The sequence below is a fragment of the Chryseobacterium shigense genome (genome assembly GCF_014207845.1).
GTDB lineage: Bacteria > Bacteroidota > Bacteroidia > Flavobacteriales > Weeksellaceae > Chryseobacterium > Chryseobacterium shigense_A.
Window position 1 is genome coordinate 1,959,523 of the sequence record NZ_JACHLC010000001.1, and the last position, 57,671, is coordinate 2,017,193.

The 57,671-nt window shown below is 36.8% G+C and carries 59 protein-coding genes (1 of these 59 running past the window's edge); 23 read left to right on the forward strand and 36 right to left on the reverse strand.

Features of this window, described 5'->3' with window-relative positions:
- Positions 1-239: 239 nt before the first annotated feature.
- From HNP36_RS09030 to HNP36_RS09075, 10 genes are all read left to right on the forward strand, one after another.
- On the forward strand, positions 240-731 hold the full coding sequence (locus tag HNP36_RS09030; protein ID WP_184158277.1) for a hypothetical protein: 492 nt from the start codon (positions 240-242) through the stop codon (positions 729-731).
- A gap of 9 nt (positions 732-740) precedes the next feature.
- Entirely contained in the window at positions 741-1,142 is a 402-nt protein-coding gene (locus tag HNP36_RS09035; protein WP_184158276.1) for a hypothetical protein, read from the forward strand.
- A 4-nt stretch (positions 1,143-1,146) separates the two neighbouring features.
- The gene (locus tag HNP36_RS09040; protein WP_184158275.1) at positions 1,147-1,494 is read left to right on the forward strand and encodes a hypothetical protein; all 348 of its coding nucleotides are present in this window, start codon (positions 1,147-1,149) and stop codon (positions 1,492-1,494) included.
- A gap of 346 nt (positions 1,495-1,840) precedes the next feature.
- On the forward strand, positions 1,841-3,307 hold the full coding sequence (locus HNP36_RS09045; protein ID WP_184158274.1) for a hypothetical protein: 1,467 nt from the start codon (positions 1,841-1,843) through the stop codon (positions 3,305-3,307).
- The gene (locus tag HNP36_RS09050) at positions 3,304-4,422 is read left to right on the forward strand and encodes a tetratricopeptide repeat protein (RefSeq protein WP_228456297.1); all 1,119 of its coding nucleotides are present in this window, start codon (positions 3,304-3,306) and stop codon (positions 4,420-4,422) included. The genes HNP36_RS09045 and HNP36_RS09050 overlap by 4 nt, the downstream gene beginning before the upstream one ends.
- 4 nt (positions 4,423-4,426) lie before the next feature.
- Entirely contained in the window at positions 4,427-5,518 is a 1,092-nt protein-coding gene (locus tag HNP36_RS09055) for an RHS repeat-associated core domain-containing protein (protein ID WP_184158273.1), read from the forward strand.
- 23 nt (positions 5,519-5,541) lie between these two features.
- A complete protein-coding gene (locus HNP36_RS09060; protein WP_184158272.1) occupies positions 5,542-5,910 on the forward strand; it encodes a hypothetical protein in 369 nt (122 codons plus the stop codon).
- Positions 5,907-6,887 carry a hypothetical protein gene (locus HNP36_RS09065; RefSeq protein ID WP_184158271.1) on the forward strand — a complete coding sequence of 327 codons (981 nt, stop codon included), beginning with the start codon at positions 5,907-5,909 and terminating at the stop codon, positions 6,885-6,887. The genes HNP36_RS09060 and HNP36_RS09065 overlap by 4 nt, the downstream gene beginning before the upstream one ends.
- On the forward strand, positions 6,863-7,648 hold the full coding sequence (locus tag HNP36_RS09070; protein WP_184158270.1) for a DUF2314 domain-containing protein: 786 nt from the start codon (positions 6,863-6,865) through the stop codon (positions 7,646-7,648). The genes HNP36_RS09065 and HNP36_RS09070 overlap by 25 nt, the downstream gene beginning before the upstream one ends.
- A gap of 59 nt (positions 7,649-7,707) precedes the next feature.
- Positions 7,708-7,908 carry a hypothetical protein gene (locus HNP36_RS09075; protein ID WP_184158268.1) on the forward strand — a complete coding sequence of 67 codons (201 nt, stop codon included), beginning with the start codon at positions 7,708-7,710 and terminating at the stop codon, positions 7,906-7,908.
- A 35-nt stretch (positions 7,909-7,943) separates the two neighbouring features.
- Here HNP36_RS09075 and HNP36_RS09080 read toward each other — a convergent pair whose 3' ends face one another.
- From HNP36_RS09080 to HNP36_RS09090, 3 genes are all read right to left on the reverse strand, one after another.
- Positions 7,944-9,359 carry a hypothetical protein gene (locus HNP36_RS09080; RefSeq protein ID WP_184158266.1) on the reverse strand — a complete coding sequence of 472 codons (1,416 nt, stop codon included), beginning with the start codon at positions 9,357-9,359 and terminating at the stop codon, positions 7,944-7,946.
- A gap of 201 nt (positions 9,360-9,560) precedes the next feature.
- Entirely contained in the window at positions 9,561-9,878 is a 318-nt protein-coding gene (locus tag HNP36_RS09085; protein WP_184158264.1) for a helix-turn-helix transcriptional regulator, read from the reverse strand.
- 97 nt (positions 9,879-9,975) lie between these two features.
- Positions 9,976-11,028, reverse strand: a complete 1,053-nt coding sequence (locus tag HNP36_RS09090) for a hypothetical protein (RefSeq protein WP_184158262.1) — start codon at positions 11,026-11,028, stop codon at positions 9,976-9,978.
- A gap of 472 nt (positions 11,029-11,500) precedes the next feature.
- Between HNP36_RS09090 and HNP36_RS09095 the strand changes: the two genes are divergently transcribed.
- From HNP36_RS09095 to HNP36_RS09105, 3 genes are read left to right on the forward strand one after another with little or no spacing between them, the layout of a single operon-like run.
- A complete protein-coding gene (locus tag HNP36_RS09095; protein ID WP_184158260.1) occupies positions 11,501-12,676 on the forward strand; it encodes a thioredoxin family protein in 1,176 nt (391 codons plus the stop codon).
- Complete coding sequence (locus HNP36_RS09100; RefSeq protein ID WP_184158258.1) at positions 12,677-13,300, forward strand: DUF3575 domain-containing protein; 624 nt, start codon at positions 12,677-12,679, stop codon at positions 13,298-13,300. It begins immediately after the preceding gene.
- A gap of 4 nt (positions 13,301-13,304) precedes the next feature.
- A complete protein-coding gene (locus HNP36_RS09105) occupies positions 13,305-13,511 on the forward strand; it encodes a hypothetical protein (RefSeq protein ID WP_184158256.1) in 207 nt (68 codons plus the stop codon).
- A gap of 114 nt (positions 13,512-13,625) precedes the next feature.
- On the opposite strand, the gene HNP36_RS09110 is transcribed toward HNP36_RS09105, so the two are convergent.
- A complete protein-coding gene (locus HNP36_RS09110) occupies positions 13,626-14,822 on the reverse strand; it encodes an exo-beta-N-acetylmuramidase NamZ domain-containing protein (RefSeq protein ID WP_184158254.1) in 1,197 nt (398 codons plus the stop codon).
- A 4-nt stretch (positions 14,823-14,826) separates the two neighbouring features.
- Here HNP36_RS09110 and HNP36_RS09115 point away from each other — a divergent pair, with 4 nt between their 5' ends.
- Together HNP36_RS09115 and HNP36_RS09120 are read left to right on the forward strand one after the other, a co-directional pair.
- Positions 14,827-16,056, forward strand: coding sequence for an ABC transporter permease (locus tag HNP36_RS09115; RefSeq protein WP_184158252.1), 1,230 nt, complete (start codon positions 14,827-14,829; stop codon positions 16,054-16,056).
- A gap of 147 nt (positions 16,057-16,203) precedes the next feature.
- Positions 16,204-17,187, forward strand: coding sequence for a PLP-dependent cysteine synthase family protein (locus HNP36_RS09120; RefSeq protein ID WP_184158250.1), 984 nt, complete (start codon positions 16,204-16,206; stop codon positions 17,185-17,187).
- Between the two features lie 63 nt (positions 17,188-17,250).
- On the opposite strand, the gene HNP36_RS09125 is transcribed toward HNP36_RS09120, so the two are convergent.
- From HNP36_RS09125 to HNP36_RS09135, 3 genes are read right to left on the reverse strand one after another with little or no spacing between them, the layout of a single operon-like run.
- A complete protein-coding gene (locus HNP36_RS09125) occupies positions 17,251-17,778 on the reverse strand; it encodes a hypothetical protein (protein ID WP_184158248.1) in 528 nt (175 codons plus the stop codon).
- Positions 17,779-17,821: 43 nt separating this feature from the next.
- Positions 17,822-18,124 (reverse strand): chaperone modulator CbpM, encoded by a 303-nt coding sequence (locus HNP36_RS09130; RefSeq protein WP_184158246.1) that lies wholly within the window; start codon positions 18,122-18,124, stop codon positions 17,822-17,824.
- Between the two features lie 3 nt (positions 18,125-18,127).
- Entirely contained in the window at positions 18,128-19,042 is a 915-nt protein-coding gene (locus HNP36_RS09135; RefSeq protein ID WP_184158244.1) for a DnaJ C-terminal domain-containing protein, read from the reverse strand.
- A 93-nt stretch (positions 19,043-19,135) separates the two neighbouring features.
- On the opposite strand from HNP36_RS09135, the gene HNP36_RS09140 reads away from it, so the two are divergent.
- The gene (locus HNP36_RS09140) at positions 19,136-20,335 is read left to right on the forward strand and encodes a dicarboxylate/amino acid:cation symporter (protein ID WP_184158242.1); all 1,200 of its coding nucleotides are present in this window, start codon (positions 19,136-19,138) and stop codon (positions 20,333-20,335) included.
- Positions 20,336-20,442: 107 nt separating this feature from the next.
- Here HNP36_RS09140 and HNP36_RS09145 read toward each other — a convergent pair whose 3' ends face one another.
- Entirely contained in the window at positions 20,443-20,826 is a 384-nt protein-coding gene (locus HNP36_RS09145) for a DUF779 domain-containing protein (protein WP_184158240.1), read from the reverse strand.
- Positions 20,827-21,026: 200 nt separating this feature from the next.
- Entirely contained in the window at positions 21,027-22,556 is a 1,530-nt protein-coding gene (locus HNP36_RS09150; RefSeq protein ID WP_184158238.1) for an aldehyde dehydrogenase family protein, read from the reverse strand.
- 178 nt (positions 22,557-22,734) lie between these two features.
- On the opposite strand from HNP36_RS09150, the gene HNP36_RS09155 reads away from it, so the two are divergent.
- Together HNP36_RS09155 and HNP36_RS09160 are read left to right on the forward strand one after the other, a co-directional pair.
- Positions 22,735-23,661 (forward strand): helix-turn-helix domain-containing protein, encoded by a 927-nt coding sequence (locus HNP36_RS09155; RefSeq protein WP_184158236.1) that lies wholly within the window; start codon positions 22,735-22,737, stop codon positions 23,659-23,661.
- A gap of 11 nt (positions 23,662-23,672) precedes the next feature.
- The gene (locus HNP36_RS09160; RefSeq protein ID WP_184158234.1) at positions 23,673-24,608 is read left to right on the forward strand and encodes an alpha/beta hydrolase; all 936 of its coding nucleotides are present in this window, start codon (positions 23,673-23,675) and stop codon (positions 24,606-24,608) included.
- 52 nt (positions 24,609-24,660) lie between these two features.
- On the opposite strand, the gene HNP36_RS09165 is transcribed toward HNP36_RS09160, so the two are convergent.
- From HNP36_RS09165 to HNP36_RS09210, 10 genes are all read right to left on the reverse strand, one after another.
- Entirely contained in the window at positions 24,661-25,989 is a 1,329-nt protein-coding gene (locus tag HNP36_RS09165; RefSeq protein ID WP_184158232.1) for a hydroxymethylglutaryl-CoA synthase family protein, read from the reverse strand.
- 149 nt (positions 25,990-26,138) lie between these two features.
- Positions 26,139-28,649: a M1 family metallopeptidase gene (locus tag HNP36_RS09170; RefSeq protein ID WP_184158230.1), complete on the reverse strand. Its 2,511-nt coding sequence runs from the start codon at positions 28,647-28,649 to the stop codon at positions 26,139-26,141.
- Positions 28,650-28,660: 11 nt separating this feature from the next.
- Positions 28,661-28,891 (reverse strand): hypothetical protein, encoded by a 231-nt coding sequence (locus HNP36_RS09175; protein WP_184158228.1) that lies wholly within the window; start codon positions 28,889-28,891, stop codon positions 28,661-28,663.
- A gap of 1 nt (position 28,892) precedes the next feature.
- Positions 28,893-30,212 carry a serine hydrolase domain-containing protein gene (locus HNP36_RS09180; protein WP_184158226.1) on the reverse strand — a complete coding sequence of 440 codons (1,320 nt, stop codon included), beginning with the start codon at positions 30,210-30,212 and terminating at the stop codon, positions 28,893-28,895.
- An 84-nt stretch (positions 30,213-30,296) separates the two neighbouring features.
- The gene (locus tag HNP36_RS09185; RefSeq protein WP_184158224.1) at positions 30,297-31,091 is read right to left on the reverse strand and encodes a thymidylate synthase; all 795 of its coding nucleotides are present in this window, start codon (positions 31,089-31,091) and stop codon (positions 30,297-30,299) included.
- A 164-nt stretch (positions 31,092-31,255) separates the two neighbouring features.
- The gene (locus HNP36_RS09190) at positions 31,256-31,696 is read right to left on the reverse strand and encodes a hypothetical protein (RefSeq protein WP_184158222.1); all 441 of its coding nucleotides are present in this window, start codon (positions 31,694-31,696) and stop codon (positions 31,256-31,258) included.
- Between the two features lie 174 nt (positions 31,697-31,870).
- On the reverse strand, positions 31,871-33,217 hold the full coding sequence (locus tag HNP36_RS09195) for an alpha-amylase family glycosyl hydrolase (protein ID WP_184158220.1): 1,347 nt from the start codon (positions 33,215-33,217) through the stop codon (positions 31,871-31,873).
- 223 nt (positions 33,218-33,440) lie between these two features.
- Positions 33,441-34,040, reverse strand: a complete 600-nt coding sequence (locus tag HNP36_RS09200; protein ID WP_184158218.1) for an IS1096 element passenger TnpR family protein — start codon at positions 34,038-34,040, stop codon at positions 33,441-33,443.
- Between the two features lie 135 nt (positions 34,041-34,175).
- The gene (locus HNP36_RS09205; RefSeq protein WP_184158216.1) at positions 34,176-35,207 is read right to left on the reverse strand and encodes a sensor histidine kinase; all 1,032 of its coding nucleotides are present in this window, start codon (positions 35,205-35,207) and stop codon (positions 34,176-34,178) included.
- Between the two features lie 46 nt (positions 35,208-35,253).
- On the reverse strand, positions 35,254-35,931 hold the full coding sequence (locus HNP36_RS09210) for a response regulator transcription factor (protein ID WP_027379708.1): 678 nt from the start codon (positions 35,929-35,931) through the stop codon (positions 35,254-35,256).
- Positions 35,932-36,129: 198 nt separating this feature from the next.
- Here HNP36_RS09210 and HNP36_RS09215 point away from each other — a divergent pair, with 198 nt between their 5' ends.
- Positions 36,130-38,769, forward strand: a complete 2,640-nt coding sequence (locus tag HNP36_RS09215) for a TonB-dependent receptor plug domain-containing protein (RefSeq protein WP_184158214.1) — start codon at positions 36,130-36,132, stop codon at positions 38,767-38,769.
- 34 nt (positions 38,770-38,803) lie between these two features.
- Positions 38,804-40,033, forward strand: coding sequence for a hypothetical protein (locus HNP36_RS09220; RefSeq protein ID WP_184158211.1), 1,230 nt, complete (start codon positions 38,804-38,806; stop codon positions 40,031-40,033).
- A 212-nt stretch (positions 40,034-40,245) separates the two neighbouring features.
- On the opposite strand, the gene hemL is transcribed toward HNP36_RS09220, so the two are convergent.
- The 4 genes from hemL to HNP36_RS09240 all read right to left on the reverse strand — a co-directional run bounded on the left by hemL (position 40,246) and on the right by HNP36_RS09240 (position 44,289).
- Positions 40,246-41,529: a glutamate-1-semialdehyde 2,1-aminomutase gene (hemL, locus tag HNP36_RS09225; protein ID WP_184158209.1), complete on the reverse strand. Its 1,284-nt coding sequence runs from the start codon at positions 41,527-41,529 to the stop codon at positions 40,246-40,248.
- A gap of 70 nt (positions 41,530-41,599) precedes the next feature.
- The gene (locus tag HNP36_RS09230; RefSeq protein WP_184158207.1) at positions 41,600-42,661 is read right to left on the reverse strand and encodes a glucosaminidase domain-containing protein; all 1,062 of its coding nucleotides are present in this window, start codon (positions 42,659-42,661) and stop codon (positions 41,600-41,602) included.
- A 15-nt stretch (positions 42,662-42,676) separates the two neighbouring features.
- On the reverse strand, positions 42,677-43,585 hold the full coding sequence (locus HNP36_RS09235; protein ID WP_184158205.1) for a 1-aminocyclopropane-1-carboxylate deaminase/D-cysteine desulfhydrase: 909 nt from the start codon (positions 43,583-43,585) through the stop codon (positions 42,677-42,679).
- Between the two features lie 377 nt (positions 43,586-43,962).
- Positions 43,963-44,289 carry a hypothetical protein gene (locus tag HNP36_RS09240; RefSeq protein ID WP_184158203.1) on the reverse strand — a complete coding sequence of 109 codons (327 nt, stop codon included), beginning with the start codon at positions 44,287-44,289 and terminating at the stop codon, positions 43,963-43,965.
- A gap of 40 nt (positions 44,290-44,329) precedes the next feature.
- Between HNP36_RS09240 and HNP36_RS09245 the strand changes: the two genes are divergently transcribed.
- Positions 44,330-44,512, forward strand: coding sequence for a DUF5522 domain-containing protein (locus HNP36_RS09245; RefSeq protein ID WP_048502239.1), 183 nt, complete (start codon positions 44,330-44,332; stop codon positions 44,510-44,512).
- A 1-nt stretch (position 44,513) separates the two neighbouring features.
- Positions 44,514-45,041, forward strand: a complete 528-nt coding sequence (locus HNP36_RS09250) for a DUF4136 domain-containing protein (RefSeq protein WP_184158201.1) — start codon at positions 44,514-44,516, stop codon at positions 45,039-45,041.
- A gap of 82 nt (positions 45,042-45,123) precedes the next feature.
- On the opposite strand, the gene HNP36_RS09255 is transcribed toward HNP36_RS09250, so the two are convergent.
- Positions 45,124-45,594, reverse strand: coding sequence for a hypothetical protein (locus HNP36_RS09255; RefSeq protein ID WP_184158199.1), 471 nt, complete (start codon positions 45,592-45,594; stop codon positions 45,124-45,126).
- Between the two features lie 191 nt (positions 45,595-45,785).
- On the opposite strand from HNP36_RS09255, the gene HNP36_RS09260 reads away from it, so the two are divergent.
- Positions 45,786-47,315: an endonuclease gene (locus HNP36_RS09260; RefSeq protein ID WP_184158197.1), complete on the forward strand. Its 1,530-nt coding sequence runs from the start codon at positions 45,786-45,788 to the stop codon at positions 47,313-47,315.
- 169 nt (positions 47,316-47,484) lie between these two features.
- Here HNP36_RS09260 and HNP36_RS09265 read toward each other — a convergent pair whose 3' ends face one another.
- The 12 genes from HNP36_RS09265 to HNP36_RS09320 form a co-directional block, all read right to left on the reverse strand.
- The gene (locus HNP36_RS09265) at positions 47,485-47,871 is read right to left on the reverse strand and encodes a hypothetical protein (protein WP_184158195.1); all 387 of its coding nucleotides are present in this window, start codon (positions 47,869-47,871) and stop codon (positions 47,485-47,487) included.
- A complete protein-coding gene (locus HNP36_RS09270) occupies positions 47,852-48,412 on the reverse strand; it encodes a LemA family protein (protein ID WP_184158193.1) in 561 nt (186 codons plus the stop codon). The genes HNP36_RS09265 and HNP36_RS09270 overlap by 20 nt, the downstream gene beginning before the upstream one ends.
- Positions 48,412-49,176, reverse strand: coding sequence for a hypothetical protein (locus tag HNP36_RS09275; RefSeq protein WP_184429258.1), 765 nt, complete (start codon positions 49,174-49,176; stop codon positions 48,412-48,414). Before HNP36_RS09275 ends, HNP36_RS09270 begins: the two co-directional genes overlap by 1 nt.
- 197 nt (positions 49,177-49,373) lie before the next feature.
- Entirely contained in the window at positions 49,374-50,156 is a 783-nt protein-coding gene (locus tag HNP36_RS09280; protein WP_184158189.1) for a hypothetical protein, read from the reverse strand.
- Positions 50,157-50,212: 56 nt separating this feature from the next.
- A complete protein-coding gene (locus tag HNP36_RS09285; protein WP_184158187.1) occupies positions 50,213-50,566 on the reverse strand; it encodes a hypothetical protein in 354 nt (117 codons plus the stop codon).
- Between the two features lie 15 nt (positions 50,567-50,581).
- Positions 50,582-53,227, reverse strand: coding sequence for an OmpA family protein (locus HNP36_RS09290; protein WP_184158185.1), 2,646 nt, complete (start codon positions 53,225-53,227; stop codon positions 50,582-50,584).
- Positions 53,228-53,238: 11 nt separating this feature from the next.
- Entirely contained in the window at positions 53,239-53,727 is a 489-nt protein-coding gene (locus HNP36_RS09295) for a DUF4280 domain-containing protein (protein ID WP_184158183.1), read from the reverse strand.
- A 2-nt stretch (positions 53,728-53,729) separates the two neighbouring features.
- A complete protein-coding gene (locus HNP36_RS09300) occupies positions 53,730-54,776 on the reverse strand; it encodes a hypothetical protein (RefSeq protein ID WP_184158181.1) in 1,047 nt (348 codons plus the stop codon).
- Between the two features lie 13 nt (positions 54,777-54,789).
- The gene (locus tag HNP36_RS09305; protein ID WP_184158179.1) at positions 54,790-55,833 is read right to left on the reverse strand and encodes a hypothetical protein; all 1,044 of its coding nucleotides are present in this window, start codon (positions 55,831-55,833) and stop codon (positions 54,790-54,792) included.
- Between the two features lie 97 nt (positions 55,834-55,930).
- Positions 55,931-56,878 carry a DUF2931 family protein gene (locus HNP36_RS09310; protein WP_262889251.1) on the reverse strand — a complete coding sequence of 316 codons (948 nt, stop codon included), beginning with the start codon at positions 56,876-56,878 and terminating at the stop codon, positions 55,931-55,933.
- 89 nt (positions 56,879-56,967) lie between these two features.
- The gene (locus HNP36_RS09315) at positions 56,968-57,249 is read right to left on the reverse strand and encodes a hypothetical protein (RefSeq protein WP_184158175.1); all 282 of its coding nucleotides are present in this window, start codon (positions 57,247-57,249) and stop codon (positions 56,968-56,970) included.
- Positions 57,246-57,671: the end of a phospholipase effector Tle1 domain-containing protein gene (locus tag HNP36_RS09320; protein ID WP_184158173.1), read on the reverse strand. Its footprint extends 1,041 nt past the window's final position; 426 of the gene's 1,467 nt are visible here — the last part of the coding sequence; its start codon lies beyond the right edge, outside the window; it ends in the stop codon at positions 57,246-57,248. Before HNP36_RS09320 ends, HNP36_RS09315 begins: the two co-directional genes overlap by 4 nt.

Sequence of the window (57,671 nt, forward strand, 5' to 3'; positions counted from 1 at the left end):
GACTTATTGCTTTGTAGAAGAAAATTTGGCGATTTTAAAACACACTAAGCAAAAGTCAGACACCCACGATTGGCGTGGGCTGTTCTGCTTTTGTGTGTGGGTAAGCCAAATACCTCTTCTACTAAGCGTGCAGTTCCACGCTTTTGTCGTTTATAATACATTATAAAATGGGGTATCTACACAAAATCATTGAATTAGAAAAGCAAAAGAACTTTCAAGAGATTGCAACAACTCTTTTCATGGAAGCAGAAATCAGCTACAACCAGACTGAATGGAGCGAGAAAAAACCAAACATGAAATATTGGGAGTTTGTAAGCAAAACAAAACACCTTCTTAACAAGGACTTCCATAAAAACATTATGTTTGGCGACTTACAGCCTAACCCATATCTGATAAATGCTTATAAAATGATTGGCGGAAAAGGAGAAATTGCATTTTGGAGAGAAGACAAATATCCCCTTGACGGAGCAATAGCACGTCTCATGTTTACCCCGACAATTTATATTTACGCAAAAGAGTGTTGCGAAGTATTTGAAGAAAAGATAGGTAACAAACCGTTATTTATGAGCGGTTTAAATCCACAGGGGGTAATTAACAAGTACAATTCCGAGAAAAACACAATCAAATCATCATCTACCTACACAAACAACAGCTCACAAAGTGGCTGTATGGGAGTTCTATTGCTAATAATTGGAATTATAAGCCTATTGATATTACAAATTAACTCATAAAATAAAAATATGAAAAAATTAATTTTCACACTTTCATTGGCAATGTTGCCACTATTCTCATGTTCATCATCTGATAATGACGAGCAGACAAACAACCCTGCAACTGTAAACAATAACAAAATCAACCCTCCTGCATGGATTATTGGGAAATGGACGAGTTATTTAGGTGGCACAGCCTACCAATCTTACACCTTTTCAAACGGAGATATTGTTATGTCTATGGGTGGCTATTCACAGAGCTACAAATACATTGCTGATAATGGAGGATATTCTCAAACATCAAGCGATACGGAATTTACTTTTACTCTTGCTAACGGAGGTGTTGCTCAAACTTTCAAATTCAAGAAAGTAACAGCAACAAAACTCAACTTTGATAACGGAAACAGTATTACAGAATTTATAAAAGAATAACAACATGAAAAAATTACTATTTACAGTTGTATTGGCGTTGCCAACACTTTATTTTGCACAGGACACACAGAAAGATAAAAAGTGTGATTTACCTGCAAATTATCAAGAACCAGCTCCCGATAAGAAAATCCAATCTTTTTTGAAAAAAGTTGATGCAACTATTGAAGACCTTAGAAAACACATTGCAATAGACAATGATTGCGAGGAAAAAGATGTTGTTTTCTTGCGTATTTCGGAACAAAAAGGAAATGGATTGTATGATTTGTGCGTAAAAGGTAAAAATCTAAAATACAAAAGGATGGGAAGCGTGTTTATGAAGGCAAACGAAAACCCTTTTGATACAGCAAAATGATATTGCAGTTTCAAAGAGGTTGCATACCGCCATTTGAATATAAACCGTACACCATTTGGGATGACGTATTGCTTATTTTGATGCTTATTGCTTACCTCATTTTGTATGTCGGAGGTGCTTATTTTCTCATGCGAGGTTTGAAACTCATAATCAATGCACTGAAAAAGTATTTCAAGAAAGAAAAATGCTAAATATTTCAAAACCTGTTTGTAATGCGACAGGTTTTGACGTTTTGTCGAATTACATTTACAAGCGATAAAAAGAATTCGATTAAAAATACCGTGAAAATACCTATAACATGTTAAAAACATTTTAATTATAATTGTCACCACAAAACACCAATGCAATGCGAAAATTTTATTTTACCGCTATCTCATTATTTATCTATCAGTTAGGATTTTCACAAATTCCTAATCTACCAACAGTTTCCAGACCACAGGCGAGTGGTTTAGGTAATTACTTCAATAACGATGTTGGGAGTTCGGCAAACAGCAGAAATCCCCAAAGAACCTACACCCCAACCGTGCCGAAACGCTCAACACCCACACAGCAAAATGATTACGGAACACAAGCAAGGTCACAAAATAATGCTGTCATGCAGGATATAGAACGAGACATGGCAGAAGTTAGGGAGATACAATTCCGTGAGTGGGTAGAAAATGGCAGAAATATGTCATATAACCTACCTTCATTATCAGGAAAAGCAGGAACACAATCGTACTATGATGCTTACAACAAGCTCACAGGGATGGATTCCGAAAATTACTCATTGGTAGATGTCAATTTTACCGTAGAAAATGCTTTTTATGATAATAAACGAGATTTAAAGGATTTCAAATCAGGAATACAGAAAACAGCCAAACAATTATTGCAGAAAATGAAAGAACGTAAGCAGGACACGGAAAGCAATGTTTCTAAAAACCTGATGTTGTTTGAGTATTTTTCTAAGGATATGAAATTAGGAGGAACAACCCACAAAGCCTTTGAATATGACTTTAAAGACTACATGGGTGAAAAAGATTACTCGAAGATGTTTGTTTCTAAGCTGTTAAAAACAGGTTCAGGACAATGCCACTCTATGCCGTTGTTGTATTTGATTATTGCGGAAGCAATGGGAACAGAAGCGCATTTATCACTAGCCCCCAATCATTCTTATGTTCGGTTTATGGATGATGAAGGACAGTACAGGAATATTGAGCTTACCAATGGTATGTTTTCAACCGACACATCACTACTTGAATCAGGTTACATCAAATCCGAAGCCCTACAGAATAAAATCTATATGGAGAACCTATCCAAAAAGGAACTGTTAGGAATAGCTTATTTTGATTTGGCGAGAGGATATGTCAAAAAATTTGGATATGATGAATTTGTAGGAAAAGTTATTGAAAAAGCATTAGAGCTTTATCCAAATGGACTTGCTCCGAACATGGAAAAAGCAAATGTGAGCCAAGCACGATTTGCCCACGTAATGAAAAACTTAGGAATCAATCCCGAAGACAGGCGAGATTTGCAGAGAATCGGATATTTCCCAAAGGCAGTTGAACAGCTAAATAATGTTAATCAGCAGTTTAACAAGATTGATGAACTCGGTTATACCGAAATGCCTGCATCCGCTTACGAATCATGGTTGGCAAGTCTGAAAACTGAAAAGAATAAACAGGAAAGTGAAGCACTCGCACAAAAAATCTATCTGTACCAACTTCAAAAGCAAAAGGATAAACAACAGCAGGAAGCCGTAAGAAAGGTACAGGAACAGAAGAAAAAAGACGAAAAACCTAAATACTTCCCAATTGACCCTAATAAATTATGATGAAAAGATTTTTAATTAACAGAACTTTGTTCCTTTCAGCCTTATTGTTAATATGGTTGAGTTCAGGAACAGCCAAAGCACAAAACAATCAGTTTTACAACGATTCCTATCAAACCATTGATAATATGCTGAACGACAAACAGCCATACAGCTTCAAAGAAGCCGTTTTTAGCGTTGAAAATGCGTATTATCAGGGTAAGTTAGATATTGACAAACTAAACGGAGAAATCGGCTTCTTAAAGAACTTTGCTAACTCTATTTTGAAAAGCAGGGATTTGACTTATAAAGAATCAGACAAAGACAAAGTTAGCAAGTATGCAACAGTCTATTCCATTATTTGCCAAACACTTCCAATTTCATATAAAGATACTATAATACAGTATAAACCATTTACCTATGACTTTACCGATGTGTTCGGACATAATGATATTAGTAACCTGTTTGTATCAAAACTTTTGGCAACTAAAAAAGGAAACTGTAATTCAATGCCGTATCTGTACAAAATTTTAGCAGAGGAAATCGGAGCAGATGCAAATCTGGCGTTAGCACCGAATCACGTTTATATCAAGCACAACATTAAAGCAGGAGGTTGGTTCAATACAGAGCTTACAAGCGGTATTTTTCCGATTGATGCGTGGTTGACAGCTTCGGGGTACATTCATTTGGACGCCATCAAAAATGGGGTGTTTATGAAAGCATTAAACAATAAAGAAAGTTTAGCATTATGTTTATTTGATTTGGCACAGGCTTACAACAGAAGTTTCCCGAAGAATGACGGAGAATTTGTACTAAAAACGCTTAACCGAGCATTAGAGATTTATCCAAATTTTGCCAAAGCACTGATATTAAGAGCTGAAACTCACAAAGAACAGTTTACAAGATTGATGGATAGGCACAACCTGAAAACAGATAATGCTGAAAACCTAAAATTAGTACAACAGCAAGACCCAAAAGCCAAAGAATTATTTGAACTCATGAACAAGGAATACGGAAATATTTATGAGATTGGTTACCGACAGATGCCCGAAGAAATGTATTTGGATTGGTTGGTTTCCCTTAAAACAGAAAGAGAAAAATTTGAAAACAAAAAATTATTAGATAACTTTACAAAATAACCAAATGAAAAAAATTTTATTAATTGTCTTTGCCATATTAGCAGGATTTTTTCAGGCACAGACAAAGAAACAGACCACTACAAAGCAGAAAACAGAAAAGAAATGGGTAAATCCTGTTAAACTGACAAAAGAAGAGCGTAACCGTCCATATATGGACGAAGTTTTGAAAACCCGTGATTCATTAACACCGCATGAAGCAGAAAGACGTAGAAAAAATATTGCAGTTGGAAACCCTTTTGCCAAATACGGAGTTTACCCAAAGATTGCAACTTTAAGTAAAGGTAAATATTTGGAGTTTCACGACATGGATAGTGTTGTGAGCATTGGCTCAATTAGATTCAATAGGAAAACCAAATCTATCACAGAATTTAGAGAGATTGATTTGAGCGACCCTGATGCACAACCATATTTAGATACAGCAGGACGTTGGATAAGCCCTGACCCATTGAGTGAAGAGTTTCCAAGTTGGTCTCCGTATAATTATGCGTTTAATAATCCTCTGAAATTTGTTGACCCTGATGGCAGAGCGCCTGAAGAAGTAAACGGATGCTGTTGGTGGCTTAGATTAATGCCATTATTTGAAGAATCGTCAATAAAACCAACTGTTATTGAAACACTTACAAAAACAGGAGAGGTCGGAACTAAAGCGGGAGAGGCTTCGGCACGACAAGAACGCTTTAATTTTGGTAGATATGTTGAGAAAAAGGAACTTGCTAAAATGGGAAGAGAGAAAAATACTGAGACTTACGAATTTACTGACCCTAAGACGGGGAAGACAGGGCGAACAATTCCTGATGCTATGACAGATGAAGGAGGAACAATTGAAATAAAGCACGTTGTAAGACAACCACTTACAAAGCAATTAAGGGGGCAAATAGAAATTTCAAAGGCTAATGGTCAGGAAGCAATATTACATTTAAATAAGTCTGCGGAAATTACAAAGCCACTTAAAGACTCAGGAATCAAGATTCAGAGATATACACCGCCTGCAAGACCTAAAATTGATAATATAAAAGTTACTCCTGCTCCTGCACCAAAACTGATTCCAGTACCAAAACCTAAAGACCCTTGTGCAGGAATTCCAGGCTGTGCATAATTGAAAATTTATTATATTTAAAAATGACTAATATTGAAATATTGCTTAAAGCAGTTAAAGAGCAAGCAGAAAAATTTTTACTTGAAAATGGCGTGTTTGCTCCGTATGCTACCTATGTAAGGGCGAACGGTAAATTAACTTACGTTGGTGTTTACTCAGAATCAACCGACTCAAAAGAATTATATGATACTTTATTAAGTGGAGCTTTTGACGAATTGAAAGATGAGGACGTTCGGGTTTATGCGATTGCTATGGATGGAAAATATCAAGGGAAAGATGTATTAGTTATTGAATTTATTCTTTCACCAGAAGACATATATCAACAAGTCTATCCTTATACTATAGAAAATAAAAAAGTAATATTTGGAGAGAATTTATTCAAAAAATCATGACAAGTAATCCATATTTGACTTTTAAAAATGATGAATTGGCTAAATCGAAAATTTTAGCCAAAGCGCTAAATGTTTCTGAAAATGATTTCATTATCATTCAAAATTGGTTTGACCTATTACTTTTGAAGCATGAAGAAGCAACTAGTGATAAGGAGGAACAATTAAAAACTGAAAAAGAATTAGAGACCCGATTCAACGAGCTGATTTCATCTGAAATTGAAAGAAAAAGCTATAAATACATCCTTCCAAAGTTGTTGCATTACAATAATGTATTTAATGATGCTTTTTTAAGGTCACTATATATAGCAAGGTTAGAAACTTTACTTAGAGATAATCTGATTCCCAAACTTGTTAATGATAAAATGATTGTCTATTCACCAGAAGATTTTTTGTGTGTAACCGTTTATCTTAAAGATAATTATTTTGTTTCTCCCAACAGTAATTTTTTGGAAGATATATTGAAAATAGAACATGTTCGTGGTATTTTTAAACAGGCTACTGCCAAAATTAAATTTGAAACTTTAAAAAACATACTGCATATTATATATCAGAAAACTTTTCACCACGATATTATTTGTTTTAAAAAGATTTTGAAATTGGTATCAGAAGCAGATACAGGACTAATTGATTATTTGAAGAAATTTCAAGTAGAGAATAAGCAGGGTTGCTATAAAATTATTAATGATATATTTAATTTAGAATTAGCAGAGGATAACTGGGATGATTTTCAGATTAAAATTAGCCTAATTAACTTTTTTGATACTGCTAGAGGTGCAAGTCCTGCCCCTAGTTGGAACAAGAAATTTCAAGAACTATCTGCAACAGTTGGTAACAACAAACTTTTACAAACTGCAAATTCCGTTATAGAAAATGAAAATTACAAAATTTATGAGTTTGATTATGGAGCACAATGGAGTGATGATACAGCAAAAAGATTTTTAAAATCTGCCCAGTGGATAAAAAATATTTCGCAATGAATAATCGTGCAAAAATCGAAGAAAACAGTATCTACAACTACAACCTGTATAAAGCTCAAAATACTTTATGGTACTTCAACAACCTGATTAACAATTGTTATAATGATACAGCAATAAAATTCATGGATTCCAATAACGTATATGTGTGGATGGAAAATGTTAAAATTGAAGGGGATTATTATACAGGGGAATTAGCAGAAAATGGTAATGCTCACAAAGTTCCAATTAATGATGTCATAGATTGGATGGTTATTGAGGACGGACGATTAATTGGCGGTTATACAATAAGACATTACAGGAATACTCTTGACGATGAAGCAAAAATGAACTTTGATATTGATTTTGGAGTAAAGATTGACGCAGGAAATGATTTTTTTAAACCTGATTTAACAACTCCTGAAGGAGCTATTATCAAAATTGAGATTTTTTACACAGAAGAGAATTTAGAGGGTGTAATTTCTTGTAAAGATTTTGAAATGGAAGCAGAAAACATGCTAAAAGATAGCGATTTAGAATTAACTGAATCTACTAAAAATGATTTGGCAGAGGTTTTAAAACTTGCATTAATCGAAGATATTAAATCAAACGGATTCCCCCATTTTAATAATATTGAAAGAAATTTTTCACTTATCACAGAACAACAGGACCAAAAATTAATTGAGGAAACTATTATCTTTGAGAATGACACAACAAAACGCAATAAATTTTGGATAGGACAATCAAAAAGCGGAGATTGGAAAGTCTTAAATCTTGTAGAATAAATTATCAAAACGAGAAAGCTAAAAATAATTATTAATTTAGAATCATAAATTTTTAGACCATGAACATAAAAACAGCAACAGTATTAAAAAATGCTTGGGGAGATAAGCCATGTGACCATGAAACTCTTGAGAAGGAATACTTCAATGATATGGCAACTGGAGATTATATTTGTACAAGATGTGGAGAAGCCTTTACAAAATCAGAAAGAGCTGATAAAATAAAACAGGAGCAAGAGGACAAAGAAAAATCTCAGGAATAAAAATAGAAAACAGACTCGTTTTGAGCCTGTTTTTTTTATGTTATTGAAAAAGTTGGTACGTTACCATACTTTTGAGAAAAAACCTCATTAAATCGGCTCTTTACAGCTTCTACATGGTCGCTTGTAGTTGCTATACTATCATGTATTGGAAAAACGGGAATTTCACGCCTGTAATCTTTCGTCAACTCCTTTGCCAACACATCTATAATCATAAATCCTTCCATTTCAAAAAGTAGTTTGCTGATATTTTTATAGCCTTGCTTCTTTTTAGTTTTTAGAAAATCATAAATCACAGGGTAACGCTCGGCAAAAACTTGTTGAACCTTCTCGTATTGCGAGTTTTTCGCAAAGAACATCGCCAATAGTAGTTTCTTTGTTAGTTCTCTGTTTTTCTCATAACAGTTGTTATAATCCACTAAAAACAATCTTTTGTAGGTTTGCCCCCATTCTTCACCGTAGATTTCCATAAGCCTGTCAATGAAAACATCATACACTCCGCCAGAGACACATAAATTTTTGAAGTCCGCAACCTCAGTATCCATACGGGTTTTAAGAGATTCAGAATTCATATATATATGGAAACTATCTTTTATTCTATCTATTCGCTTCTTACTAACTCTATATCTAACAGTAGATAGATAATTAGATAAGAAATATGGAATACTATTCTTCAAATCAATTTCGTGAATTTTTTTATTGTCGTAAAACATTAATTTCCTGATTTCTTTATTCAATCTTGCAAACGGATTATAAAACCTCCCCACTGTTCTATATTCTTTTCCAACTTTTCCGCTACCTCTTGAAAAACTGTAAATCCCATTCATAAATTTCACCATGTTTTTCATCGCCATAAGGTAATAGGTATAGGTTGCTAATCCTTCTTTTTCTGGCTCACCGTGCGAAATCTTGATTGGAAATTTACCTTCCATAAAATAGGCTTCAAAAACATCATTTTCAGCTAAATTCGTATCAACTGAAAACTTGGTGTAGTCGAAATAGTCAATTAAAGGCTTTTCATATTTTTTCACGTAGCTTGTTTTTGTGGTTGTAGACTTCAAATCATCAGCACCTTTAATTTGAATCACTTCCGCAAACACTCTTGAAAAACGGTAAGGCTTTAAAAAACCATACCCAAAACTTTCTTTTCCAACGAGATACGATTTTCGATTAATGTATTTCAAGTCAATTAAAAGTTGAACGTATTCTAAATAGTTTTTCCCGATATGCTTAACCCAAGTTTTGCTGTTAATTAAGCTATGGTGATTGTATTTTTCTGTTTCTGTGGTTTTTACGAACACAACCGAACTATAAATCATACGCCCGATAATAAACTTAATGCAGTTCATATCAAAATCTTTAATTCTTTCCTTCCCTTCATTTTCGATACGGGAATAATCGAGTGATAATGGTAGTAAAACCATTAATTCATTTTTATTTACTGTTTGTCTCATTTAATCATATTATATTAATCCTCAAGCCATTACGGAAATGAGGAAAGATTAATAAAATAGACTTAAAGCAAAAGCAGTAGCTAACATAAGCCTTTGCTAATGCTTAAAGTCGTTCAATAAAATTTTTAGGTGTTTTGTTTTAGGAGAATGTAGAAAATTGTTTTTTTTCGAAACATTACATTTTCTACTTAGCTGATAAAATTATTCCTTGCCTTGCTTTTCAGAATTATAAATATAATTCAAAACATCACTTCTTCTATAAATAGGACTTTTTCCAGACCTACCAACAGGCTTTAATAAACCTTTTTTGTTCCAAAGCCAAATGGTTGTTCTCTTTTTTTTGGTAAGTTCACATACCTCAGCTATTAAAAGATGTTCATCTTTTTCTGATTCCGCAGAATCTTTGTCTTTACTTTCTAATTTTGAAATTAATAAATCTAGTTTCTCGTCTGTTTTGTTTTCTGACGGAAAGGCACTCACTAATTGAGTGATAATTTCCAAGAATTTTTCTTGTTTCATAATGTTTTATTTAGAATTATGATACAAAAATACTTTAGTGAATTATCCTTAATCAATGCCTGTACCTAAATAGGGACAAAAAAGGGACTCAAAAAAATTAAATTAGATACTTAACCTCTTTTTTGGGAGGCTTACAATCTCTCATTAAAGTTTTTTGAATAGTATCTTTTTTAAACTTTTTGTAATCTTCTTCATCATAAAACATAAAGTTTTTAATTATCCATTCCGAAACCTGCTCTTTACTATCAGCAATTAGATGACCTTCATCATAACGTTGTTTAAGAAAATACACAAGCATATTAGAAGCCCCTCTGAAAGTAATTTCATTAACTACATTAGTTAATTCACCAAAAATTAGTTTTCTAAAAGATTCGTTAAATTCTTCGTGAATATATGGAGAGAGTGAATCAAATACATTTTCTGGATAAAGAAATTTTAGTGGTTCTTGGCTTTTAGTAACTTTTTTAGCAGTTGGCTGTTTATTATCTAAAAAATCAGGATAATCAAACCTTAGATTCATCGCTAATTTTGTAATGTTATCTTTATAATTTGCAAGTATTTCCAATTTTGAATAATATTCATTTGCTAATTTTTCCAGTCTCTCATTTATAAAGCTATTATCAGACATTCGGAGCTCAACAACTTCAAGGTGAAATTCATTTTTTGCGTAAATGTATTTTATATAGTTTTCTAACATTTCAAATTGAAAAGAAAAATAATTTTGAATTTTTTGCATAGCACTACTTTCAGATAAATCAGGAATTATCTTACTGTAATCATCTAAAAATCCTACTGTAATCTCTTCTTTTTCACTTCGATGTTCATTTTTTCTGCCATAGTACCAATAGTAAATACGGGAAACAAAGGCAAAATAGTTATATGATAGCAGTTTACTATGATAGAATAGGTTTTGAAACTTTTCAGGTAAATCTGGATTTTTAAAATACTGATAATCTAATTCTATAAATTGCTCGTAATTGTAGTAAGATTCTTTGAGTTTATCCCAAAAAATCATTTCCATCTTATCGGGATTTTCTGTGTACAATTCTTCAAATGCCGTCTTAATATCAAATGGAAACTCTTCTTTATTGATTGAATAGATGGATTCTAGAAGAGAAATATCTTTATCGAAACTTTCAGGACTTGACATTAAAATATTTTGAAACCTATATCGAAGTTCATTAAGAAAATTGTAAAAATTGTTTATCTTTGCTTTCATAGTTTACTAAACAGGGTTAAACAAATATCGGCAAAAAAGACTTAATTTATAAATTATTGTCCCTACTTTGTCCCTCCCAAAAGTAAACATAGATTTAAATCATTGAAAATCAGAATAAAGGGATATTCCTGGAGAAACCACAAACCGTCTTATTAAGGCGGTTTTTTTATTTTAAATCAAAAGATATAAAATTGGATAAATGTTTTCATTTATTCTAAAAAAATTCACTGTGTCTTTATTCTGAAAATCCGTTTACGGAATTTTTTCACTATTTTAAGTTACAGTCTGTATAAAAATAAAACCGCACCAGTCTTAAAATTCGTTAATATAAGCCTTCAAATCCTAAATTCAGCTTCTGTTTTTTGGAAAATACCTATCTTCGCCTACAAATCATTATTTGAAAATGAAGAAGATCATCTCCGGAGTATTTGTTTTCTGCTCTGTTATCACTCTGGCTCAGGAAGCTATACAGTTTCAGGAACTACCATTCAAAGACATCATAGCAAAGGCAAAAAAAGAAAAGAAGCTTGTCTTCGTTGACGCCTATGCTTCTTGGTGCGGACCATGTAAGATGATGGAGAAAAATGTATTTACCCAAAAAACTGTCGGGGATTATTTCAATACCAATTTCGTGAATGCCAGATTCGATATGGAGAAAGGCGAAGGAAGGGAAATTGCAGCAAAATATGGGGTACGCTCCTATCCTACTTATCTTTTCCTGAATGGTGAAGGTGAGCTTATTTCCCAAAACTCCGGCTATATGGATGAAAGTATGTTTGTCACTATGGCTCAGGATGTGAATTCCTCAGGCAATAAAAAAGGCTCATTAAAAGATCGTTTTGCACAAGGCGAAAAAGATCCGGCATTCCTGATCAATATTATGAAACTGAATTCTTCTTCAGACTATGATTTTGCCAAAAAAGCTTCCGAACGGTATTTTGAAAACAAAAAGAAATCAGAAGAAATCTCCAAAGAAGAAATAGGCTTGCTTTTATTCTTTGTAAAATCAACCGAGGATAAAAATTACAGTACATTTTCATCAAGGAAGTCCGAAATCATTAAATATCTTCCGGAAGAAACTTACAATGAATTTGATAATCAGTTGAAACTTTCCAAAATCGTAGAACAGTCTATTGATGATAAGAATAAAAGGATAAACGATGAATATTTCATGAAAACGGCAGAACCGTTAGTAGGAAAACAGCTCGCACAATCCAAACTGAACCAAACAAAGCTCAGCTATTACGAACAAAACGCCAATTTCCCTGAATTTGAAAAAGCAGCCCTGGAATATTATAAAAATTCCGATGCATTCGAACCTAATGAATTGCTGAGGGCAGCATGGGTATTCAGTGATCATATCAAGAATCCTGCATCATTAAAGAAGGCCACAGAATGGGCTGAAAAGTCTGTAATGCGCAGCGAAACACCAGAAAACACATATATTCTCGCAAGACTTTATTTCCTGACCGGGAATAATGAATTGGCCAAAAACTATGCAGAAATGTCAAAAAACATGGCTACTCAAACCAACAAGGACTCCAAACTTGCAGAAGAATTATTGAAACAAATAAAATAAATGCTAAAACACAAATTTCTCACCGCATCTATCACCCTTCTGTCCGCAGCAATGTTTACAGCACAGGAACAAGAACAGGAAAAAAAATTATATATTAAAGGAAATGCTCTTCTGGCTCCAATTGGCGTAATCAATATTGGTCTGGAAAAACAGTTAACCCAGAAAATTACCATGCAGGGTGATGTTCTGGTATCTCCATGGAAGTCTTTTGCAGGCCATGAATTTCAGTATTATTCTGCTTCTTTGGAAGGAAGATATTATTTCAATGAGGCATTCAACCATTGGTATATAGGAGCTAATATTGGGGTATCCTCATTCGTTCTGCAGAAATGGAATTACTGGAAAGATGGCTCTTATATAAATGATCGTAATGAAGTATTCGTTAGATCTAATTTATATCAAAAAGGATTTTCATTTTTAGCAGGTGTTACGGGTGGTTATCAATTTAAAGTATCTGATCGCTGGAACATCGACATTTATGCAACAATTGGCTCATCCACAGATTTCTACAAGGGATATGACCGTACTACAGGCCAGCGGTATGAATCAGCCCAAAAATATAATAAAAGTGGAGAAATCCTACCTTACAGAGGAGGTATCATGATTTCTTATAAATTAAAATAACAGCATGAAACTGTTCGGAAAAAATCATATTATCATTTCAGTAATCACTTTTGTGATCCTTTTTTTAATGAATTATATTGGAAATAACCTGCCTGATAAGCTGGAAAGAGCTCTGATGACAGCTTTTGCCGGAGTAATCGGATTATCGATAGGGCTTTTCATCCTTAATAAAAGCAAGAACGATAACAAACCGCCACAGAATTTTGACTGATAAAAAATGGAACAGTGAATAGTTAATTTGGCTTTGTAAGTGAATTTTATGAGTATCAAATGATAGATTCATTATTGACCGACAAAGCCAAGCTGATTATTAATTTTTAAGGAATCAATCCTTGTACAGAATGTATTTTGTTCTGATCTTTTCAAATTTCTCTAGGTCATTTTTCCATGAAGCTTTGATTTCCTGACCTGATTTTCCAGCTATAATCTGCTTTCTGAATTCATCCGTTCCGGCCAGTTTATCGAAAAACAAATTCTCAAGGAAGAAACCCTGCTGTGGATTTTTATAATTTTTATAAGATTTGATCAGCCATTCAAGGTTAAGCTCTCTAAGATCTTTCGGATAGGCAGAAAGGTCTTCACCATAACAAAGCTTTCCATTCAGGAAAGGATCTTTTGCCCCGAAATTAGGCTTTGGCGTAAACTGATAAGAAAATGACTGTGTCCACGGAGATCCGTAGATCTGGAAAGGTAAACTTGTTCCCCTCCCTACAGAAACTTGTGTTCCTTCAAAAAAGCATAAGCTCGGATACAAATTAATTGATTTATCATTCGGAAGATTTGGGGATGGTTTATCTGAAATGGGATAACGCTGTTTCTTATGGTAATTCTTCATCGGAATCAGGGTATATTTTGCCTGAATACCATTTTTCAGCCACTTTTCACCGTTTACCATTTTTCCATACTCTCCTATCGTCAGCCCGTATACTACAGGAACTTCATGCATGCCGACAAAGCTTGACCATTTTTTCTTCAAAACAGGTCCGTCCGTATAACCGTCATGAGGGTTGGGACGGTCCAGCACCATAATTTCCACATTATTTTCTGCACCGGCCTCCATTAAATAGGTTAACGTTGAAATATAGGTATAAAACCTTACGCCAACATCCTGAATATCAAAAACTACCATATCAAGTCCCTTCAGCTGTTCCGGTTTTGGCTTTTTATTGTTTCCGTATAAAGAAATAATAGGGATTCCGGTTTTGGTATCTACTCCGTTTTTTACCTTTTCCCCGGCATCTGCATCTCCTCTGAACCCATGTTCGGGGGCAAAGATTGTCTTGATCTTAATGTTATTTTTAACTAAAAAATCTACCAGGTAGCTTTTATCACTCATCAATCCTGTCTGATTGGTTACCACACCGATTGTTTTGTCCTTTAGCAAAGGCAGATAAAGTTCAGGTTGGTCTGCTCCGGTTTTAAAATCCTGCTGACCTTGAACCTGAGAATAATATTGGTTGAATACTCCTAAAAAAATTAGGCAAATAAGAAGTAAATTTTTAATTTTGAAATCTAAATTCATAAGCTTGAAATTTCCTTTATATTTCTCTAGAAAAATAGCGTTTTCCAAAGATAACAAAAATAACCTTTCAAGAGTTATCATCTTCATCGGCAGGCTTTCTGTAGCTTTGGGGATCATTGTTTCTTTAATTACTGTAGCTACAGGCTTCGGATCAAAGAAAGCAATTAAGGAAAGGCTGGCAGATTTCAGCGGACATATTACGGTGCGGTCTACAAGATCCAATTCTTCTTACAACACATCTATTCTTGACAATCAGGGACTGGATATCCAGAAAATTAAAAAGCTGCCGGATGTGGAAAGTGTTCAGAAATATGCAACTGTAACGGGAATTATGCGTAATGAACACAATTTTTCCGGCATTATATTCAAAGGGATAGGAAAAGATTTTGACAGTCTGAGATTCAAGAAGTTTTTAGTTGCGGGGACAACTCCAAAAGTTACGGAAAAAGGCTTTAACAATGATGTTACCATTTCACAGAAGATCGCCAATGATCTTCACCTGAAGGTTAACGACAGCATAGTTACCGTTTTTTCAAAAGCAGACCAGAAACCGATATACCGTAAATTCAGGATTATAGGAATTTACAAAACCGATATTAAAATGATTGATGAACAGTTCGTTATCGGCGGTATCAATCATGTAAGAAAAATCCAGGAAATGAAGCCGGATGAAATTGGCGGCCTCGATATATTCTTTAAAAATGTAAATGATATTGATAAAGATTTTCCGGAAATTGAAAAACTCATCGGCTACAAAAATTATGCTGAAAAAGCAACGGAAAAATTCCCGCAGATCAATGACTGGATCAGTATTTTTGATACGAATATTGCTTTAATCATCATCATTATGCTGATCGTAGTAGTGATCAATATTATTATGGTCCTTTTAATTCTTATCATCGAAAGAACCAATTCCATAGGGCTTCTGAAAACGCTGGGAGCCAGCAATTCACAGATCAGAGCTACTTTCATCAATTATACCCTGATTATTATGATTCCCGGGCTTTTGTATGGAAATGCAATAGGTCTTGGTCTTATTCTTATTCAGAAATTCTTCGGCATTATTAAATTAAATCCTGAAAACTATTACGTTAGTACGGTTCCGGTAGATCTTAATCCTGTAGCCATTGTTTCCATTTCATTGGGAATCCTTCTTATTTCAGGACTGGCTCTGATTATTCCGAGTTACCTGATCAGCAAAATATCTCCGGTGAAAGCAATTAAGTATAATTAAAATTGAATTGTCAACAGGCAATGGTCAGTCATTAATTATGTTTACAATATTTGTTATTGCCATTCATCATTCACTTTTTTATAAATCAATCTTAAATTACGCAGCTAATTTTTAAAGCCTTATCTTTGCACCGCTTATAAAACATTTATGAAATACGCAAAAAATATTCTTGAAACGATAGGAAATACACCTCTTGTAAAACTTAACAAAGTATTGGGTGAAGATTTTCCTGCTCTTGTTCTGGCGAAAGTAGAAACATTCAATCCGGGAAATTCCGTAAAGGACAGAATGGCCCTTAAAATGATAGAAGATGCCGAAAAAGACGGCAGATTAAAGCCTGGCGGTACCATTATTGAAGGTACTTCAGGAAATACCGGGATGGGACTGGCTCTTGCAGCCATCATCAAAGGCTACAAATGTATTTTTGTAACCAATTCCAAGCAGTCGAAAGAAAAATGTGATATTCTCCGTGCTGTAGGAGCTGAAGTTATTGTATGCCCTACTGACGTAAAACCTACAGATCCGCGTTCTTATTATTCAGTTTCCAAAAGGCTGGCTAATGAAACAGAAAACGGATGGTATGTAAACCAATATGACAACTTATCCAACAGAGCAGCTCATTATGAGTCTACAGCTCCTGAAATCTGGGAACAGACGGAAGGTAAACTTACCCATTTTGTAGTGGGTGCCGGAACAGGAGGTACCATTACAGGTTGCGGAACATTCTTCAAGGAAAAAAATGCAGATATCAAGGTAATAGGAGTTGACACTTACGGTTCTATTCTGAAAGAATTCCATGAGACGGGTGAACTTCATTACGATCATGCTTACACGTACATCACAGAAGGAATCGGGGAAGATATCATTCCTGAAAATTACGACATGTCTGTGATCGATCATTTTGAAAAAGTAACGGATAAGGACGGTGCTGTTTACGCAAGAAAACTGGCTAAAGAAGAAGGAATTTTCTGCGGATATTCTGCGGGAAGCGCTATTGCTTCTTTAATTCAGATGAAAGACCAGTTTACCAAAGACGATGTGATTGTTGTTCTGCTTCACGACCACGGTTCAAGATATGTAGGGAAAATCTACAATGATGAGTGGATGAAGGAAATGGGCTGGTTAGATTAATCAAAACGAAGGCAAATTCGCCCTTTTAGATAATAAAACTTTGAGCAAAAAGCTCAGAGTTTTTTATTGTTTGATATTTTTCTTTAATACTTGTTTCAGTGTCTCGTAATCCGCCTTGTTCATCGATTTTTTTGGAAACATGTAATTGTATTTTCCTTCCAGCGAAATAAACTCATCATTAGCATCAAAACTTTGAAAATCTTCCCATTTGCTTAATTCTTCCTGATGATTAAGGTTTACGTTAAAAATATCATTATTAAACCGGATCTCATATATGTTGGAATCTTCCAGCGATTTCAAATACTTGTTCACTTCTTTTTTCCACCGCGAGACTTTATTTATGCTCAAAGAAAGATAAACTGTACACAACAGAAACAGAAAGCTCACAAAATACAAGATGCCGAATTTTTCTTTGCTTAAATCATCTTTAAAACAAAACAGAATCAGCAGAATTAATCCTATAACCAAAGTAGTAACCGTCTTTCCTCTCGTAGTTGATGAAAAAAATAAACTTCCCTGATTACCGCTGAAATAAATTTCTTCGAAATCTTTTCTGTTCACATTTAATGTAATGACTTTCTCTCCACTCATTTCTTAGAAAATATTAATTCGTTTTTAAGATTACAAAACTAAATCAAATATCTTCATATTGATCATTTATTGCAGAAAGTTTATTCATCAGATCACGGTTTTCCCTCTTCAGGTCTTTTATTCTTCTCAACATATCATTAATGACCTCCAGACCGGGAAGGTTAATTTCCAGGTCGTAATGCCAGTTGGTAAACCTTTCAAAAACAGGCAAATCTTCATATAGCAAATAATGGATTTCATTCTCTGTTTCTACATTCAGAAGACCTACATCCACCAGTTCGTCAAAAAAAGTGATCTCTATATTGTATATTTTTACGAGTTCTTCCCTCGATATTCTTTCACTCATGGCTTAGGAATTTTTAAGTTGTTCAAAAAGTTCTTTCTGCTTGTCTGTCAGACCGGTTGGTAATTTTACCTCATACGTCACAAAAAGATCTCCGGACTGCCCTTCTTTTTTATATACCGGAAAACCTTTTCCTTTCAGTCGTACTGTAGTCCCGTTCTGAGTTTCAGGTTTTACTTTAAGGCTGACGCTGCCATCCAATGTGTTTACTTTTACATCACCGCCCAAAACAGCAGTATACAGGTCTATCGAAACTTTAGTTTTCAGATCATCACCGATTCTTTCAAAATCAGGATCTATGGGAATATTGAATGTAATGTACAGATCTCCGTTCGGGCCACCGTTAAAACCAGGATTTCCATGGCCTTTCAGTTTAATCTGCTGACCATCATAAACCCCGGCCGGAATTGTGATCCTTACTTTTTTACCATTGATCTCGAAAGTCTGCGGATGGGTTTGTGCAGCATCTTTTAAATTCAGATTTAATTCAGCATGAACATCCTGCCCTTTGAATTTCCCTGACGAGCTTCCTCTTGAGCTTCTCCCAAAACCTCCGCCTGCCCCGCCAAACATACTCTGGAAAAAATCTGAAAAATCAGCCCCTTCCCCAAAATCAGCCCCGGAGTATCCACCGCCACTATAATTCTGTTGCTGATACTGTCTTTGTTGTTGCTGTGCTTTTTCATATTCTTCTCCATGCTTCCAGTTTTCTCCATACTTATCATATTTCGTACGGTTTTCCGGGTTGCTGAGAACTTCATTAGCTTCATTCAGTTCTTTAAATTTTCTTTCTGATTCTTTGTCGTCCGGGTTAAGATCAGGATGAAGTTTTCTGGCCTGTTTTCGGTAGGCTTTCTTGATGTCATCCTGTGTTGCGCTTTTATCTACGCCTAAAATCTTATAGTAATCTATATAAGCCATAGAAACGATATTTACTCAAATTTATGAAATTTGTCCCTGAAAATTATATAACAGAGTGTTAAAAATAAACCTATCTTTGATAAAAAGCGTTGAATGAAAGAGGTACTTAAAAACTACTCGGGAATTATACTTTTACTTCTGGGAATTGTTGCAGGAAGCATTATAGGCATTACAGTTCCGGGCATTGTGGAATATATTAAACCACTGGGAGACATATTCCTGAATCTGCTTTTTGTGAGTGTGGTACCGCTCGTATTCTTCGCAGTATCCAATTCTATTGCTTCCCTGGAACAGCAGTCTAAATTTGGAAAGATCATTCTTGTAATGGCCTTCACTTTCCTGTTCTTTATTTTAACAGCAGCTGTTTTTACGATCTGTGCCGTTTACATGTTTCCTGTTTCAGGAGTTTCCGGCAGTTCGGACGTAATTGCAGAAACTGCGTCTGAAGAAAATTGGGGCAACCGGATCGTCAGCTTTTTCACCGTTGGGGAATTTACACAGCTTTTTTCAAGGCAAAATATGCTGGCTCTTCTTATTTTTGCTTTTATGACAGGGTTTGCAGCCAGAAAGTCCGGGGAGAAAGGATTACCGTTCAGGGTTTTCATTTCTTCCGGATATGAAGTGATGAAAGAATTGCTTTTATTAATTATGAAACTGGCACCTATTGGGTTGGGGGCTTATTTTGCCTATCAGGTAGCGACTTTAGGCCCACAATTGTTTGGGTTTTACGCTAAACCTCTCGGGCTTTATTATATTGCAGGAATTATTTATTTCTTTGTCTTTTTTTCACTGTATGCTTTTATGGCAAACGGGAGGAAAGGGATCAAAAGTTTCTGGACCAATGCAGCTTACCCCACCCTTACCGCTTTGAGTACATGCAGCAGCTTCGCCACTATGCCTGCCAATCTTCAGGCAGCTTCGAAAATAGGTATCCCGAATTCCATTGCCAATCTTGTTATTCCTATCGGGACTACACTTCATAAGAACGGCTCTTCCATGTCATCCATTATTAAGATATATGTTGCTTTCCTGATCATTGGAAAAGATTTTTTTGATCCTTCCAATTTGCTTCTTGCTTTAGGAATTACGGTTTTCGTAAGTATTGTAGCTGGTGGTATTCCCAATGGCGGATATATTGGAGAAATGCTGATGATCTCAGTATATAAGCTACCTCAGGAAGCTGTTCCGGCAGTGATGATTATCGGAACTCTGGTTGATCCTTTAGCCACTGTTCTGAATGCTGTGGGAGATATTGTGGCGGCTATGTTTGTGAACCGGTTTGTGAAGGTCTGATGATGTTTAAACATGAAAAATTTAACCGCAGACTTCCCGGATTTACACAGACTTTTAAGTTAGATTTTATTGTAAGGAATAATAATCTTAACAACTAAATATTAACCTTATTCACTTCGTTGTACAGGTTCTAAATTCTCGTATTCTTCAGGTGTGAAAAGCCTGTAATGTACTTTAAATGTTTTTCCAAGAGGTGTTTCCAGAGAAAATCCGCCCGGTCCGAAACCATCCGTAACATCTAACGTAAAATGTGAATATTTCCAGTATTCGAAAAGATCCCGGTCTATCCAGAACTCGTGATCGTGGATGGTGCCGATCATTGCATCATTCATTCTGGGGAAAAATCCCCCTTTCTCGAAGCACTGCGGCTGAGTTCCTTCACAGCACCCTCCTGCCTGGTAAAACATCAGGTCACCATATTTTTTTTCCAGTTCAAAAATAACGTCAAGTGCAGCTTCTGTAGCAGATAGTCTTGATATTTTTGTTTCCATTTTCTTCTCTTTTGTTTAAACTTAGAAGGACCTTATTTGTTTCATTTAAGATACGAAGATTTAATAAAAGCCCGGCAAAATAAATCCTGCCGGGCCCATCAATCTATCATAATTTAATTTGAGCCTGCAATTTCCTGAACAGCCCGACCGTTTTGCCCCGGCAGCGCCGGGGCAAACGGGCACGCCCTAATATTTAAAAATTAAAAGAAACCTAATTTGTTCTTGTTATAGGAAATCAGCATATTTTTAGTCTGACGGTAATGATCCAGCATCATCTTATGGTTCTCTCTACCGATTCCTGACTGCTTATATCCTCCAAAAGGCGCTCCTGCCGGATAGGAATGATATTGGTTCACCCAAACTCTTCCAGCCTGGATCTGGCGTGGAATATTGTACAGCTGATGAGCATCTCTGGTCCAGACTCCTGCTCCAAGTCCGTAGATCGTATCGTTGGCAATTTTCACAGCTTCTTCTTCGTCTTTGAATGTAGTAAACGCCAGTACAGGCCCGAAAATCTCTTCCTGGAAGATTCTCATTCTGTTATTACCTTTGAAAATAGTAGGCTGAATATAGAATCCGTCCTGTAAATCGTCTCCTACATTGTTTACATCTCCACCCAACAGAACTTCCGCTCCTTCTTCTTTTCCAAGCTGGATGTAGGACAGAATTTTATCTTTCTGGATCTGGGAAGCCTGAGCACCCATCATCACAGTTTTATCAAGCGGATTTCCCACTTTGATGGCTTTCACTCTTTCTATTACTTTTGCAATGAATGCGTCTGCAATATCTTCCTGAACCAGCAATCTTGAAGGACATGTACATATTTCGCCCTGATTCAGTGCAAAAAGAACAGCTCCTTCAATTGCTTTATCCAGAAATTCATCATCTGCATCCATTACCGAGCTGAAGAAAACGTTTGGAGATTTCCCTCCCAGCTCAAGTGTTACAGGGATAATATTCTCTGTTGCATACTGCATTACCAGACGCCCTGTTGCCGTAGAGCCTGTGAATGCTGCTTTAGATACTTTCGGATTGGTTACCAGAGCTCTTCCCAATTCCGCCCCGAAGCCATTAACAATATTGATAACACCGGCAGGTAAAAGATCACCGATAATTTCCATTAAAACCATGATGGAAACGGGAGTACTTTCAGCAGGCTTCAATACAACGCAGTTTCCTGCAGCCAATGCCGGAGCTAATTTCCATACCGCCATTAATATCGGGAAATTCCACGGGATGATCTGGGCAATTACTCCCAGCGGTTCATGAACGATCAGGGAAACTGTATCTTTATCCAGTTCATTATGTGAGCCCTCTTCTGCACGTACCACAGACGCAAAATATCTGAAATGGTCTATGGCGAGAGGTAAATCCGCAGCCAATGTTTCTCTTACTGCCTTTCCGTTGTCTATGGTTTCAACAATGGCAATGTATTCAAGGTTCTGCTCGATTCTGTCTGCTATTTTATTCAGTATAATGCTTCTTTCTGTGGATGAAGTATTTTTCCATGTTTGGAATGCTTTTTCAGCGGCATTTACAGCCAGTTCCAAGTCTTCTTTGGAAGAATGGGCTACCTGGGTGAAGTTTTTACCATTCACCGGTGAAACTACATTGAAGTACTGCCCGTTTACAGGAGGAGTAAATTTACCGTCAATATAGTTATCATATTTGTTTTTGAATTCAGGCCACTGGAAAGCGGTCTCTGATTTCGGTTCTGTCATAGTGCTCATATTAGTATCATTTTTATTTTAGTAATGCCAAATTACATTTCCCGGTGAAAAATAGATAGCACAATCGTATAAAAACACTTCAAAATAGTGCAGATATTTAATTTTATAATTTTATTAACAGCAGTGAAGGTCTAAAATTTATATATTTGAGTGATTGGGTTTTACAAAATGTTTAGAAATGAATAACAATAATAAATTTTTATTAAATACTCCTGAATTAAAGAAGGAAAGCCAGTTATTGAACCTTGTTGAAAACCAGACAAAATTCAATCTAAACAACTGTGAATTTAGTATTTACGAGACTCACAAAGCTGCTTTTGGGGTTAAGCTTCACTTTGAGAATATTGCTTTTACGGCTATGCTGAGAGGCAAAAAACATATGAAGCTGGATAATAAAACAAATTATTTTGATTATTTCCCGGGAGAAAGTGTTCTTGTAGCCCCGGGAGAAACCATGATCATTGATTTCCCGGAAGCGGATGAATCTCCTACCCAATGCATTTCTTTAAGCCTTAATCCTGAATTTATAGAGGATTCTCTTAATTATTTAAATTACAGCCTTCCTAAAGTGGATGAAACTTCACAGTGGAATATCCAGCTGGATGAGTTTTTTCTTTTTAACAATAAATCTTTAGCGTCTGCTACCAATAATATCATGAGAATTGCAATGGATGATAATTCGCAGAAAGATATTATGGCAGATTTCGCATTGAAAGAACTTCTGATCAGGCTTATGCAGACCCAGGCCAGAAGCATGGTAGAAAAAAATATTGCCAAAAATAAATCAAGGATAGGTTTTGCAGTGGATTATATCAGGAAAAACCTTCATCAGAAACTCTCCATAGACAGTATTGCAAAGCTTGCCTACGTGAGCAAATCCAATTTCTTTAAAATGTTCAAGGATGAATTGGGAACTTCTCCCAATGATTTTATTCTTCAGGAAAGAATTAATAGGGCAAAAGAACTGCTTGCGGGACAGAACAGTATTAAGGAAACTGCCTACCAGACAGGATTTTCAGACACGAATTATTTTACACGGGTATTTAAACAGCTGGTTGGCGTTACTCCGAAAAGTTACCAGAATGGAATGATCTTCCTTGATTAGATATTTCTACCATGAAATTCCTGCTCTCTTTTGCTTTTGTATGGTTTACTTCAACACTCTACCATGCCCAATCTAGCGAAAAATATCAGATTTCTCCTGCACTGGAGCAAATTCCTTTATGGCCTCACAACATGCCGGATACTTCGGGTTCAAGGGAGTCTGAAACAATCAGTGATAAAGGATCTGTTACCAATGTTTCAAACCCGAGGCTTATTGTTCATCAACCGAAAAATCCCAATGGTATAGCCATTTTAGTGATCAGCGGAGGCGGATATGCCCACATTGAACTGGGAAAAGAAAGTACTCCTGCAGCCAATTGGCTTCAATCGGAAGGAATAACCGCTTTTGAACTGATCTACCGGTTACCACAGGAAAACTGGAAAACCACAAACGTTCCTTTTGAAGATGCCCAGCGTGCTATACGAATGATCCGCAGCCTTGCCCAAAATTATAATATTGATCCCAATAAAGTAGGGATCCTGGGATTTTCAGCGGGCGGACATCTTGCGGGTTACACTTCAGCCAGGCCAGATCAAAAGCTTTATGCACCTATTGACCATATAGATACCCTATCAGCCAGACCTGATTTTACAGGGTTAATTTATCCTGTGATCTCAATGCTTCCGCCTAATAATAAAACCCATTCTTACAAAAGTATTCTTGGAAAAACTTCTTCAAAAGAACAGGAAATTGCTTATTCAGTGGAAAAACAGGTGAATGAAAATATGCCTATAACTTTCATTACCCAGGCCGCAGATGATCCAATTTCTCCCGTTGACAACAGCTTTTTGATGTATTCAGCTTTAAACAAAGCTCATGTACCGGCGGAAATGCATATTTTCCAGACTGGCGGACATGGCTGGGGATTGGGTAAAAAAGGAAGCCCTGTCAGCAGCTGGCCGGATCTTTTTAAAAAATGGGCACAGCAAAACGGATTCTGGAAGTAAAAAAGCACTCCGGTAGTGGAATGCTTTGCTGTATTGATTATGACTAATAAATTTAGTCTTTGTAATGATAATATCGTGCTCCCTGCAAAACAGGATTTTCAGATTCTACTGATTGTAGCCCGAAACTTTTGTAGTTTTCGTTAACAGATTTTTCAAGCTGTTTTCTGTGCAGTTTTTCGTAAGTTTCAAAATCAATGGCTGTTCTGTTTTTTAAATTTTCGAACAAATTCCATTTGGCAGCAACAGTTTTCCAGTTTTCAGATATTTTTCCGGCAAAAACTTTGGATTTTGAACCGCTCCCATATCCTAAAAACCCGATTTCAGTACCTGCCAGTTCTTCTCCTTCATCAAATGAAACCTGTATTGCGGAAAGCAGCGCCATAAAAATGGAAGCTGTATACATATTGCCTATTTCCGAAGATGCGCGCTGTGATCTTTCAATCTTTTCATTGATAAAGTTCAGGTAATTTTCAGATTTCGCCACTGCTTTCTGTTCATCCGGTGTTGTGTAAGAAAGTCCATTTTCAATGCTGTAGATTTCCGTGAATACTCTTTTACCGTGAAATGCATACGGCAAATGGAAGATAAGATATCTCCAGGCTTCGTAAGGTTTATCTTTACCTGTAATCTCTTTATAATGCTGATAAGCTTCCCTGATCCTGTCCTGATAACATTGGTTGGAATACTGTCCGTCAAAAACAGGCTCATCCGTAAAAATTTCGATTTTATCCGGGAAAGTTTCAGGTGCTGAAGTTAAGTCTTTTTTACTGTAGTTCCTTCTGGGTTTAAAGAAATCGAAAACACTTTCGGTAGCAACTCCCCAGTTATTTTCAATTTCCAGAAGATCCGGTTTTGAGGAAACCAGTAAAGCAACTGCACCACCTCCCTGTGTATATTCTCCGGAAGAAGCCAGTTCGTATTTGGCATAATCGCTGGCAATAACCACGGCTTTTTTGTCCGGATTCACCCTTACAAAATCAAGGGAGTTATGAAGGGCATCTACAGCCCCGATGCAGGCAAAAGTCATATCTACCACATCACAATTCCTGAAGCATCTTTCGCCAAATTCTTTTTCCAGCACTTTTTCCACCATCTGCACAGCATAGGAAGCTGTAGGTTTGGCCGCATCCAGAGCGCTTTCCGTGCCTAAATAAATCCTGGCTATATCTTTGGGATTGAGATCATAATCTCTGATCAGTTTCAATAAAGCTTCTGCCGCGAATGTAGCCGCATCTTCATGAACATCGGGAAACCCCATTTTGTGCAATCCTAATCCTTTTTCCAGTTTTGCGGGTTCAATTCCTCTTTTCTCCGCCAGGTCTTTGATCTCTAAATACAAAGACGGTACATGATAGCCCGCAGCCTCAATTCCAAAAGTCATTCTATTCTAAATTTTTATACGAATTTATAAAATGATGTTTGAATAAGCCTTCAATTTTCACCTATAATTTTCTCTTTTAATATAAAAATCATAAAAAAACCGCTGTTGGGTACAGCGGTTTTATATTTTCAGCAATTTTACTGATCTGTTTATTTAAAATCGGCAATGGCTTTATTTATTGCATCGATTTGTCTGTTGAGGCTTGCAGCACTCTGAGGGTTTTGTCTCAACAGTTCCATTTTTTTACTTAAACCGTCTTTCAGCATCTGGGAAATCATCATTTTTACCTGCGGATTATCTCCCATTTGGCTTTTTGCATGGCTGATGATTTTCGTAATGTTTTCAGTAGCCTTTACATTATCCGAGCTCATGATCCAGTTATATCCTTCTTCTGCAGATTTTCCCAATTCCGGATTCTGGAATTTAATAAACGGATAAAATGCCACTAATGGAGTAATATTGGCCATTTGTGAGGTCACTTTATTTTTTACAATAACCGGAAGCAGCTGGCTCATCAGTTCATCTGAAGCTCCTTCAAGATCAATTTTATCTGCTAATGTATTGGCTTTTGAAGGGTCCAGGGCCAAAACAGCATTTAATGAACTTCCCTTTACAGCATTGGAAACAGCATTTACACCCTTTTCAAAAAGCGGAAGGTATTTTTTATCCTTAGTTTTAGCCAATGCAGCAATAGCGGCAGCCTGAACCAATGTTTTCGGGTCGTTGGAGGCTAATTTCTCAACATCCGTTCCTAAAGCTTTCATCTGCTCAGGGTTTGAAAGATCCATCAGCTTAAGGGCTTTCATTCTTGTTCTGAAATACGGATCTTTTATGGCAGCTGCCAGTAATTTTGTAGCTGCCGGATTTTTTCCTACCTGGTCTTTTATATCGGATAAGGCAAGGTATCTGCTCTTAAATTCCTTGGAATTGATAAACTGCATCAGGTTCTGCTCCGGAGTTTTGGTATCTGTGATATCTGCCAGTAAAATTCCGTCTGCATTGATATTGACTAAATCTGCATTTTTAGAAACATCAAAATTAAATGTATTTTTTGCTGTTGCATTTACCCAGACATTGTATCTTTTCGGCTTCCCGTTGTCATAAACATCAATTGCCAGAGGAAACTGGAAAGGCTGATCCTGTGTTTGCTCGATAACAACAGCGATCTGTTTTTTAACGGGTTCGAAGGTATAAGAATATTTAATTTTCGGGTTTCCGTTTCCAAAATACCATTGATTGAAAAACCAGTTCAGGTCTTTTCCGGAAACTTTTTCTAAGGACAGTCTTAACTGATGTGCTTCTCCGTTCTGGTACTCATATGTTTTCAGATAATCATTCAAACCTGCAAAGAAGGCATCATCACCCAGATAGTTTCTTAGCATGTGAAGAATTCCGCCTCCTTTCTGATAGGTAACCAAATCGAAAACATCTTCACGGGAATCATAATTGAATCTCACCAGGTTTTTCTCAAAATTCCCCGGTGTTGTAAGATACATATTTACGTCTTTCATCTGATGATAATCTGCCTGGTCTTTTCCGTATTTATATTCGTTCCAGAGATATTCTGAATAATTCGCAAAAGATTCATTTACAGTAAGATTACTCCAGCTTTCTGCTGTTACCAGATCTCCAAACCACTGGTGGAATAATTCATGGGCTATAGTATCTTCCCAGGTGTTTTCATCAATAAGCTGCCCCGGTTTCTGTAAAATATCACTTCCGTGAAGTGTTGCAGTAGTATTTTCCATTGCTCCACTCACGTAATCTCTTCCGGAAATCTGTGCATATTTGGCCCACGGATAATCGTAACCTAATTTTTTAGAGAAAAACTCGATCATTTCAGGGGTATTTCCATAGATCTGTTTTGCGTAAGGCTCGTATTCTTTTTCTATATAATAATCAACCGCAATATTTCTCCATTTGTCTTTCACGATGGCATATTCACCTACTCCCATGAAGAAAAGGTAGGTTGAATGTCTCTTATCCATCACCCAGTGATCTGTTCTCAAGCCGTTTGCTTCTTTTTGAGAATCTTTCAACAGTCCATTGGAAAGGGTAACGTATTTATCAGGAACGGTCATGTAGATTTCCTGGGTTGTTTTTTGGTTGGATTTATCAATTGTCGGGAACCAGGCGGAAGAGGATTCCGTTTCGCCCTGCGTCCAGATCTGAGTCGGCATATCGGGATCTTTTCCCTGAGCATTAATGAAATACAGGCCTTTTGCATCATTAATTGCGGCACTTCCCTCCTGTTTTACTTCATTCGGACGTGCTGTATATTTGATATAAACTGTGTAATCCTGGTTTTTCTGATATGTTTTATCTAAAGTAATTTTTAAAACGTCATCTTTATAGTCGTATTTTAAAGGGGATTTTTTACCATTGGCTTCCAATGCCACTTCATGAATCAGCATTCCTTTTGCATCAAGTGTTAATTCGTTGGCAGGATAGAAAAAAGGAGCGGCAGTAAGCCATTCTTCTCCATTCATTTGTTCCTTCTGGTAATCGAAATTTACTTTCAGCTTGGTATGTTTTAGTTCCGTTACTTTGGTGTGAGTGGCTCTGTATACTTTTTCTCTGCCTGAAGTTTCGGTTTGTGCTGATACGTTTGCGGAAAAGAAAATTCCGAGTATAGCAATGGACAAAATTGCCTTTTTCATTTGTTACTTTATTATTTTTTAGGATTATTTTTTGTTAGGATGTCAAAAATATCGTTAACCAAAGTTTCGTAGTCTCCTTTTTTGAGCTGTTCTTTGGTTTTGGCAAAAGCTTTTTTCAGCTCGCTTTCGGGGTTTTCATCATCAATAATTTCTACAGAAACTACGCCTTTCATCTGAAGAATTGCATTCTTCAAAGTTTCGGAATCGGTTGTTTCTTCGGTATTGATTTTTAAATATTTCATATTATTCTTTTGTAAAGGTATTTTTTTTTCCTCCCTGAATGATGACGAACTGTTTTTTCGCAGGATAAAAATCGATGACAACTCCTGCCTTTTCAAATTTAAAACTTGTGTCCGAGGTTGCTTCCAAAGGAAATTCGTCCTGACCTGTTGCCTGAGCCATCAGCTTCTTTTCTTTAATAAAGATATTAATTTTTAAAGGGATATTGGGAGTTGAATACGTCCCTGTAAATTTCTGCAGCTCTGCTTCCGGAAGCTCAAGGGTTTTAAAGCCTGGCATTTGAAAGTCTTTGCCCATTACTGTTTCCACCATCTTAATTGAAATTTCGTTCGTATCCATATCCGATTGATTGGTTGAAAAACCCACTGCAATTTTCAGATCGGGAAAATAGAATAAAGCTGAACTGAATTTATCAATTCCACCGGTATGACCAAATCCTGTATATTGTTCGAAAGGAACTTTCACGAGTCCGTAACCATAATCATCAATAAAATTTTTCATTTTATCCAGGCTTTCTTTTTTGATGAGTTTTCCATTTTCAAGTCCGAGGATAAATTTCAGAAGTTCGGTTGGCGTTGAAATAATGTTGCCTGCCCCGATTGGAATGCTCATATCTGTTTCCGGTGAAACGTGATAATTTCCGTTTATATACTGATAAGATCTTGCCTGGTTTTTCGCAGGGTCAATTTTCCCTCCCGCTTCTGTCAGCTTTAATTGTAAGGGTTTTGCAATTTTATCTTTAATCAGCTCAGCATATGTTTTTTTGTACACTTTCTCAAGAATAAGGCCCAGCAAAATGTAATTTGAATTGCTGTATTCGTACTTTGAGGCGGGTTCAAAATCACTTTTATATTTCTTGATGATATTGATCAGATCACTTTCTGTCTGGAATTTTGTATTGTACTGCCAATACTCCGGTTCATTGGTAAGACTGTGAATTCCGGTTCTGTGCTGAAGTAAATTTTCAATAGTAATTTTATCGGCATTCGGAATTTCAGGATAGAAATCTGATAGTTTTCTGTTAAGGGAAAGTTTTTTTTCTTCAGCTGCCTTCATTACCAAAACTGCTGTGAAGGTTTTACTGATGGAGCCAACCCGGTATTGTGTGTTCATGTTGGCTTTCTGCTTACTTTCTGCATCAGAAAATCCTGTCACTTTTAGGAAAGCCGGCTTATCATTGTCTGCAAACGCAAAACTTCCCATCACTTTATGATGCACAAATAAGGAATCCAGGTAGTTCCCCAATTTTTCCCTTACGTTATTCTGAGAAAAAACAGTACCTGAAATACTGATTACCGAAAGAAGAATTAACTTTTTTAGCATCCTTTTGAGATTTAACCGATAAGTAATAAAAAAGAAAGTTTTGTTACATATCAATACCTATTCTTAGCAGGACATTCAATATGTTTAAATGGCTACAGGAGCTTTAATTCCCGGATGCGGATCATAATTTTCGAGTGTAAAGTCTTCAAAACTGAAACTGAAAATATCTTTGATTTGCGGATTCAGTTTCATAACCGGAAGTGGTCTTGGCTCTCTTGAAAGCTGTTTATTCACCTGTTCAAAATGGTTGTTGTAAATATGAACATCCCCGAAACTATGGATATAATCCCCTACTTCAAGGTCACAAACCTGGGCCACCATCATCAGCAATAAGGCATAGCTTGCGATATTGAAAGGCACTCCCAGAAATACATCGGCACTTCTCTGGTATAATTGTAATGACAGTTTTCCATCTGCCACATAGAATTGAAACAGAGCATGGCATGGTGCCAGCGCCATATTGGAAATTTCTGCTGCATTCCAGGCGGAGACGATCAGCCTTCTTGAATCCGGATTTTTTTTGATCTGGTCTATTACTTCAGTAATTTGGTCCACTACTTTTCCGCCGGCTCCCTGCCAGCTTCTCCACTGTGCACCGTAAACAGGTCCCAGGTCTCCGTTTTCATCAGCCCATTCGTCCCAGATGCTTACTCCGTTATCATTAAGATATTTGACATTGGTATCACCATTTAAAAACCAGAGCAGTTCATAGATAATGGATTTCAGGTGTACTTTTTTGGTTGTCACCATCGGAAAGCCTTTTGACAGGTCATATCTTAACTGGTACCCGAAAACACTTCTTGTTCCGGTCCCGGTTCTGTCCGTCTTATCTGTTCCATTGTCTAAAATATGCTGTAAAAGGTCTAGGTAGTTCTGCATTTCCGAAGCGGTTTTTATGGTTCAAATTTAGAAAAAACTAACCGATTTATACTTATCACAGGTCATAAAAAAGCATTCATTTTCATGAATGCTTTCTATATCAAGTTGTTTGATTTTCAATTAAAAGAATGGGAATTTTATTTTCAGAATTAAATAAAATAATTTTACCAAATCTTCTGAATGGTCTGCGTTATTTTATTAATGGTAAAAATCTCGCCTTCTTTTTTTCCTGACATTGCCTTAATAAGTGGTGATTCTGCAGAAACCGTCATGATTTTCTGATTTTCTGAAATAATTCCGCCCACAGATACGGTAACATAAAAGAGGCCTTTATCTGTTTTTACCAAAGCTCCGTTCTGGACTTTATCTGAAGGCTCTGCTGATATTTTTTGGATAACTGACAGCTGATTTAAAGATTCATTAAGCTGTCGCTGAAGGTTATTGATTTCCTGCTGAAGCATTTCGCGGCCTGTTTCATATTTATCACCCATAGAACTTTTAGTATCATTATTGGAAGCTCTGGTTTCTGCGATCAGGTTTTCAAAAGACCGGATCTTGTCATTGATCTTTGCTTTTATGATGTTTAATAGTTCCTGTTTGTTCATATTATGAAATTCTGGTGAAATAGTTCTTATAAGTTTTGGCTAAAGCCAAATGCAAATGTATATAAAAAAGCGGGCTAAAGCCCGCTCCTATTGAATATTTTTCATAGATCATATATCGTTCATAACAATAAAAGATAATATGATTCTTCTTATTTTAACCTTCCAGTCTTTAACTTATTTTTCAAAAACTGCATAGTCTGAAACTTTGAAGGAGAAGTCTTTTTCACTGTCAAAATCTCTTTTTGTCTTGTCAAAAACATTCCTGAAAGTTCCTGAAAGGTTCTGATCTTCAATTTTGAAGTTTACAGGTTCTTTTGACATATTCAAAACTACCAGAACTTCATCTTTTCCGTTCTTTCTTACATAGGCCAGGATTTTATCGTTGGCTGTGGTATTCAGAAGGTAGGTGGATACATTGCTGTCGCCGCCTTTTAGTGCAGGATTGGTAGATTTTAATTCCAGCAGGGTTTTATAAAAATCGGCCATCTGGTAAGTGTTGGTCCACTTGATAACGTCTTTTTCAAAAAACTCCAGCCTTTTCGTGTTGGGAAGTTCCTGTCCCGAGTATAACAGAGGAACGCCATTCCATGTTGCGGAGAATACGGCCATAGGTTTGGTAATGACTCCGTATTTTTCATATTCTGTCCCGTTCCATGAGTTTTCATCATGATTGGCTGTAAACCAGGCTCTCATTGAAGAATCTCCAATATTTGAATATTGCTTCAGAAGATCTCTAAGTTCCTGTAAAGGTTCATTTTTCTTGTAATAATCTGCAGATTTGTGCATCCACTTCCATGAATAACTTGCATCAAATACTTTTCCGTATTCCGGGCTTTCGATTTCATCAAATTCTCCTAACCAGAAAAGGGGTTTTATTTTTTCAACTTCGGGGCGTGCCTGCTGCCAGAAATCTACTTCTACCCAAGAGGCAAGATCACATCTGAAACCGTCAATGCCTGTTTCTTTTACCCAAAATTTCATGGCATCAATCATGGCAAGTCTCATTTCCTTATTTTTGTAATCAAGTTCAATGATATCATCCATTCCTGAGGCGATGTGGAATTTTCCGTCGGGATCTTTCAGATAGAATTCAGGGTGTGTTTTTGTCCAGATATGGTCCCAGCCGGTGTGGTTCGCAACCCAGTCTATGATCACTTTGAATCCTAAACGGTGGGCTTCGTTCACCATATGCTTGAAATCATTCATTGTGCCGAATTCAGGGTTGATGGATGTGTAATCCGAAGCGGCATAAGGACTTCCGAGGCTTCCTTTTTTATTTTGCTGGGCAATGGGTGTAATTGGCATGAACCAAAGGGTTTTAACTCCCATTTTTTTCAGGCGGGGCATTTCTTTTTCAAATGCTTTAAATGTTCCTTCCTGTGTGTATTGTCTTATATTTACTTCATATATGTTGGTCGAGTGCTTCCATTCCTTCGGCAGATCCATAGTGTTTATTGTGTTTTGAGTGGTACAGGAAACAATTCCAAGACCGATTATTGCTAATAGAATTAATTTCTTCATTCATCTATTTTTAACAAAAGTAAGGAATGTTTTTTTGTGAAAGGTAAAAAGTGAATGATGAATAGTCAATTTTACTTTGCAAAGTAATTTTTAATACTGAAAACAGGGTATAATTAAAATCTATAAACAATCTTAATATTTCACCATTCCCTTTCAAAGCAGAACTAATCATTGACACAAAAAAACCCCGGAAAATCCGGGGCTGTATATTATTCAGATGTTATTATCTTTCATCATCATTGTCGTCGTCATCTTCGAAAACATCATCGTTGTAGTTTTCTTCTTCCTCATCATCGAAGTTGTCATCATCTTCATCTTCAAAATTATTGTTTCCTCCAAAATCATCATCAAAGCTGAAATCATCATCCATAAGCGGCATTGCCGATCTTTTCTTGGATCCTCCAGCATTTCCGCTTCTGCTTGGTGCTTTTAACGGAACGTTTCCGAATCTGTATACGGTAATAGGATAATTAACCCCTTTTGTTTCTTCGATGATTTCCACAAGTTCACAGTATAGCTCCCAAAGATCAAGAAGCCCGTACTGAAACTGTGCTTTGTCGCCTATTTTCCCAAAAGCTTCATCAATATACACATCCGACATAATTTCGCCATCACCATCATCACTCATATCTTCCAGTGGAACACTTTTAATTATTGTTCCGTCATCTTCCAACATATTAAAAGCGGAAAGTTCATCTCCCTGCAGACTGAACGCACTTTTAATTCCCAAATGTAAGTTCCATAGTGACTGTTTTCCTTTTACTTCAATATCTCGGAAAATATCCTCTTTCGCATCTAATATTACGCGGATCTTGTAAACCATATCAGTTTCTTAAATTACTTTTTTTGCCTTAATTATTATGATAAATCTCTGTTGCAAATATATAATAAATGAGATGTGACAAAAAAATATTTCAGGATTTTTTAAAATATTTTTTTTTCTTACATTTTGCCGGAATTATTTACTTTTTTCAAGCATAAAACTGAATTTAGTTCCTTCCAGATAGACACTTTCTACTGTAATATTTTCATTATGGGCTTCAAGGATATGCTTCACAATGGCCAATCCTAAACCGGAACCTCCTTCCCTTCTGCTTCTGCTGGTTTCCACACGGTAAAATCTTTCGAAGATTCTTGGCAGGGCTTCAGCTTTTATTCCCATTCCGTTATCTATAACCTCAATCAGAACTTTGTTTTTGAGAACACTGGTTTTTACGGCTACTTTTGCTTCCTGCCTGTTGGCATAATGAATGGCATTGGAGATTAAATTAATGAAAACCTGTGAAATTTTCTGTTTGTCGGCATCTACAAATATCTGCGGGTTAAGGGTCTGGATCTGCAAAGTAGCATTATGTTTCTCTGCCTCAAATTCAAGAAGTTCAAAAATTTCCTTGATTAAAAGATTGACATCAAATTTTGAAACTGCGATACTTATCTCCCCTGCTTCAAGCCTGTTGATCATATCAAGATCTGTAACGATTGCGATGAGTCTTTCTACAGATTTATCAATTCTTTCAAGGTATTTGTCGCGAATGGTAAGATTGTCTACTCCTCCGTCTCTGAGGGTTTCCACATATCCCTGAATGGAAAACAGTGGTGTTTTAAGCTCATGGGAAACATTTCCGATGTATTCTTTACGGTAACTTTCCATTTCTTTCATCATATCGATCTCTGTGACCTGCTGCTGGTTAAGATCTGAGAATCTTTCGCCAAGTTCCTTAATGGTAATATTTTCGTTATTGTCGTGAACAATTTCCTGGGGAAGCATCTGCGAAAGCCCGCGAACCTGCTTTTTTCCGTAATAGTTGAAAAGAAGCTCAAGAACCACATAATTGATCATAAAAATGAGGACCAGGCAGGTGAAAAGACCGATTTTGAAAAAAGGGGTCTGGTAATAGATATCCTTCAGTGAATCAAAAATGATTACTAAAAGAAACATCACCAGTGTCAGAAGACACGAGGCGACGAGTGTAAGTCTGTAAAATTTCAATTTTACAAGTTTTTATAGGTTTATGTAAAGATAGGAATTTAAGTTATTAAACGATAAGCTTATAACCGATTCCTTTCAGTGTCTGGATGGTATTGATTCCCAGTTTTTCTCTCAGTCTTCTGATATGTACATCGATGGTTCTTTCTCCTACAATCACATCGTTACCCCATACTTTTTCCAGAATTTCTTCTCTTTTGAATACTTTTTCCGTGTTTGAAGCCAGAAGATAAAGCAAATCGAATTCTTTTTTAGGAAGAAGGAACTGCTGTCCGCTTTTGGAAACCCTGAAATTGTCTTTGTCGATTACCAGATCTCCGATCTCAATAAGTTTAGCATTATCTGAAACCTGAGAAGTAAGCTGCAGCAAGGCGTTTACTTTAGAGATAAGAATTTTCGGTTTGATCAGCTTTACAATATAGTCGTTGGCTCCGGCCTGAAATCCTGCCAACTGGGAGAATTCTTCGCTTCTTGCGGAAAGAAATACAATAAGTGTTTTCTGCAGTTCTTTTACTTTACGAAGTTCCTGACAGGTTTCTATACCATCTTTCTCCGGCATCATAACATCTAACAGGATAAGATCCGGGATGATCTCTTTGGCTTTGTCTATACCTTCGTTACCGTTTGTGGCTGTATAGATATCGTAGCCTTCTTTTTCCAGGTTGTAAGACAGAATCTCTAAAATATCCAGTTCATCGTCTATTAAGAGTATTTTCTTTTGGTTCATTTTAAATTTTTACTGAGTCAAAGTTAATAAATTTTAAAGCACAGATGAACAAATGTATTATCGTTCACATAAAGTTAACAATAATATTCTTTTCTTAATGTTTAGTTAAAAAAAAATTAAAATTCACTAAACCACTTACCCCACTAATCTTTTATTCCTTTGCACCGAAAGAATCTAGTAAATAAAGTAAGTAAGATAATGAAAATTAATAAACTTAGCATTGCAGTCGTATTTTTATCCGGATCAATGTTTTACGCTCAGGAAACGAAGCAGGACACGATCATCAAGGAGAAAAAAATTGATGGTGTAGTTATCCAGGGAAGCAGCAACAAGAAAACTGAAACTGCAGTATTGGGAGAACAGAAAAAAGCGGTTATTCAAAAGCAGGCTGTAAGTGCTGAAGAGATTTCCAGAAAAGGGATTTCCAACGTGGAGCAGGGACTTACGAAAGTAACAGGAATTACGACGGTAGAAGGCAGAGGACTTTTCGTAAGGGGACTTGAGGAACGATACAATTATTTATTGATTAACGGTCTTGGTTCGCCATCCAATAACCCATTCCAAAAGATCATTGCCCTGAAGCAGTTCCCTACGGATGTAGTTGGAAAATTAAATATCTACAAGACGTTCAATTCCAATCTTTACGGGGATTTTGCAGGAGCTACGTTTGATATTGAAACGCTTACGATTGACAAAGCTTTTTCAAAAATAGAATTCAGTATAGGAGTAAATACCTTAAGTACATTCAGAAATAATTTTAAAGTAGCTGAGGGTGCAGACGGAATGAACGGATATCTGGGACTTAACTCCAGAGACAGAAGACTTCCTGATGAAATCAGAAATGCAAGACCGGATAACTATAAATTTACTCCGGACCAGTCTTTAAATTCATTCAAGGATTCATGGAATGTGGATAATGTAAAATCAATGCCTAATACAAGCATCGGGTTTACAACTGCACAGAAAGTGAAAATGGGTGAAACCGGGAATTTGGGTATTCTATTCTCTTTGAACCAGGGAAGCAAATTTGAATATAAGGATGGTGACAATAACCAGTTCAAAGGACAGGGAAAAGGCTCATTCATCGAAAACATGAATTTTCTTAACCGTAAACAATACAATTACGAGATAGAATCTTCAGTTTTATTAGGTTTAGGATATAAGAACAAAGGAACAAATGTTAACCTAAATGCTATTTATTTACAGAATGTCAATAATATCATAGAAGATAATTATGGTTACAAAGACGGACAGGTTCTTAACAAGACTACTTTCTTCAGAACCAATCAATTAGATGTTTCAAGATTTTTAGATTTACAGTTAACTGCATCTCAGAAAATAAATGAAAGGCATCAGCTAAAAGCCGGAGCCAGCTATGTAATCAATAATTATCAGCAGCCGGACAGAAAAATCATAGAGGGTAACCGTATTGATCCTACTACAGGAACTTTTCTTTCAGGCAGTAATATTGCAATGCGTTATGGTGGAAACAACATTATCCGCCAGTACCTGGATGTAGATTCCAGATTCTATGGTTCAGCGTTCGCAGAATATCAATTGGCTTTAGGAGAAAAAGGGGACAGAAAAGATTTCCCAATTCAGATTGCATTGGGGTATAACGGGTTTTCAGATTTCAGAAAAACTTCTTACCGATTTATTTTCGGACGTACTGCTACTTCTTCAAACTCTTTTGTTATTAATGTTGATACTCCTCAGGATACCTTTAATGCATCTCTAAGAAATGGAGATTTATATTACCAGGAAGGATCTGATATTTCACAGTTTTATTCAAGCTTCTACCAGATCATCAACGGAGGATATGCCAACGTGAATTTAAAGCCTAATGATTCCTGGGATATCTTATTGGGAGCAAGGTATGAAAATGACATGACTCTGATCCGTTATTCAGAACAAAGTGCAGAAACTAAAATAGATTTAGATAAGAACAAGAACTTCTTCCTGCCGTCATTATCGGTAAAAAAGGCTCTTAACAATAAAAACAATTTAAGATTCTCTTTCAGCAAGACCGTTACACGTCCTATCCTTATCGAGACTATGCCTATTACATACATCAATCCGGATAACGTAAATATTGTCGGTAATCCTGAAATTAAGAACAGTGAAAACTACAATTTCGATCTGAAATGGGAATATTTCCCAACCAATAAGGAGATGTTTGCTGTAAACCTGTTTGCAAAAAGAATCGACAACGCTATTGAACGTTCATTAGTAGCTTCAGGAAATGCAACAGGTTCCACCATTACTTTCTTCAATGCCAAAAAAGCAGATTTATTCGGGATAGAACTGGAAGGAATTTTAAGTCTGGGCAGAATATCAGAGTCTTTAAGAAGCTTTACTCTGGGAGCTAATGCCACTATCATGCATTCCAACGTAGAAAGAAGCCAGGACCAGTTAAATATGGAAAGACCTGACTGGTTCGATCAGACAGGAGAAACATTACGCAAAAGAGGTTTACAGGGAGCGGCTCCTTACACCATCAATGCCGATTTAAAGTATGAACTGAAAAATCGCAACAATTTAGCCCATACATTCTCACTTGTTTACAATGTGTCAGGAAGCAAAATTTATGCAACGGGAGGAGCAGGCACTGACAATTATTATGAAAAACCATTCAACCAGATAGATTTTGTATACCAGGGGCAATTAACGAAAAACTGGAATGTAAAATTTGCAGTACAGAATATTTTAGACAGCAAGTACAAAATTCTAATAGGTGACAAAAATTATCTGCCTACCAATTTCGAGCAAGGTAATAATACACTTACAAATTACTACAGAGGTACTACATTCAACCTTACTGTAGGATATACATTCTAAAACAATTTAATAAAAAATAAAAATAAAGTATAAAATGAAAAGAAGAGTTTTATCATTACTATCGTTAACAACAGTGTTAACATTGGCCTTAAATTCATGTACTATCGATGTAAATGATGGCCTGGGAGAAGGTACGGTTACTACTCCTACCACTCCGGGAACCACTGAAAGTGTACTAAGCGGAAGCGGAACATTATCAGGAACTATTTCAAAAGATCTCCTTATCAAAAAAGGAAACTATACATTAGACGGAATTGTAAAAATTACAAATAATGCCACCATCACTATTGAAGCGGGTGCTACTTTCAATGTAGTAACTTCCAAAACAAGTGGTCTGGTAATTCTTCAGGACGGAAAAATCAATGCCGTAGGTACAGCTTCTGAGCCTATTGTATTCACTACTTCCACTAAAACTCCTGGTGACTGGGGCGGTATCACAATTTATGGAAATGCTCCGATCAAAGCAATCAACGGAAATGTACAGGCTCTTTCTGAGGATGGAAACAACGTTTATTACGGAGGAAGTGATGCCAATTCAAACTCAGGAACCATGAAGTTCGTAAGAGTGGAATACGCAGGTAAAAAGATCGGTGACGGTACTTCTGAAACCAACTCTATGACATTTTATGCCGTAGGAGCAGGAACAACTTTGGAGAATCTTGTAACGTATAAAGGAACAGATGACGGTTATGAATTCTTCGGAGGTACAGTAAGTGCGAAAAATATCGTTTCTTACGGGAACTATGATGATTCTTTCGACTGGCAGGATGCATGGAGCGGACAGAACAATACAAACTGGTATGCTTTCCAGACAGGTACAGGTAACTTCGGAATGGAAATCGAGTCTTCGGGTAATGCTGATAATACGGCACCGAAAATATCAAACATCACATTAATCAGAGACGCAAACACGCTTCCTGAAACTGCCAATTCTCCAGAAATTACTGCAATCCAGTTCAAAAAGCAGGGAACAGGGATTTTCTCAAACGTTTACATCAGCGGTTATAAAAATATCGGTACTCAGAAAGCTTATTCTGTACTAATCCAGGATGCAGCTACGGAAACAAGCCAGGTAAATACAGGAAAAGTAGTGGTTGCTCCTCTTACTTACTTAAACTCTGACAATCCAGGTGTTTGGGGATATGCATTTACTCCGAACGGTGGAAAAACATTCACCAATACTGCTACCGTTACCAAAGTAGCTTTAACTCCAGGAGCTTGGGCTACAGTAGATGGGGTAAACCTTTTAGCAGGACTGCAATAAGTAACTAGTTTCTTCATATCAAATTTTAAGGGCCATCAGGAATTTTTCTGGTGGCTTTTTGATTGCTCAGGTTATTTCATTCCAAATAAGTTTGCTTAAAAAATGAAAGGTTTTCAAAGAACTTAAGTGTAAAAAAACTTTTGGCTCTTGTGGTTAAAATAAAAAAGACCGGATTATAAATCCAGTCCTATATATTTTATCTGTTTAATCTTTTAAAAATAATCAAAATTTCTTACAGCTTCAAGTGTCATATCAATTTCCCTATCTCTGATTGCATCACTGATGAAATAGGTTTCATAGCCGCTTGGCGGAAGATATATTCCATTCTGAAGCATCTGGTGGAAAAAGTTATTGAATAAAGAATGATTGGACTCCGCTGCCTCATCAAAATTGGAAACCCTGTTGGTATGGAAAAACACAGACATCATGGATCCTTTTCTGTTGATTTTATGAGCAATTCCTTTTTCATTCAGGATTTTCCCAATTCCAAAATCCAGTGTTTCCGTTGTTTTATTAATTCTGTTAAAGAACTCTGGATCATTTTTAATAAGCTGTAATGTTTTCAATCCTGCTCTCATAGCCAGTGGATTTCCGCTTAATGTTCCTGCCTGGTAAACCCCACCTTTTGGAGCTAAATGATCCATAATTTCATTTCTGCCGGCGAAAGCACCCACCGGAAGACCTCCGCCGATCACTTTTCCGTAAGTCACTAGGTCAGCTTTTACATTGTACAATTCCTGAGCACCTCCGAAAGCCAGTCTGAAACCGGTCATTACCTCATCAAAAATCAATAAAGCTCCGTTTTCATCACAGATTTTTCTCAGGTTTTGAAGGAAATTATTTTCAGGAAGCACACAGCCCATATTTCCGGCAACCGGCTCAATAATAACCGCTGCAATTTCTCCCTGGTTGTGACGGAACAGATCTTCTACCTGCTCAAAATCATTATAACGGGCCAGAAGGGTATCTTTAGCCGTTCCTTCTGTTACTCCCGGAGAATTCGGGTTTCCAAAGGTGGCGGCACCGCTTCCCGCTTTGATCAGAAATGAATCTGAATGACCGTGATAACAGCCTTCAAATTTAACGATCTTATCTCTTTTTGTAAATCCTCTCGCCAGTCTTACAGCGCTCATACAGGCTTCCGTACCTGAAGAAACCATTCTGATCTGGTCTATATTGGGAACGTTTTCTACGATGAATTTTGCAATTTCTGTTTCCAGTTCTGTTGGAGCTCCGAAAGAAAAGCCTTTTTCAGCCTGCAGCTTCAGTTCTTCCAAAACTTCAGGATGGGTATGTCCCAAAATAGCAGGGCCCCATGAGTTGATATAATCGATGTAAGTATTATCGTCCGCATCGGTAAGATAAGCCCCTTTAGCAGATTTCATAAAAACAGGAACTCCTCCCACGGATTTGAATGCACGGACCGGCGAATTTACTCCTCCCGGAATGTATTTGTAGGCTTCATCAAATAAAGCCGAACTTCTTTGGTATTTCATATTTCAGTTAAGAGTTGAAGGTTCGTAGCTGACAGACAGTTATCTGAAAGCAGGAAACCTGCAGCAAAAATTAATTTCTGGGTTTTTTATCAATTAAATAAATCAGCTGGCCGGCAGAAGGTTTCTGTCCTTCATCCATCCTGTTTTTTGCGTATAATTTATTTAGCTTGATTCCGAATTTCTGGGCAATATCGTGCATATCTTCACCGGATTCGGCTTTATAGGTAGCGGTAGTTCCTTCAGAATTTTTGGATTCCAGAAAAACAATATCGTTTTTCTTTAAAACATCACTGTTAAGTTCATTCCACTTAGCCAACCTGCTTTCGCTTATTCTGAATTTATCTGCAATGAATTTAACGGTAGTATCTTCAGGAATAACGATATATTTTAAGCCTTCGTTCGGGTGGCTTTTGATAAGAATGGAGTTCAGGATTTCAGCCTTTGTTTTGATTCTTTCAACTCTTTTCTGCTGCTGGGCATAAGAGGTCTGTTTATAAGGAACTTCTACAGTTACAGGATCTTTGGCCTTTTTAACCATCATTTTGGAGGGCTCCAATTGTGCCATGAAAGTTCCGTCGTCTTTCAGATCCGGATACATTTTAAGAACGGCATACAGTACTTCTTTGGAATTGGTATTGTCATACTCATAAAGTTTGTATCTTTCAATTTTCCCGATCAGTATCGATGCATATCGGGGATTGGTTGCATATCCTGCTTTTTTAAGTCCGTAGGCCCACGCTCTGTAATCTTTCATGTCAAGATTAAAAAGATTTGCGTAGTATTTTCTTGTGGATAAAAAGATGGAATGGTCTTCGTAAGACTGTCTGGGATCGTCATACACACGGAAACATTCATTGGGAGCATCATCCGTATGCTTCATGGTTTTTCCGGTCCAGTCTTCCTTACATTTTATTCCGAAGTGATTTCTGCCTTCCTGAGCCAGCCTGCTCTGCCCGCCACCTGTTTCCAGGAGTCCCTGGGCTAATGTAATAGAAGCCGGAATTTTGTATTTTTCCATTTCTTCTACCGCATATTTAGCGAATTTTTGAATGTACTGGTCTTCAGTAGCCCAAGCCTGGGCTGAGAATTTTGATAAAACTAAAAGGCTTACGATTGAGAAAAGTCTTTTCATGTTTTTCAATTTTACTTATATAATTAAATTTCTATTCTGTTTTTCCAAAAGCAGATTAGCTCCTTCAATTCCCTGCAGTCCGCCGGTATGAAAGCACAAAACCTTACTGTTCTCAGGGAAATATCCTTCATCTATCAGTTCAAAAACTTTCTGCATCATTTTTCCTGTATACACCGGTTCCAAAGGAATCCCGTATTTCTCTTTAAAATCATTGATAAAACGGATGTTTTCATCTTTTATTTTACCATAACCTCCAAAACATGAATCTATTAGATTAAAATTCTGCCTTGAAGTTAATTCTAAGATTTTATTCTCCAGTGAATCATCGTCAACTACCTTAAATCCTATAACTTCCTGATGCTCTTCACAAAATTTTGCAATTCCGGCAACCGTTCCTCCGGTTCCTACTGCGGTGCAAAGATAATCAAAATCTTTTGTTTGGTCATTGAGCATCATTTTAACACCTTCCACGGCATCTTCATTGGTCCCTCCTTCCGGAACAATTAATGCATCCGGGAACTCTTTATGAAGAAATTCTGTTAATTTTTCTTTATGCCTATATTCTTCACGGGTTACAAATTTCAGGTTCATCCCGTTTCTTTTTGCTAAAAGAAGTGTTGGATTATCCCGCCATTTGTTCTCCAGTTCTTCTCCTCTGATGATTCCCAATGTAGAAATGCCGGACAGGTTTCCCACAGCAGAAACGGCAGCAATATGATTGGAAAATGCTCCTCCGAAAGTAATAATATAAGGATTTTCAGGGGCTTTCTCCAGGTAACTGTTAATATTGTAAAACAGCTTCCAGTATTTATTTCCTGAGATTTGGGGATGGATAAGGTCTTCTCTTTTAATAAAGAGTTTTATATTTTTATGAATGGGTATTTCCTGAATGGGAACAGGTTCTGCCGGAGCTTGTAATAGCATTTCTATGGTTTAACTATTATCTGCAAAATTAGTAAAAGATTTGTTTTTATGAATTGTATTGATTAATGATAAATCAACTGACAGGAGAAATTTAGATTTGACCACAGATTGCACGGATTTACACAGATGTTTGAGTGATAATTGTACGTGATTTCCGGAGAATATTCTAGATTGTTTGTTAAAATATCTGAAATGTGTGTAACAGTTTTGGCTAAAGCCTGGGAATTTTATTTTTTATAAGTGGGCTAAAGCCCACTCCTATTGAATATTAGTAAGAATCTTTTAATCTTTTAATCTTTTAATCTTTTAATCTTTTAATCTTTTAATCTTTTAATCTTTTAATCTTTTAATCTTTTAATCTTTTAATCTTTTAATCTCTACAAATATTTCCTGAAATTCCAGAATTTTCTTCTCTTCAGATAATTCAGATTGTTTTCATTTGCGTAAGCTTCCCGTTCAAATGAGATCTTTTTATAGGCCAGAAAACCGTCTTTAAGTTTAAAAAACCAGTAATAATATTCAATGACATAAAAGATGTAAAAGAAAATAACAAGCATTTCCAGCTGCTGTCTTAGATGGATTTTTTCGTGGTTGATAAGTACTTTATTTTCCTTATCTTCGGGTTTCCTAATGAAGATAAAGGGAAAGAGAGCAATGCCGTTAATTTTTAATTTTTTTAATGGCTTTTGGCATATAATTATCATACTAACAAATATAAAGTTTTTTGACTTAGAGATTTAACTTATGGCCCAATATGACATCAAAGAAGGTGAAGACTTCTACTATAATGAACAGGGGTACAAGGTTTTTACGGAAAAATTCCATCTGAAAAGGGGATATTGCTGTAAAAGCGGATGCAGACACTGTCCTTACGGGTACGATAAAAAGACGGATACATTTATTAAAAACGATAAAAAAAATAAATAAAATGAAAAAATATATTTTTATTTTGTTAGCATCGGCTGCATTAGGCCTTACATCGTGCAGTCCGTTTCAGGTACGTTCAGATTATGCTGAAACAGCCAATTTTATGACTTATAAAACTTATAAAATCAGAATTGACGATCTGAAACTGAATGACATTGATAAAGACAGGGTTTTAAACGAATTATCGAGACAGCTTCAGAGCAAAGGGCTTCAGTCTGGTGAAAATCCAGATCTGATCGTTAATGTAAAAGCCAATCATAAAAAGGTTACGGATATTACCAACAATTCTCCTTACGGAATGTGGGGTTGGGGCGGACCTTTCGGCTGGGGCGTAGGAATGAGCAGAACATGGACCAGCAATTATAATGAAGGAGCCCTGATTGTAGACCTCATCGATTCTAAAACAAATAAACTGGTTTGGCAGGGTATCGGAAGCGGAATTTCCGTAGATTCCCCGAAAGCTAAACAGAGACAGATCCCTGAGATTATGGCCGAAATCATGAAAAACTACCCTCCTCAGAGAAAATAAGATTATTTAAATCAATTATCATATACAACCGCCGGTACATTTTTCCTGTACCGGCGGTTATTATTTTAATAGAACCAATCTTCTATTTTATATTATTTAAAAGATAACCTACTCCGTCATTTCTGTTGGTGACAAATTCTTTTCCTTTTTTATTGATCCTGTATACCAAAACTCCCTGATTATATGTGTCCCATATTTTAAATGTATACACTCTTTGTTTTGTATATATACTGATAAAATATTCTTGCTTTTTTACAGGATGGTTAACCCAGGTAAATTCATCGGACTTTAGTTCTTCAAAAAGTTTATCATGATCTTTAATAGTAACGGATTCATTATTAATAACAATTCCCCTTACATTGGAAAAGGGTTCCCGATTATAGGCATTATATTCTTTAACATCAAACCCTGCCTTGATAAGATATCCGGTAAGCAGCAGAAAATATACAATAAACAGGAAGTAAAAATTGATTTTCTTCTGTTTTGCAAGAGCAGAAAGTAATATTGTTAAAAATAAAAAAACAAAAACAATCCCAATATAAATACTTCCCATAATTTGATTCTCTTCATACAATTTATGCTTTAAAGATAGGCCTTTCAGAAACAATGAGTATGAATAGTTGTTCTTTGAAACCTTCCAATTGAAAAGATCTGTTCAAAACTACATGCTGTACATTTTAAAATTAACAGTAATGTAATTTTTTATTCACGAAAATATAGTATTCTTACAAAAATTTTATTAGTATGAAAAAAATTCTCTTATGTACTGTAATAGCAGGGCTTGCCAATGCCCAGGCTCCTGCAGGATATTACAATTCAGCAAACGGATTGAGCGGTGCCGCCCTGAAAACAGCATTGAGTTCTATTATTTCAAACGGACATCAGGACAAAGGATATAACGGACTCTGGACAGGTTATAAAACAACCGATATTGATAAGAACTATGAAAATGACGGTTCGATCATGGATATTTATTCAGAAAAGCCATCAGGAACAGATCCTTACAAATATACACCGGGAACCAACCAGTGTGGCACCTATTCTACGGAAGGTAACTGCTACAACAGGGAGCATATTGTTCCTCAAAGCTTATTCAGTGAAGCTGCACCAATGGTTTCGGATATTCATTTTATCAGGGCTACTGACGGAAAGGTGAACGGTATGAGAAGTAATTATCCTTTCGGAAAGGTAGGTTCTGCAACATTTACTTCTCAAAACGGCTCAAAACTGGGCAGTTCTTCGTCTTCAGGATATGCAGGAACTGTTTTTGAACCCATTGATGAATTCAAAGGTGACGTGGCAAGGATGATTTTTTATTTTGTAACCCGTTATCAAAGCAAGCTTTCTTCTTTTTCTTCCGGTAATATGTTAGGAAGCTCAACATTTCCCGGATTACAGACCTGGGAACTGAATGTTCTTCTGGCATGGCACAATCAGGATCCTGTTTCATCAGCGGAGATCAGCAGAAATAATGCTTCGTATACCTATCAGGGGAACAGAAATCCGTTTATAGACAATCCTAACTATGTCAACCAGATCTGGGGCACTTCCACCCCGGGAACCACTGATCCGGAGACACCTGCTCCGGGTACAAGCTGTGTAAATGAAACTTTCGCAACAATTCCTGCCTCCAGTGCTTCTTATACTACAAGAACCTGGACGGGAAGCGGTATTTCATGGACAGCTACGGATGCTAGGACTGACCAGACAATTAACAGTCAGGCTATTACAGTAAGAAATGGTTCTTTAACTTCAGGAAGTTCAGCCAATGGTATCGGATCATTAACAGTAACTACCCAGCTTAAATTCTCGGGAAGCGACGGAACTTTTGATGTGAAAGTAAACGGTACAACAGTAGGAACAATACCTTACAGTGCCACTGCTGCAACTACAACAATCAACAATATCAATATTTCCGGAAATGTAACGGTAAGCCTGGTCAACACTTCATCAAGCAACAGAGTGGCTATTGATGACCTTAAATGGACCTGTTATTCGGGAACTGCCAAACAGGCTCAAAAAACATTGTTGGTTGAGGAGAATGTGGCTCAGGAACTTCAGGTTTATCCTAACCCGATCTCCGGACAGGAAATCTTTGTGAAAGGTAATACGCAGAATATCAAAACGGCAGAGATCCTTAATCTTCAGGGAAAAACACTTCAGACGATTAACAGTCCTTTTAAAAATGGAAACTCTGTTAAGATTAAAAATCTTGAGCAGGGAGTTTATATTTTAAAGCTTGATCAGTCTGTTCTGAAATTTATTGTGAAGTAATTCATTTTAATCAAAAATATAGCCGGTTCAATTTCGTTGAGCCGGTTTTTTATTTTTTAATGCAAAGTTTCATTCTTATCATGTTTGATTTTAGGGAGGACAAAGCGTAAGACCAGCTAGACTGATCTTATGAAGCGGGAGCTAAATGCTGAAAATATTAATTATTGTGTTACCTGCCGGAATTGTCTTTTTCTTTAATAATTTTAGACCAGTCTTTAAACATTTTGGTGATGGTATTGGCGTTCATCAGGCTGAAAAAGAACATGCCTGTAAAAACTGTGAGCCAGCAGTAAGTCAGTTTTACGATATCCTTATCGGTTATAAAGAAGAGAACAAAAACAGTAAGGAGGCCCAGCACAAATGTAAACATCAGAGTATACAGCAATACATTGATTACATACATATTGAATGTAAGCTTTCTGAAAACCCAGCCTATGAATGTCACAGGAACCAGCAGAAGCAAGGGCAGGAACAAGGCTGCAAATATTATGAGTTCCGGTTTGTCTGCGATCTCATGTCCGAGCCCGAAAAATATATCAGAACTGAACACCTTCATAATGTTTTTCGGAGTTTGTAACTTCCAGTAAGGTTTTGTCTTTGTAACCTGTCATTTTCGCCAATATGACGTTGGGAAATTCATGGATGCCGATATTGTAAAGATTTACACTGTCATTGAAAAATTCTCTCCTGTCTGAAATTTTATTTTCCAGTTCGGAAATTCTTTTCTGGAGTTCCAGAAAGTTATTATTGGATTTCAGTTCGGGATAGTTTTCGGAAACGGCAAAGAATGATGATAAAGCTCTGGACGTTTCATTCGCCAGCTCTGTTTTCTTCTCCGGATCGGTGGTATGGTTATAAGAGGACCTCAGCTCTGTGAGCCTGGTAAGAATTTCTTTTTCGTAATTCAGAAAATGTCCGGCAATACTTACAAGGTTCGGAATTTCGTCTGCCCGTTGCTTCAGAACAACATCAATGTTCCCGTAAGCTTTTTCCACATTAAATTTAAGCATCACCAGCTTGTTGTATACATTGATGAGAAAGCTGATAACAGCCACTGCTAAAAGTACGAGTAATATAATGGCAACAGTTTGGTTCATTATTGTAAAAGTATGTAAATAATTATTAAAAGGATTACGGAACAGGTAAATAAGAATGATCTCAGCAGCGGCTGATAGGTATTCCATACTGTAATTCCGGAGGCGGAGGTAATTCCCAGAACTTTATAACGATCATCTTTCCTGATGAAAGGAACTCCGTCTTTAACATCTGCATACCCTACGAGCAGCATTTTCTGACCATCTTTTAAAAGGGTTTCTTTGTATCTTTTGCTTCCGTTGCTGCTGATATTGGTTTCTCCCAAAAGAATAAATTCAATTCCATCCGGCTGTACTTCTATAATTCCGGTGTCGTCTTTTATACTGAAAATAGCACACCGGGTTTCTTTATGAACTGTTCTGTAGGATTCCCTGTTATCATCATCTCTTTCAATATCTTCAATGGTGTAGTAATATCCGATGCACAGTTCATGGTCTACGGGAGAGATCAGCGGGTCTTTCATGATCAATGTTCCTTCCAGCTCAACAAGTCCTTTGGCAATTGACTGGATTTTAGAGGTGGGAAGTGAAGCCTGCAGTCTTAAAAAACGTTTGGAGGCAGTAGGCCTGAGTGCATTAAGGAAAATAAAAACGAAAATCAGGACCGGGAAAAAGATGAGCGCGTGGCCTGCATAATCATCATAGTTTTTGTAGATATGATCCAGATATCCGTGAAACGGCATTTTTTCTTTAAAAATCCGCCACAGAATAAAATAGAGAAAACAAAATACAACAATTCCAATGACTGCATACCCTGTTTTCGACATTTTCCTTTTATTCTCCATTTAATTGTTGAGTATTGATGTCTTTTAAATCCAAAAATACTTTTTATTCGTCAGATTATTGGATGTTCAAATATAAAATTACTGATCTGTATTTACGGTTAGTGCCTGAAAAGGAGAACAGATTGACAACCAGCACAAGCCACCCAAAAAAGTCATGATTTTTCCTGATATAAAGTCAACTATCTAATTATATTGTATTTACCTGCTCTTTTATGGATGAAAAGCGGCAGGGAAAATTCTTCGTTGGTTTCTTTGTTGGTATAGTGAATGATCGGCCTGCCTTCTGAATCTGCTAAAGTGCATACTTTACCGTCACCAAAAAATTTCACTTCTGTAGAAGCGGGAAAGTCATCCAGGATAAATTTACCTCCTGAGAGTTCTCCAAACAGTTTGGACAGTTCCAGCCTGTTGTCAACAGCTCCGAGGTACATTGATGTATCAATTTCATCAAATCTGTCTTTCATTTCAGTGTGGATGCTTTCTATATCCTTTTCTTTAAACAGGCCATGAATGAATCTGAAATATTTTTCGATATCATGTGTATTTGCTGTATCAGCACTGAATGAATCTGAGACTTTCCATCCGGCTATCCGGTAGTTTACATCAGCTTTAAAATCGTTGGTTAGATTGATAACCGGTAATTTATTTTCAGAAAAATCCAATCTTTCATATTTGAATGCTTCGACGGTGTTTTCATAATTTTCTGTGGAAGCATCATAGCTGAATACTTTAATGGTGATGAACCCGTCCGGCCTCAGGGAATCTTCTCCTTTCAACGGCAGGACATTTATTCTGATCTTCTGTGAACCCGGCTCCAGCATAAAATGATTGATGGGCATATGTGATGCTACAGCTCCTCCCACATGATGGGTAAAAGCAGGCATATCATTAATGAAAATATCAAAATTACATATGGAGGAATTAAAATCCACCAGGTAATAAGGTTCCTGAAATTGAGTCATTTTTACTGTATTTTATTGGCTTGGGAAATCATCACTAAGTAAGTAATCTGTCCTGTTTATTTAAGCTTTATATACTTATTTTCCATTCCTTCGAATGTGATGGTAAGAGTATCGTTCTTTACGGCGTACTTGCCTTCAGCCTTTTCGTGGGTTTCTTTATCTACTGTAATTATTTTACCATCCTGTGCTTCATAGGTAGATTCTACAGTATTCTGCATCTTCCCTTCTCCTGAATGCTGGAGAAATTTTCCGTCTTTTGTAAATTCCAGGATAATTTTTTCTATCGGGCCTCCGGTTTTTGAATCTTTAAGGGAACCGTCCCATTTGCCGATGAGCCTGTCGTCTCCCTGTTTCTGGGAATTACAGCTCATTGCTAAAAAACATCCTAAAATAATTAACAACTGTTTCATTTTATTTTTCTTTTATTAAATATAATGTTTCTCAAATTTAATTTCATCCGGCATTACCAGCCTGGATTCCCCTTCATAGGTCAGGGTTCTTTTAAAGATACCTAATTTCACTGTTCCAACGGCTACAAATGTGGCTTTAACACCTGCAAATTCTGCTACCGGGGATGCATAAATTCCGTTTTTATCTGCACCCACTTTTACTCCGCCTGTTACAGAGGTTGTTACGTCTGCTTTTACCTCGCCTTCAAAAGCCAGATATCCTACTCCTCCTTTCGCCCACGCTTTAAATTCGGCCACAACCTGTATTTTTCCGGTTGCTTTTACTTCTCCGGAGGTTTCTTTAGGATAGGAAGTATTGATACTTACCTTACCGTCTATGTATATACCGCCGCTTATGCTAATAAGGAAATGCATTCCGGCCTCTTTTCCAAGCTTATCCAGAATCCATGAGATGATACTTCCGGCACCGGGACAGATGGCGTCTCCTCCATACTTCACGAATATTTTCCAGAGATCTACTTCAATTTTGGCTTCTACCAAAGGTTTTGCAGAAACTCCAATGACTACCATAGTGGTAAGATCCAGCGCTGTTTTCGGGGCTCTTTCCAGGTACCACTGTGCTGAAAAAGCAATTTTAGGTGATTCTATTACGAATCTGGCTTTTCCCTTGGAAAGCGGAGAATTTGAAACTCTTTCGGTCATACTTTTCATTTTATTGAAAAGTGTCAGGGTTTTCCTGATTTTGCCATCCCATTTGTGTCCCAGTTCCAAAGTCTGGGGCGCACTTGATCTGCCCTGAGTGATTCTGTTCCATTCTGCTTTTAATGAAAGCGCGAATGACTGTTCCATTTCCCCGTAATTTTTGGACCATCCGCGGTCAAGCTCGGCACCGATTACTTTTTTCTGGCCTTCTTTAATATCGTAAGGGTGTAATTTGTTTCCGAAACTGTAAGCAAACGGCTGATCGTGGTTCCATTTGAATTCAACCGTCCATTTGATGTCCGGGAACACCTTTACCTGTACAACGGCATTATTTTTATTGGAAAACCATCTGCAGGAGTTAACAAAAACATTATAAATGGTAGCGGAACTGCCCATTTCCAACGCATTGAATGTAGGCCAGATATAATTTAAAGGGGCTGCATTGGCCCATGATAACTGTGAATTTACCGGAAATGCCAGTGAACTTGCATTAATTTCATGAGGCTTTGGGTATTCAACGGATTTTACAATGATTTTCTTTTCGTGTTTATCTTTTCCCCTGAAGCAACCTTTGTTGATATGCTGTAAAACATCTATGGTAAGATTGATATCAGAACTCGGCGCGAGTGCTTCATAAACAATGGTCTGGGCATCATGTGCCTGGAATGTGAATGAAATATCTACCCTTCTATTATTTTCGTAGTCTTTTTCATTCTTATACCTGATGTTATCTTTTCCCATTTTGTCATCGGAAGGATCAACTTCTCCTTTTCCGGTGGAAATGATTCTGGAAAGATCCAGCCCTCCGTCTCCGAAGAATTTTTTTACAACATCTGCCCTTCTCTGGGAAAGTCCTTTGTTGTAGTTCTGTTTTCCTATAACACAGGCATAACCGCTCAGATTAATGGTAGAGCCTTTATGTTCCAAAAGAAACTTCAGGATATTATTCAGGACTTCTTCTCCGTCTTTATCTATAACAGTTGAATCAAATTTATAATAGATTGTCCTGTTAATTTTTTCCTGTGGGGCAGTTTTGGCTTTCAGTCCTTTACCATTATCAAATGCGATAACTGTTGTATCGCTTGCTTTCCCGTCTTTCACTACATGCTCTGTGAGCTTAATCATTTCGAACTTGCAGGGCTCATAACGGGCTGTGCTTAGATCGGGTTTGTAAACTTTGGTAGGGGTCTGGTTTTTACTGACATTGGCATTGGTAGTAACTACCTTATTCTTTACATTGAGGTAAATGGCATGAAGTTCATCACCCAGATTGTCTTTAATATATTTTTTGGAGCCGGGATCTTTTACTTTGATATAAAATTCCTCTACATTCTGGATGTTATCCACATAGGCCATCCATGCGTAGGTGTTTTCTATTTTTAAGTTGACTTCCCCATCTATTACCTGTACATTGGTGTATACATGAACCAGCTTATCCGCTTTTGCCAGCTGCTGATTCCAAAGTTCTACAATTACGGTATTTCCGTTCAGTCCTTCTGTTGTAAGGTTAAGATAAACAATGTGTCCGTAAGAGATATAATTGTTCTTATTCTGGTTTTTAATACTGGTTTTGCTTCCTCTTTGTGTGGTCCATTTACTGGTAACAATTTTAGGTTCGCACCAGCCTTTTACATACAGGCCTGTATTGTTTTTGGTGTCTCTTTTACCGGAAAAGCTAGCCTCAATGTAAAACTGATAGCTTCCGCAGAACCGTTTGTCAATACTGAATTTATAACCGGTAGATGACGGAACCTGATAAATAATGATTTTCCTGTCGTTGGTCTGCCTCATCCAGATAACAGGTTTCTTTTTATCTTCAGCAGTGGTATCCGGCAGCCATTCACCAATCTGGAAGGTTACGTCCTGATTAGGCACAATAGTAACCCTTTGCCCGGGAACGGACATTTTCGGATAATAATTACCATGAGTAATCTTTATTTTTTTAACACCTTTTGCCATTTCTTTATCATTTAGATTGCGCTGTCCTGCCCTCCATAATCAGGCTGCTCATTATACATTTCTTCAGAATCTACCAGCGGATTGATCTGTTGTTGCACATCCTGATCGGCATTTTTGAAATTTTGCGGGCTGCCTTCTGTTCTCTGCCCGTGGTCTATGATCTCAATACATGGAGTTCCGGCAATGGCACAGACTGCCTTACTGTTTTCGAGAATAATATATCCGGTATTGGTAAGCTGTACTTTTTCATAATAATCTTTCCATTCTGTAACCATAATTTTGCAGGGCGGCGGCGGGCTTCCCATTTTTGTACAGTTCCCGAAGGTATTCTTTTCAAATGTAGCTCCTCCTATTTCTTTCGTTGTGACGATCAGTTTTTTGGAAGCATTTTTATCATTAGCGTATTCTTTCTGGTGTGAGAGCACTTTGAGTTTGTCCGGCACCTGGCCGAACTGGCATTTGCACATAGCGCCCTGTACTACAATATGTTTTTCTGCCATGGCTAAAATTCTTTATTTGAAATTACTAATCTGGTTAAATATTCATTCCCGAATTCCAGACGGACAAAAGAGGAATTCATCTTAAAGGTAACTACCGTTAATGCCCTGGATGAGTTTTCATCGGTATCAACTGTGGTTTGATAAAGCTGTGCATTGTATCTTGCAAACTTCTGCTTGCATTCGGAAGGTGAACTGTCGTTGAATACCAACCCGTACGGTAATCCTGAAACGCTGTTGTTCCCATAATACTGAATAGCATAGTATTCTGCACCGCCATTCATATTGGCGTAGATCATATTGAAGTCATCAAAATCCCAGTTGGAATATTGTCCGTCCTTACAATCTTTGCACTCCAATTGAGCAGGATCTGTCTGTAACAGTTTTGTAAAAGTATCTGATGTGGCAGGTAACGAAATAAACTGTTTTTTACTGAATAAATTCTGTAATTTTTTTGATATTTCTTTCTTCTGGGCAGCTTTTGCTTCAAACGTGGCAATGTTAGCTGCAGCCTGGGCTGCCGTTTCAGCGGCATCGGTTGCTGAGATTTCTGCATTTTCTGCGGCACTTGCTGCTTCCGACGGTTCATAGGCCAGAAGGAATTCTTTGATCTCTTTTTCCAGTTTACCGGTAGATTTGGTGAGTTTTGTATCCACTTCTTTTTTAGACCAGCTGTCCGGAATTATTTTTTCAAGGAAAACAGTGACTTTGGTATTGTTGGAAGACACTTTTTTCATATTGACATTCCAGATTGCCTGCTGAATGAATTGTTTCGGTTTGCCTCCGCTTTTTACGGCTAAAGCCAGATAGGGATTTTTATTATCTGCATCATCATTTAGATTATAGAGATCAACGGTAGTTGAGAAATCACTATCGGATGCAGCGGCGGCTTTTGCTTCATCTTTTGTAAAATCATTCTGGAAATAAAAGATGGAATTCTGTAAAGTCTCAATATCTTTCGGGATGTTAAATTCTATTTTTTGCCCAAAATACAGACTAAAGCTGAATATAAAGGCCAGTATGGAAAGTTTATGATTTAATTTGGTTTTCATTTCGTTACGTTTTTTATGAGTCTGCCAATCCGGCAATCATTACTGATATTTTCTTTTTCTTTTCAAGTTGTATATCGCATTCCAGATATAATGATTCTGAAAGTAAGGTTTCCCCGTTCAGGTAGTATGATATTCTGAAATTGCCTTCATGATTCATCACAGGATGATCTTCAATAATCATTGAGAAAGGTGCTTTATTCATAAAATCATAAACTGATCTTTCGTCATTCAGTGTTCCTTCTCCTTCTATATGTACCAGGTTATATTCATCCTTCAGGGGATCTATTTCCAGTTTTATTTCATATTTCGGCTCTACGGGATTATTAACAATCGGGAAGCTTACTTCTGTTCCTGTCCGGAAATCCTGTCCGAAACTCTGATACATTCCAAAGAATAATGTCCTGATGAAATAGTCATTTTTTAAATAAAGGTTCATTGCATCGGGCTCTTCTATTATTCTTTCGATCTTCAGGCAATACTCATCTACAGTTTCACCATCAAATTCTTTATATACTTCTTCTTTTACGGAAGACCACCTTTCTTTAAACACGGAAAGGTTTTCCACATCATTGAATTTTCCTTTCTCATCTACGCTTATCTGCAGCGGATATAAGACTTTAGATGTTTTATAAGCCAGCAGGTCTGCTATTTCATTTACTTCTTCTTCATTCAGGTACAGATTTGAAATTCTGTCTATTTCAAAAAAATGGAGCCTGTTCTCTGTTTTCAGCCAGCGGACTGAGGTTTCATATTTCAGTTCGTTTTTCCTGTCATTATTTTCAATGGTAACAATCACTCCGTACTTCATGAATAAATTACCAGGCTGAAAGACCAGACTGTTTGCCCTTCCAAACTTTACCAGCCTATTTTTATCTGTTACCGCTGTTCTGGGAAGAAAGAGCTCTTTCTGTCCTGTAAGCTCAATCAGGATCATGTCCTTTACATTGCAGTGGTTATTATGGAATAACTTTAGCGCACCGGCATCCAGATTATATAATGAGCTTATACTTTTTAAGCTTTCTCCTTTCTGAACAGTATGTATGTTATATTTCTGCATAAAAATAATCCGGTATCCGCATTTTCTGTCAGCACTTTTTATTTAATGTTCTGTATATGAAACAACTTCGTGAAGCAGTACGGCATTGATTACAATCTTATTTTCTTAATTTCCAGATATTCTCCGGATCTATCTTTTGCATCGGAAATTCTTTATCATCCTGTTTGATTATGAGTTTTTTATTGGTCAGGTCTCCATTCATGCGGAGTACAATTTCCAGGGGCTTTTTTTCATCTATCTGTTTAAATAATGAAAAAATCTCATCTTCATCAAAATACTTTACTTCAAAAACTGTCTGCCCGCCATTTTTATCTGCAAACACATAAGACAGCAAACGCGGAATTGCCCTTTCCTTAAATGGATTTGCCGCAAGGGTTTCATTAAATAATGTTTCTTCTTCCCCATTATACATTTCCATATTTATATTCCGGGCAGTATGATCGGGAATTTCTATTCTTGTTCTCCAGTTATATTTTTTACGGTAGGTATCCCAAATTCCTGACTGGATTCCTTTATTTTTCATATTCTCATAGGCTTCGGGAACAGATTTGCTCATATCGAAATACTCTTCCTGAGAAATACCTGGATTTCCGGGAACATATTCTTCCATGGAAACATGGGTTTCTTTAGCCTGATATCTTCCTATTTCCACCTGCTGATCGTTTCCGTACATCCAGACTACAGCAACTCCACCCGGGGCCAGCCCCACCACAACGGATGTATAGCCTTCTTTTTTATTCGTATTCGGGTTCACTGTCCCTTCTTTAAACAGTTTTTTCATTTTGTCTGCCGGCAGATCCCAGCTTCCTTTATAGAACTTATTTTCCAGGAAAGATGCCCATGTTACCTCCAGTTTTACGGGCACAGCCTTCATATCTTCTCCCTGAACATGCCTTGAACCGCTGTATCCCCAGCCTGTATGGGAAACTCCGGAACAGGGAATATATACTTTGCTGCCATCTTCAAGATGCAGATAACCCTGATATATATTCATTGGGTACAAAAGGGGGGAGCTTTCCGTGGGAAGCCATTCGTATTTTTCCATTTTATTTTGACATGAGATTAATGAACTTATAAAAATTAAAAAATAAATTAAACCTGTTTTTATGTTCATCTCTTTTCTTTTTGATTTTCTTAATTAAAATATGTCCTGTGCGGCAGTATAAAATACAGCAGAGCCATGAATACCAATATACACAGATTGGCAAGGAACTTTGTATTGTTTTTCTTATAAAGCCAGAAAAACCCTTCCAGGAAAACATATACTGCTACGGCAAAAAATACATACAATGGGATCTCATCCAGATCATAGGTCTGGCCTTTGAATCCACTCTCTGCATACATGAAATAAAATCCAAGATATGGAACGAGCAGGATAATACATCTTATAATGATATGTTTAACAAGGTTTTTCATGAGTTCGGAGCCATTCTTCTTGATCTGATTACCTGTAAGTTTGCCGTGTCAAGCCTGAAATTAGGCCTGTAACCAATAGCACCGAATTTTGAGTTCCAGTGCAGGTATCTGTTTCTCAGATATATTAATAAATTATGATCTTCCACAATCTGATTGAATTTCTGAGCGGTTATTTTTTTAGCCGCCAGCTGTTTCCGCAGATCTTCAATTTGCCTGTTGGTATAGTAGGTCATGGAAGGAGCTGCTCCATTTACATAATCATCCAGTCTTTTTTTAAGTTTGGTTAAATCCAAAGGGTAGTATTTATCTTCTGATCCGTTAGGAATTTTATATGCTTTTCTTATATTTTCCACATCAATGGTGTCGCTGTAGTTTTTATTGGTCATTTCGCTCATAATATGCAAAGGGATAAAACTGTACCT

Coding starts and splice junctions, on each gene's coding strand:
- hemL (WP_184158209.1), bottom strand. CDS start 41,529: ATGAAATACCAAAGAAGTTCGGCTTTATTTGATGAAGCCTACAAATAC.
- HNP36_RS09315 (WP_184158175.1), bottom strand. CDS start 57,249: ATGAAAAACCTTGTTAAACATATCATTATAAGATGTATTATCCTGCTC.
- HNP36_RS09060 (WP_184158272.1), top strand. CDS start 5,542: ATGACTAATATTGAAATATTGCTTAAAGCAGTTAAAGAGCAAGCAGAA.
- HNP36_RS09160 (WP_184158234.1), top strand. CDS start 23,673: ATGAAATTCCTGCTCTCTTTTGCTTTTGTATGGTTTACTTCAACACTC.
- HNP36_RS09090 (WP_184158262.1), bottom strand. CDS start 11,028: ATGTCAAGTCCTGAAAGTTTCGATAAAGATATTTCTCTTCTAGAATCC.
- HNP36_RS09195 (WP_184158220.1), bottom strand. CDS start 33,217: ATGAAGAAATTAATTCTATTAGCAATAATCGGTCTTGGAATTGTTTCC.
- HNP36_RS09290 (WP_184158185.1), bottom strand. CDS start 53,227: ATGGCAAAAGGTGTTAAAAAAATAAAGATTACTCATGGTAATTATTAT.
- HNP36_RS09170 (WP_184158230.1), bottom strand. CDS start 28,649: ATGAAAAAGGCAATTTTGTCCATTGCTATACTCGGAATTTTCTTTTCC.
- HNP36_RS09130 (WP_184158246.1), bottom strand. CDS start 18,124: ATGAGTGAAAGAATATCGAGGGAAGAACTCGTAAAAATATACAATATA.
- HNP36_RS09310 (WP_262889251.1), bottom strand. CDS start 56,878: ATGGAAAAATACGAATGGCTTCCCACGGAAAGCTCCCCCCTTTTGTAC.
- HNP36_RS09145 (WP_184158240.1), bottom strand. CDS start 20,826: ATGGAAACAAAAATATCAAGACTATCTGCTACAGAAGCTGCACTTGAC.
- HNP36_RS09065 (WP_184158271.1), top strand. CDS start 5,907: ATGACAAGTAATCCATATTTGACTTTTAAAAATGATGAATTGGCTAAA.
- HNP36_RS09180 (WP_184158226.1), bottom strand. CDS start 30,212: ATGCTAAAAAAGTTAATTCTTCTTTCGGTAATCAGTATTTCAGGTACT.
- HNP36_RS09295 (WP_184158183.1), bottom strand. CDS start 53,727: ATGGCAGAAAAACATATTGTAGTACAGGGCGCTATGTGCAAATGCCAG.
- HNP36_RS09135 (WP_184158244.1), bottom strand. CDS start 19,042: ATGGCTTATATAGATTACTATAAGATTTTAGGCGTAGATAAAAGCGCA.
- HNP36_RS09140 (WP_184158242.1), top strand. CDS start 19,136: ATGAAAGAGGTACTTAAAAACTACTCGGGAATTATACTTTTACTTCTG.
- HNP36_RS09200 (WP_184158218.1), bottom strand. CDS start 34,040: ATGGTTTACAAGATCCGCGTAATATTAGATGCGAAAGAGGATATTTTC.
- HNP36_RS09030 (WP_184158277.1), top strand. CDS start 240: ATGGAAGCAGAAATCAGCTACAACCAGACTGAATGGAGCGAGAAAAAA.
- HNP36_RS09040 (WP_184158275.1), top strand. CDS start 1,147: ATGAAAAAATTACTATTTACAGTTGTATTGGCGTTGCCAACACTTTAT.
- HNP36_RS09100 (WP_184158258.1), top strand. CDS start 12,677: ATGCTAAAACACAAATTTCTCACCGCATCTATCACCCTTCTGTCCGCA.
- HNP36_RS09080 (WP_184158266.1), bottom strand. CDS start 9,359: ATGAGACAAACAGTAAATAAAAATGAATTAATGGTTTTACTACCATTA.
- HNP36_RS09110 (WP_184158254.1), bottom strand. CDS start 14,822: ATGAATTTAGATTTCAAAATTAAAAATTTACTTCTTATTTGCCTAATT.
- HNP36_RS09240 (WP_184158203.1), bottom strand. CDS start 44,289: ATGATAATTATATGCCAAAAGCCATTAAAAAAATTAAAAATTAACGGC.
- HNP36_RS09035 (WP_184158276.1), top strand. CDS start 741: ATGAAAAAATTAATTTTCACACTTTCATTGGCAATGTTGCCACTATTC.
- HNP36_RS09075 (WP_184158268.1), top strand. CDS start 7,708: ATGAACATAAAAACAGCAACAGTATTAAAAAATGCTTGGGGAGATAAG.
- HNP36_RS09120 (WP_184158250.1), top strand. CDS start 16,204: ATGAAATACGCAAAAAATATTCTTGAAACGATAGGAAATACACCTCTT.
- HNP36_RS09210 (WP_027379708.1), bottom strand. CDS start 35,931: ATGAACCAAAAGAAAATACTCTTAATAGACGATGAACTGGATATTTTA.
- HNP36_RS09125 (WP_184158248.1), bottom strand. CDS start 17,778: ATGAGTGGAGAGAAAGTCATTACATTAAATGTGAACAGAAAAGATTTC.
- HNP36_RS09105 (WP_184158256.1), top strand. CDS start 13,305: ATGAAACTGTTCGGAAAAAATCATATTATCATTTCAGTAATCACTTTT.
- HNP36_RS09270 (WP_184158193.1), bottom strand. CDS start 48,412: ATGAACCAAACTGTTGCCATTATATTACTCGTACTTTTAGCAGTGGCT.
- HNP36_RS09230 (WP_184158207.1), bottom strand. CDS start 42,661: ATGAAAAGACTTTTCTCAATCGTAAGCCTTTTAGTTTTATCAAAATTC.
- HNP36_RS09245 (WP_048502239.1), top strand. CDS start 44,330: ATGGCCCAATATGACATCAAAGAAGGTGAAGACTTCTACTATAATGAA.
- HNP36_RS09255 (WP_184158199.1), bottom strand. CDS start 45,594: ATGGGAAGTATTTATATTGGGATTGTTTTTGTTTTTTTATTTTTAACA.
- HNP36_RS09250 (WP_184158201.1), top strand. CDS start 44,514: ATGAAAAAATATATTTTTATTTTGTTAGCATCGGCTGCATTAGGCCTT.
- HNP36_RS09300 (WP_184158181.1), bottom strand. CDS start 54,776: ATGAAAACCAAATTAAATCATAAACTTTCCATACTGGCCTTTATATTC.
- HNP36_RS09220 (WP_184158211.1), top strand. CDS start 38,804: ATGAAAAGAAGAGTTTTATCATTACTATCGTTAACAACAGTGTTAACA.
- HNP36_RS09305 (WP_184158179.1), bottom strand. CDS start 55,833: ATGCAGAAATATAACATACATACTGTTCAGAAAGGAGAAAGCTTAAAA.
- HNP36_RS09155 (WP_184158236.1), top strand. CDS start 22,735: ATGAATAACAATAATAAATTTTTATTAAATACTCCTGAATTAAAGAAG.
- HNP36_RS09275 (WP_184429258.1), bottom strand. CDS start 49,176: ATGTCGAAAACAGGGTATGCAGTCATTGGAATTGTTGTATTTTGTTTT.
- HNP36_RS09175 (WP_184158228.1), bottom strand. CDS start 28,891: ATGAAATATTTAAAAATCAATACCGAAGAAACAACCGATTCCGAAACT.
- HNP36_RS09190 (WP_184158222.1), bottom strand. CDS start 31,696: ATGAACAAACAGGAACTATTAAACATCATAAAAGCAAAGATCAATGAC.
- HNP36_RS09235 (WP_184158205.1), bottom strand. CDS start 43,585: ATGCTATTACAAGCTCCGGCAGAACCTGTTCCCATTCAGGAAATACCC.
- HNP36_RS09185 (WP_184158224.1), bottom strand. CDS start 31,091: ATGCAGAACTACCTAGACCTTTTACAGCATATTTTAGACAATGGAACA.
- HNP36_RS09215 (WP_184158214.1), top strand. CDS start 36,130: ATGAAAATTAATAAACTTAGCATTGCAGTCGTATTTTTATCCGGATCA.
- HNP36_RS09085 (WP_184158264.1), bottom strand. CDS start 9,878: ATGAAACAAGAAAAATTCTTGGAAATTATCACTCAATTAGTGAGTGCC.
- HNP36_RS09265 (WP_184158195.1), bottom strand. CDS start 47,871: ATGAAGGTGTTCAGTTCTGATATATTTTTCGGGCTCGGACATGAGATC.
- HNP36_RS09280 (WP_184158189.1), bottom strand. CDS start 50,156: ATGACTCAATTTCAGGAACCTTATTACCTGGTGGATTTTAATTCCTCC.
- HNP36_RS09095 (WP_184158260.1), top strand. CDS start 11,501: ATGAAGAAGATCATCTCCGGAGTATTTGTTTTCTGCTCTGTTATCACT.
- HNP36_RS09055 (WP_184158273.1), top strand. CDS start 4,427: ATGAAAAAAATTTTATTAATTGTCTTTGCCATATTAGCAGGATTTTTT.
- HNP36_RS09150 (WP_184158238.1), bottom strand. CDS start 22,556: ATGAGCACTATGACAGAACCGAAATCAGAGACCGCTTTCCAGTGGCCT.
- HNP36_RS09045 (WP_184158274.1), top strand. CDS start 1,841: ATGCGAAAATTTTATTTTACCGCTATCTCATTATTTATCTATCAGTTA.
- HNP36_RS09260 (WP_184158197.1), top strand. CDS start 45,786: ATGAAAAAAATTCTCTTATGTACTGTAATAGCAGGGCTTGCCAATGCC.
- HNP36_RS09165 (WP_184158232.1), bottom strand. CDS start 25,989: ATGACTTTTGGAATTGAGGCTGCGGGCTATCATGTACCGTCTTTGTAT.
- HNP36_RS09285 (WP_184158187.1), bottom strand. CDS start 50,566: ATGAAACAGTTGTTAATTATTTTAGGATGTTTTTTAGCAATGAGCTGT.
- HNP36_RS09050 (WP_228456297.1), top strand. CDS start 3,304: ATGATGAAAAGATTTTTAATTAACAGAACTTTGTTCCTTTCAGCCTTA.